Origin of the sequence: Bradyrhizobium nivariense (assembly GCF_029846695.2) — a bacterium.
Lineage (GTDB): Bacteria > Pseudomonadota > Alphaproteobacteria > Rhizobiales > Xanthobacteraceae > Bradyrhizobium.
In genome coordinates, this window is record NZ_JARWCR020000014.1 from 112,278 (window position 1) to 157,341 (window position 45,064).

The window sequence follows — 45,064 nt, forward strand, 5'->3', positions numbered from 1 at the left end:
ACGGCGTGGGCCGTCGTCGCGGTGTCGGCGTGGTGGCTCAGGCGGAAGCTCCGCATCGTATCCCATCACGCACGACAGTCCCGCCGCAGGTCATCTGCGAAGAATCTCCGGTTCTTCTCGTAACGACAGGAATTCGTGCATCTCGGCTGCGGTGCGCAGCTGCTCAAGCCGTGCAGCGACGATGTCGCGCTGCATACCGAGGGGCAGGTTCGCCAGCTCATGCTCGAGCCGACATTTCTGTGCCTCGATGCGCTCCATGAAAGTGTGTGGCACAGACCGTTTACGCATTTCGCATCCCCGACGATTGGGGCTTCGGTGGTTGCAGGCCGGGCTGACGCCTTTGCCGCATCTTGTGGAACTCGGGCAGAGTTAGTTTGTTGAGTAGACTGCTCAACTTACTCATTCTGGGTGATCGATCATGAACGACCTTCGCGCTGAGCGGCTCCAGGTCATGCTCTCGCCGGAAGAGTTGGCCGCCATTGACGATTTCCGGTTCAGGCATCGCATGCCGACGCGGGCGGCAGCGGTCCGCGAACTGCTCAGGTTCGGACTGGACGCCGCGGGCGTCGACGCAGCGGCTGGCGTGAAGTCGAGCAGCTACGGCGTGTTCGGCCGCGGACCTGACGGACATATGCAGGAAGATCCCGAGAGCGGCACCGAGGACTGACCTGTAAAGGCCCGTCCACAAGCAAACGGCCCCGGCACGGTGGGTGCCAGGGCCGTCCTTGGAGATTGCTTCCGGCGCACCGGGGGCATGACAACCGGAAGCAACCTGTCGACTCTTCCCGCCAGGATTGGTTCCTTGCGAGAAACTCGTCTATTCTGCGAGCATGATCTCTCCGGAAAACCGCTCGACACGTTCCCGGATGATGCTCTAACCCGTCGGAGCGTCGCCGGAATCGTCCGGCATCACGCCGGAGCCCGGTGTCTTACTTTTGTCGTTCAGCTTGGGATCGCGCGTCGCCTCCCGCGACGGAGACCCTTGCGGATCCGTCTTTTGCACGGACTGCGCACGCCGCTTGTCGCGTGGCTGCTCCTCCGCCCGCTGATCCTTGACGATACCGTGGTCGGAATGGGCCATGATGTGCTCTCGCTTCTCCTGATGCGTCGAAGCGCTTACGCCTCGCGGCGCCGAATGTTCCGGCGAGATGTTAACTGCGCGCCGCGTGGACCGCAGCCGATGCATTTTCATGATGCACCTGCCGCACCGTCGTCACCGTCGCGAACGCGACCGAGACGCCAAAGGCGAGAATGAGCGAAAGAAGAGCCAGACGTGGACGTGGAGCCATCGCAAACCTCCTTCTGGAATCGAAAAGTCAACGCGATCGACTGTTCCTGAATAATCCTGAATTGATCGCTTGCATTCCGTGAGCGGCCTCACACGCAGATTCACGAAAACGAGAGCGTCACGCATCCTGCTTTCGAGGGGTGCGAACCGCAACGGGCGGGACCTCGCCGTCGAGCCAGTCCTGCTCGTTCGCGAGCGCCGTCCATGCCTCCGCCATGCGCGAAAAGCGTTTGTGAGCCGGCTGTCCTTCGGCCCGCTCGGCGAGCTGAAGGCAATTGTCGGCGTTATCCCTGAAAATATCAGACTGTTTCATCAACAACAAATTAGGGACGGAACCTTCGCGCCGCAACCGCCCTTACCGGATCGTAACATCTTGCGGAACTTCGCCTGCCATCCGCCATTGGATATGCATGCGGATTCTTGTCGCGATAGCCCTGGCCTTCATCAGCACTGCGGCGCTTGCCGACAGCACCGGCGAGCGCAGGCCGGGCGGCCGAGCGCCGACCGCAACCGAGATCATCAGCGACCTCTACACGTTCAGCCGCTTCCAGCAGGTCCTGCTGGAGAGCACCGACCTGAAAGGCAATGCCGAGGTCAAGAACCTCGCCGCCCTGCGTGCCGAAGAAGCGGTCCAGCGCGACAAGGCCCTGAAGCAGATTCAGGAAGCGATCGGCACTGAACCGCGCGTCGCCAAGACGACCCCCGCGAGTGCGAGCCTCGTCCAGCCCTGGGCCTCGGACGGGCCGACTTACGTCAGAAGCTTCTATGCCGCGCAGATCCCCGAGTATGAATCGGTCATCGACCTGCTCGAATGCTATCTCAAGGCGCCCGACAATGCCGCGCTTGCAGCGTTCGCGCGTGAGCAGCTTCCGATGTTGCGCTCGCAGGTCAGGGACGCCGAGCGCACCATGGCGGACAAGTAGGCCCCCCTTTACTTGTCGTTCGGGTGACGTTGCTGGCTCTCCGGCCGAACAGTGCGGTTGCTCTCCGGCATCATGTCCCGGCCTGCATCCCCATTGTCATCCTTGCCGCCCGAGCTCGAGGTGCCGCTACCGCTGGGGTTCGACCGGGTCGACGTACCCGTGGTCGGCGTATCCGCATGTGGGGTGGCGGAGCTTGCGGCGGGATCGCCGGTCGCGGCGCCGCGACCGCTGGGCGCACCGCCTTGCGCGAACGCCGATCCGGCAAACAACATCACGGTCACGATGACGGCAAATGCTGCTTTCATATGCGCTCTCCCTGGATTTGCGGGCTAACGGCAGGGCCGTCGCTCCGTTCTGGAAGCCGATGGCCGAGTCCGGAAGCCAAGTCCCTGAAGCCAAGTCCCTGAAGCCAGGTCCCTGAAGCCAGGTCCCTGAAACCGGCACATGGAAACGTATCTTCCGTCCGTATCTTCCATCCGGAAAAATATTGGAACCGGACGGAACCATTCCAAATGGTCGCGATTGTATCACTTGGGCTGAACAAAGCAGGTTCCATTTCCTGGCGTCGCAACCTTGGCGCTTGATTTCGAATTGGGCTTGACGCTCTATTTTGATCATTGCGTCTTGCCTGGGATTCGGCCGATGCCTGCGGGGGAATCAATATGAGCGACCTCGATCCCGGAACTGCATCACGCTCCGGTCGTCGCGGCCCAAAGCCAAAGACCAACGGCATGTCGGAGCCGGATTCCCGGGCAGAATTGCTGCTCGCCCTCCAGGCCATGCGCAGCGGCGATTTCTCGGTGCGCATGAGCGGCGACTATCTCGGCATCGACGGCAAGATCGCCGACACTCTTAACGAAATCATCGCCGCAAACCAGCGCATGGCGCAGCAGCTCGAGCTGGTCGGCCAGGTGGTGGGCCGCGAGGGCAAGACGCGGCAGCGCGTGAAGTTCGGTCTCGCCTCCGGCTCCTGGGCCGACATGGAAGGATCGGTCAACACATTGATCGACGATCTGTTGTGGCCGACCCGCGAGGTGACGCGCGCGGTCGCAGCCGTGGCGCAAGGCGACCTGCTCCAGACCGTCAAGCTCGACGTCGATGGCCGCCCCCTGCGCGGCGAATTCCTGCAGTCGGCGACCATCGTCAACACCATGATCAAGCAGCTCGGCGTGTTCACCTCCGAGGTGACGCGCGTCGCGCGCGAGGTCGGCACCGAGGGCAAGCTCGGCGGACAGGCCCAGGTACCGGAAGTGACCGGCGTCTGGAAGGACCTGACCGAGAGCGTCAACTCGATGGCGAACAACCTGACCAATCAGGTTCGCAACATCGCCGAGGTGACGATCGCGGTCGCCAACGGAGACTTGTCCAAGAAGATCACCGTCGACGTCCGCGGCGAGATCCTTCAGCTCAAGGAAGCCATCAACACGATGGTGGACCAGCTCCGCTCCTTTGCCTCGGAAGTGACGCGCGTGGCGCGCGAGGTCGGCACCGACGGCAAGCTTGGCGGACAGGCGATCGTGCCGGGCGTCGCCGGCACCTGGAAGGACCTCACCGACAGCGTCAACGCGATGTGCGGCAACCTCACCGCACAGGTCCGCAACATCGCCAACGTGACCACCGCTGTGGCGCGCGGCGATCTGTCCCGCAAAATCACCGTGGACGTGCGCGGCGAAATCCTGGAGCTGAAAGACACCATCAACACCATGGTGGACCAGCTCAACTCGTTCGCCTCCGAAGTGACGCGCGTCGCCCGCGAGGTCGGCACCGAAGGCAAGCTCGGCGGCCAGGCCCAGGTGCCCGGTGTCGCCGGTACCTGGAAAGACCTCACCGACAACGTCAACTTCATGGCGTCGAACCTGACCGCGCAGGTCCGCAACATCGCCGACGTCGCCACCGCGATCGCGGGCGGCGATTTGTCGAAGAAGATCACGGTGAATGTGTCGGGCGAGATCCTTCAGCTGAAGGAAACGCTCAACACCATGGTCGACCAGCTCAACGCCTTTGCCGGCGAAGTCACGCGCGTCGCGCGCGAGGTCGGCACCGAGGGACGGCTCGGCGGCCAGGCCAACGTGCTCGGCGTCGCCGGCACCTGGAAGGACTTGACGGAAAGCGTCAACTCGATGGCGTCGAACCTGACAGCGCAGGTTCGCAACATCGCCGAGGTGACGACGGCGGTCGCCGGCGGCGATTTGTCGAAAAAGATCACCGTCGATGTCCGCGGCGAAATCCTGGAGCTGAAAGACACCATCAACACCATGGTGGACCAGCTCAACGCCTTCGCCGGCGAAGTCACGCGCGTCGCCCGCGAGGTCGGCACCGAAGGCAAGCTCGGCGGTCAGGCCCAGGTTCGCGGCGTCGCCGGCACATGGAAGGATTTGACGGACTCGGTCAACTCGATGGCCTCGAACCTGACCGGCCAGGTCCGTAACATCGCCGAAGTCGCGACCGCGGTCGCCAAGGGCGACTTGTCCAAGAAGATCACCGTCAACGTATCCGGCGAAATCCTTCAGCTGAAGGAGACGCTCAACACCATGGTCGACCAGCTCAACGCCTTTGCCGGCGAAGTCACGCGCGTCGCGCGCGAGGTCGGCACCGAAGGCAAGCTCGGCGGTCAGGCGCAGGTGCCGGGCGTCGCCGGCACCTGGAAGGACCTCACCGACAACGTCAACTCGATGGCGGGCAACCTCACCGCCCAGGTCCGCAACATCGCCGAGGTCGCGACCGCGATCGCCGGCGGCGACTTGTCGCGCAAGATCACGGTGGACGTGCGCGGCGAGATCCTCCAGCTCAAGGACACCCTCAACACGATGGTCGACCAGCTCAACCGCTTCGCGGGCGAGGTGACGCGCGTGGCGCGCGAGGTCGGCACCGAAGGCCGTCTCGGCGGCCAGGCCAACGTGCCCGGCGTCGCCGGCACCTGGAAGGACCTCACTGACAGCGTCAACTCGATGGCGGGCAACCTCACCGCCCAGGTCCGCAACATCGCCGAGGTGACGACCGCCGTGGCACGCGGCGATCTGTCCCGCAAGATCACCGTGGACGTGAAGGGAGAAATCCTGGAGCTGAAAAACACCATCAACACCATGGTGGACCAGCTCAACGGCTTTGCCGGCGAAGTGACGCGCGTGGCGCGCGAGGTCGGCACCGAAGGCAAGCTCGGCGGCCAGGCCGAGGTGCCCGGCGTTGCCGGCACCTGGAAGGACCTCACCGACAACGTCAACTTCATGGCCTCAAACCTCACCGCCCAGGTCCGCAACATCGCCGAGGTCGCGACCGCGATCGCCGGCGGCGACCTCTCGAAGAAGATCACGGTGGACGTGCGCGGCGAGATTTTGTTGCTCAAGGACACCTTGAACACCATGGTCGAGCAGCTCCGCTCCTTCGCGGCCGAAGTGACGCGCGTGGCGCGCGAGGTCGGCACCGAAGGCCGGCTCGGCGGCCAGGCCGTGGTCCCCGGCGTCGGCGGCACCTGGAAGGACCTCACCGACAACGTCAACCTCCTGGCCGCGAACCTCACGACGCAGGTCCGCAACATCGCCGAAGTCACCACCGCCGTGGCGCGCGGCGACCTCTCGCGCAAGATCACCGTGGACGTGAAGGGCGAAATCCTCGAGCTCAAGAACACCATCAACACCATGGTGGACCAGCTCAACGCGTTTGCCGGCGAAGTGACGCGCGTGGCGCGCGAGGTCGGCACCGAAGGCGAGCTCGGCGGTCAAGCCCAGGTGCCGGGCGTTGCCGGCACCTGGAAGGATCTCACCGACACCGTCAACTTCATGGCGGCGAACCTGACCGAGCAGGTCCGCGGCATCGTCAAAGTGGTGACCGCGGTCGCCAACGGCGACCTCAAGCAGAACCTGACGGTGAAATCGAAGGGCGAGGTCGCGGCGCTCGCCGACACCATCAACAACATGACCGAGACGCTCGCGACCTTCGCCGACCAGGTGACGTCGGTGGCGCGCGAGGTCGGCGTCGAAGGACGGCTGGGCGGCCAGGCCGACGTCCCCGGCGCCGCCGGAACCTGGAAGGACCTCACCGGCAACGTCAACCTGTTGGCGGCCAACCTCACCTCGCAGGTGCGCGCGATCGCAGAAGTCGCGACCGCCGTGACCAAGGGCGACCTCACACGGTCGATCCAGGTCGATGCCCGCGGCGAGGTCGCGGAGCTGAAAGACAACATCAACACGATGATCACGAACCTCCGTCTGACGACGGACGTGAACACCGAGCAGGACTGGCTGAAGACCAATCTTGCTAAATTCACCAACATGCTCCAGGGCCAGCGCGACCTCACCACCGTCGGCCGGCTGCTGCTCACCGAATTGTCGCCGCTGGTGAACGCCCATACCGGCGTGATCTATCAGGTCGAAAACGAGGATAGTCCGCAGCTTCTGCTGCTCGCTTCCTATGCCGGCGACGGCCTCTACCCCTATCAACGCGTACTTCCGATCGGCGACGGCTTGATCGGCCAATGTGCGCTCGACCGGCGCCCGCGCGTGGTCGCGGACATTCCCGCCGACGTGGTACCGATCAATTCGGCGCTGCTCCGCGTCGCACCGAAGAACCTCGTGGTGCTGCCTGTCCTGTTCGAGGGTCAGGTCAAGGCGGTGATCGAGCTCGGCTCGCTCACCTCGTTCACGACCTCGCAGATGACCTTCCTCGAGCAGCTCACCGACTCCATCGGCATCGTGCTCAACTCGATCGAGGCGACGATGCAGACCGAGGGCCTGCTCAAGCAATCGCAACAGCTCGCCGGCGAGCTCCAGACCCAGCAGCGCGAATTGCAGCAGACCAACGACCAGCTCGAACAGAAGGCGCAGCAGCTCGCCGAGCGCAATGTCGAAGTCGAGCGCAAGAACCAGGAGATCGAGCAGGCCCGCCGCGCACTGGAGGAAAAGGCGACCGAGCTTGCGCTCACCTCGAAGTACAAGTCCGAATTCCTCGCCAATATGAGCCACGAGCTGCGCACGCCGCTGAACTCGATCCTGATCCTCGGCCAGCAGCTCACCGACAATCCGGACGGCAACCTCACCGGCAAGCAAGTCGAATTCGCCCGCACCATCCACGGCGCCGGCACCGACCTGCTCAATCTCATCAGCGACATTCTCGATCTCTCCAAGATCGAGTCCGGCACCGTGACGGTCGACGCCGAGGAAATCCTGACTGCGAACCTGCTCGAGACCGTCGGGCGGCCGTTCCGTCACGAGGCGGAAAACCGCAACCTTTCGTTCAAGATCGACGTCGATCCGAATCTCGCGCGCAGCCTCGTCACCGACTCCAAGCGCCTACAGCAGGTTTTGAAGAACCTGCTCTCCAACGCCTTCAAGTTCACCGCCGAAGGCGAAGTGCGCCTGAAGGTCGCCGCCGCGATCGGCGGCTGGGGAACGGATCATCCCGTGCTCAACTCGGCGCCGGCCGTGATCGCATTCGAAGTGTCCGACACCGGCATCGGCATTCCCCTGGAGAAGCAGAAGCTGATCTTCGAGGCGTTTCAGCAAGCGGATGCCGGCACCAGCCGCAAATACGGCGGCACCGGCCTCGGCCTTGCGATCAGCCGTGAGCTGGCAAGCCTGCTCGGCGGCGAAATCCACCTGCGCAGCTTGCCGGGCAAGGGGTCGTGCTTCACGCTTTACCTGCCGCTGAAATATTCCGGCCCAACGCTCGCGCCCCGCGCTGCGCCCCAGCAACTCAGCCAGCCGCCGGCGCTGCAGCCCGCCGCGCCCGAACAGCAGCGCGTCATCGAGCAGCTTCCCGACGACCGGCTCAACCTCGAACCCGGCGACAGCATCCTCCTGATCGTCGAGGACGACCCGCATTACGCGCGCGTGCTGGTCGACCTCGCGCGCGACAAGGGATTCAAGGTGCTGGTCGCCGCACGCGGCGCGGAGGCGCTGGAGCTTGCAAAGCAGTACCAGCCAAGGGCCGTCTCGCTCGACGTGTTCCTGCCTGATATGCTCGGCTGGACCGTGCTGAGCCAGCTCAAGCACAATCCGCTGACCCGCCACATCCCCGTGCAGATCATCACGCTCGACGAGGATCGCCAGCATGCGCTGGCGCGCGGCGCCTTCTCCTTCGTCAACAAGCCGACGACGACCGAGGGCGTCTCGGCCGCGCTGACGCAGATCAAGGAATATGCGCGGCCGCGGCGCAAGCGGCTGCTGATCGTCGAGGACAACGAGGCCGAGCAGCTCTCGATCCGTGAGCTCCTGCATCACGACGATATCGAGATCGTGACGGCCGGCACCGGTGCCGACGCGCTTTCGATGCTGCGTGAGGCCCCCTGTGATTGCGTCGTGCTCGACCTGCGGCTGCCCGACATGAGCGGCTTCGAGGTGCTGGACCAGATCCGCAACGACGAGGCGCTGTCGAACGTCCCGGTCGTCGTCTTCACCGGCCGCGAGCTGTCGGCCGAGGAAGATGCGGAACTCCACACCATGGCGCGCAGCATCGTGGTCAAGGGCGTGGAATCGCCGGAGCGCCTGCTCGACGAGACCGCGCTGTTCCTGCACCGCGTGATCACGGAATTGCCGGTCGAGAAGCAGCGCATGCTCGAGAAGCTGAACAGTTCCGACGAGGACCTGATCGGCAAGACTGCGCTGCTCGTTGACGACGACGCCCGCAACATTTTCGCGCTGTCGAGCGTGCTGGAGCGGCGCGGCATGAAGGTGCTGACGGCGACCACCGGCAGGGAGGCGGTGACGCTGGTCGAATCCAATCCGGAGATCGCCATCGTGCTGATGGACATCATGATGCCGCAGATGGATGGCTATCAGACGATCGGCGTCATCCGTGAAAACCCGGTCTTCGCCCGTCTTCCGATCATCGCGTTGACGGCCAAGGCCATGAAGGGCGACCGCGAGAAATGCCTCGAGGCCGGCGCGTCCGACTACCTCGCCAAACCCGTCAACACCGATCAATTGCTGCTTGCAATCCGCATGTGGCTGCACCGTTGAGTTGGATGCCGGTATGGACCACGAAAAGGTCAACATCCTCCTCGTCGACGACCAGCCGGCCAAGCTGCTCGCCTATGAGGTGATCCTGAAGGATCTGGGCGAGAACCTCGTGATCGCCTCGTCCGGTCGCGAGGCTCTGGAGGTGCTGCTCAAGACCGAGATCGCGGTGATTCTGGTCGACGTCTGCATGCCCGAGCTCGACGGCTTCGAGCTCGCCGCGATGATCCGCGAGCACCCGCGCTTCCAGAAGACCGCGATGATCTTCATCTCGGCCATTCAAGTCAGCGACATCGACCGCCTGCGCGGTTACGAGATGGGCGCGGTCGACTACGTCCCGGTCCCGGTCGTGCCGGAGGTGCTGCGCGCCAAGGTCAAGGTGTTTGCCGAGCTCTACCGCAAGACGCGCGAGCTCGAACGGCTGAACCAGGATCTCGAGGACCGCGTGCGTGCACGTACCGCCGAGCTGGAGAATTCCACCGCAAAGCTGCGCGAGAGCGAAGAGCGGCGCAGCATGGCGATCGCCGCCGGCAAGATGGGCTCCTGGGATTGGGACTGGATCACCGGCGACTGGATGTGGGACGAGGGGCAGTATCGCATCTTTGGCGTTGGCCCGGAGAGCTTCGAGGTGAACCCGGCCAACGTTCAGGCGCTGTTGCATCCCGATGACGTCGATCAGTTGCGCAAGGCGATCGGCGAATTCAACAAGGGCACGCGCGCCTATGAAACGGAGTTCCGCATCGTGCGGCCTGACGGCGATGTGCGCTGGTGTGTCGGCACAGCCGCCGCCACGGCCGACGATAGCGGTCGGGTTGTGCGCGTCAGCGGCGTGACGGTGGACATCACCGAACGCAAGCGCGCCGAGGAGCGGCAGAATCTCCTGGCGCGGGAGGTCGATCATCGCGCCAAGAATGCGCTGGCGCTGGCGCAGTCGATCGTACGCCTCACCCGGGCCGACGAGGTCAAGGCCTATGTCAACGCTGTCGAGGGGCGCATCAATGCACTGGCGCGCGTGCATACGATCCTGTCGCTGTCGAGCTGGCAGGGCGCCGAACTCTCGAAGCTGATCGACGAGGAGCTTGCGCCCTATTCCCTCGGCGGCCAGATCAAATTGGCAGGGACCGAAGTTCAGTTGCTGCCGGCGACCGCCCAGACGCTGGCGCTGGCGCTGCATGAGCTTTTCACCAACTCGGCGAAGTATGGCGCGCTCTCGACGCGGTCGGGACGGCTCGCGATCGGCTGGCAGGTCGAGGACGAGCTGCTCACGTTAACCTGGGAGGAGTCCGGCGGCCCGCTTGTCGGGCCCCCGAAATCCCGCGGCTTCGGTACGCGGAGCTTGCTTGCGAGCGTCGAGTCCCAGCTCGGTGGACGGGCGCATTTCGATTGGCGTGCCGAGGGCCTGTTGTGCCGCCTGGAGGTGCCGTTGATCCGCAAGACTGCCGCGACAGCCGCACCCGGCAAATTCGAAGCCGCCAGCTCCGCCGAATTGCAGCGGGCATCCGGTTAACCGGACGCCGCACCCTTCATGCGTTGCGTCGTCCGCGGTTCGCGCGCGACGCGCCCTTCGAGCCAGGCTTCCGTTTGGGCGAGATCGCGTAGCGCCTTGGCATAGCGGCGCGCCGCGCTTCGCTCCGCGCCGCGCGGCAGCTTGCGCGCTTTGCTCAGGATGTCCGCGGCGGCGTTGCGATAGGCCAGCGAGCGGTAAAGAAAGACCACCTTACCCATATCGAATGTTCCCATGTTGCAGCGTTCATCCTCGCAGGCCCGGCATGAACATCGGATGAAGCGGGCAATGACAATTCCTTCATCTGGATGGAACCGGCGGGTGTCCCACGCGTTGCATGCCAGATCGGGATAGAGTTCCATGCGCGCGAAAAAGTCGTCGGACCTGATCTCTCCCACCGGCCTCGTCAAGCTGATGACGCACGCGATGATGGGCGCAGCCCTCGGCCTCGCTTTCAGCCTCGTGCTCGTTCTGACCAATCCAGCCGTCGCCAACCTGCTGAGTGACGGCGGAAGTCAGGCCGTTGTCGTTTTCGCCCTCAAATTGATGACGACGTTCGCGATCGGCGCGACACTCACCGGCGTCGTATTCATTCTCGCAGAAGACAAGCAATCTTGAAGGATGCGTGACGCACGAGAGCTTTTTTGTTCGGAACTCCTGCGTCGAACGGCGGTTGGCTGCCTGCGTCAATTTAACCCAGGGAGTTCCCGCGCATGAAGACGACCAAGCTCGCTCTCGCCGTGATGTTGGCAACCGGCCTCGCTGCCGCACCGTTCGCCGCGGAGGCCAAGTCGCACAAGGCGAAACATGAATCCTCGACCTCGTCCTCGCAGACGACAGGCGCCAACACGAAATCCAAGGGCGCCGATCCCTCCGGTCAAGGCGGCTCCGGCCCCGGCTCCGACCAGGGCGGCACCATGACGAACAACAAGGGCGGCATGAGCAACACCAAGTAGCTGTTCGCCGAAATTCATGGAGGGCCCCGCCACCGCGGGGCCTTTTGCTTTGGGGTTCGACCGAACTCTTTCTCAGGCCGCTTCGTCAACATCCGGCATCCACCAGCCCGCATGTCGCCTTGCGCGCGCGCACGCTTCAAATGCGACGGTAGCCGGTGATGTTGGGATGACCGCCTGCGACATCTGATTTCACCAGATGATCCAGCTGTGCACGCTTGCGCGCGATCAGGAGTTGGGCCGCGGCGTCGTCGAGTCCCTCGCGTTGCAGCTGCCGGATGGCAGAGCCCAGTTCGAGAATCTCGCCGCGCAGTCTCAAGATCCGGTACGTCGCCGGATCTTCTTCCACGGCACGCTCCCAAACTCTCAGTGCCGCGCGAAGGCGCGCACGGAATTGCCGACTTTCTTCCCGGAACGAAGGCGCACCCTATCGCGGACATTCGGCAGGACATCGCCGCCCCCTGCAGCCTTCCATTCGCCGATCAGCAGATTGATTTTCCGGCGCAGATCCATCTGCGCAAGGGCCTTCTCTGTGCAGTCGCGATCGCGGTCGACGAACTCGCGCACGGACGCCTCGACATCGGCCATTTCCAGCCTCAAGGCGCTGATTTTACGTCGAATTTCGTTAATTCTGTTGTCCATGGCTTGTTAGAACAAAATAAGAACATATAGTCAAGTCAGGATTTCAGGACGGAGCAGCGACATGCAGGTTCAGGGTAAATACGACGCCAGGGTTTTCCTTACCGAGCAGATGACCCGGACACAGGGCCTCAGGCTGAAACGGTTGAGCGAAGAGACGTATCAACCCGCGCAATATGCGCGGGATCTGTCCTCCAGCGAGGCAGCACGGCGCATCCAGGTGCTGGAAGCGGAGATCGAGCTGGCGAATTCCTTCTAGGCTGCGTCGCGCATCTGGAACGTTGCGGGCCCGCTTTCGGAACCATGCCTGTTTTGGATGGTTCTCCCCGGCCAAGGGAGAACATGCATGGCACGCAAGGCAACGAAGCGCCGCTACTCGCGCAGCTCCGGCAGCGATGTCGAAAGCGAGATGAAACGCTACAAGAAGGGTACCGCGAAAAGCGGACGCGGCGGTCGAGGCGGACGCGTGAAGAGCCGCAAGCAGGCGATCGCGATCGGTCTGTCGAAGGCGCGCAAGAAGGGCAAGAAGGTCCCAAAGAAGGTCTCGAAGCGGAAGACTGCCAAGAAGGCATCCAAGAAAACGTCCAAGAAAAGTTCGAAGAAAACTTCGAAGAAAACGTCCAGGAAGACGTCGAAGCGCAAATCCTCCCAACGGTCGCGCTGACTTCAGTCAGATCATGCTGCCCGGCATGAAGCAGCGGATCGAAATCCCGAACGCGGTCTTCACCGGCCATACCATGGTGCGGCCGGCTCGATTCGGCTCAGTGATCACGGCTTCGTCCGGCACCTCGACCCACTCGCCGTCGAGGCGCACGCGATAATGTCCGTTGTGCGAGTCCCAGTCGGGATCAGCGACGGCAAATCCATCCGCATCCGAGCAGCACGGACCGAGATGGCTGCGCAGGCTGTCGAACCACGGCTTGAGGGGTGAGTCCGCGTAGCGGCCGTCGTCACGCCCGACAGCATTTCCACCCCACAGCACGAACGGCGCCACAAGCAGCGCACCTATCAGCGAGAGCTTCAATCGATCCATGTCGGCACCGATCAATGCGAACTACCGGCCAGCCGCTGAGTGGCGGCAAGTTCGAAGTTCCACGCTTGCAATCATCCCGGCGGCTTCGTTGCCGCCGAGTACATACGAGACCCGGAACTGTGATGAGCGAACACGGCTTTTTCGGACGAACCGGGTCATCCTCTCTGCCGTTAACGAGAATGTTATCGGCGGCCTCCGTGAATCCTGAAGGCGAACAGGAAAGGCGGCCCGGGGGCCGCCTTTTTGGATTTGCACCGATCGACGTTCGACTTATGCGAGCGGCACCGCGACGAACCGGGTCGCCTGCGCGCTTCTGACCTGCAGCAGTACGCTGCGCTTGCCGGACGATTTCGCCTGCGCCAGCTCCGAACGGACATCGCCGATGTTGGCGACGGCCTTGCCGCCGACATTGAGGATGACGTCGCCGGTCTGGATGCCGCGCTGCGCGGCCGGCCCCTGCGGATCAACTTCAGTGACGACGACCCCCTTCTGGCCGGCGCCCTGGACGTCGCCGGCCGGAGCCAGGCTGAGCCCGAGAAGCGGCGTGCCGGCATCCGGCTGCGCCTTGCCCTCGTCCGCGTTAGCCTGCCGCTCGTTCGGCAACTCGCCGAGCGCCAGCGTCACCGTCTTGCTGTCGCCCTTATGGACGACATCAAGCTTCACGGATGTGCCCGGCGCCAGGGTAGCGATGGTGCGGGCGAGATCGCGGGAGTCCTTGATCGCGGTGCCGTTGACGGCGGTGATGACGTCGCCCGCCTCGATGCCCGCCTTCGCCGCCGGGCTGCCGTCCTGCGGATTGTCGACGATCGCGCCGCGCGCCTCCTTGAGGCCGAGGCTGTCGGCGATTTCCGATGTCACCGGCTGCACCTGCACGCCGAGCCAGCCGCGTGTGACCGCGCCCTTGTCCTTCAACTGTGCGACGACGAGCTTTGCAGTCGAGGCCGGAATGTCGAAGCCGATGCCGACCGAGCCGCCGGAGGGCGAGAAGATCGCGGTGTTCACGCCGATCACGTTGCCGTTCATGTCGAAGGCCGGACCGCCGGAATTGCCCTTGTTGATCGGCGCGTCGATCTGGATGAAATCGTCATAGGGACCGTTGCCGATGTCGCGGCCGCTGGCCGAGACGATGCCGGCGGTCACGGTGCCGCCGAGCCCGAAGGGATTGCCGACGGCGACCACCCAGTCGCCGATGCGCGGCTTCTGGTCCGAGAATTTGACGAACGGAAAATCCTTCCTGCCCTCGACCTTGATCAGCGCAAGATCGGTCTTCGGATCGGTCCCGACCACCTTTGCGGTATAGATCGCGCCGTCGTCCATCGTCACCTGCACCGACGCGGCGTGGTCGACGACATGGTTGTTGGTCACGGCATAGCCGTCGGCGGAGATGAAGAAGCCGGAGCCCTCACCCGTGATCATCTGGTGGCGCTGGCGCGGCATGCCGTTCATGCCACCCGGACCACGGAAGCCGAATTGTCGTGAGAACTGGTCGAACGGCGCGTCTGCGTCCGAATCCATCCGGTTCTGTTGCAGCATCGCGCTGTTGTCGTTGTCCTGGTCAATCCTGACCCGCACCGAGATGACGGCGGGTTTGACCTTGCTGACGAGATCGCCGAAGCCCGGCAGTGTCGCGGCGGTCTCCGCGGCCTGGGCGGGCGCAATGAAGGAGGTCGCGCTGAACGGCGAAGAGCCGGGAGCAGTCGCCAGCAGGGCCACGCCAAGTGCGGCCGCGGTGCCGAGCAGCGCGAGCCGGCGCGGCCTCAGGATATTGCGGGACGTGGTGGTGTCGGAATTGACGCGGTCGTTCATGTCGATATGTCCATGTTGGGTAAGTCGCCTTGCACCCAACATGGCGGTCGCCACCTTACAGCGTCCCGTCCACGCAATTAAATCTTGGCAAAGAAGACACGATCGGAGGTCGGACGAAATGCTTCGAGCCGACGCGGTACCCGATGCGACGGACGACGACGCCCCGGTGCAAATGTCGCTTCAGCGGAAGCGGTACGCGTGCGCCGTCACGCCGCGGCAGGCCTCTCCCACCCCGGGGCCTCGACAGCGTCCTCGTCGTGTTGCGCATTGCACGCGTCGAAATGCGCCTTGAGTTCGACTTCGGCGAGATGTTCGAAATGTTCGGCCTGACCGAGCAGTTCCCAGTTCTGGAGCGGCCGGTAGGCGGCCTGCTGACGACAGAGGGACGCCAGCGCGCGGTAGCGACGTACGTTCTCCATGAGACCCTCCTCGCATTCACAGAGCTTATTGCCCTTATTTGCGTCAGGCCGATGGCGGTTATGCAAAAGATTTGCTGTGCCCCGCCCGCGCGCCAGACCCCGGTTGGTTCTAGGAAATGGGTATTCAGGCAAAAGTTCCAATCAGCGCGAACTCAGCGCTCGGAACCTGCCGCAGGCCAATGGCTAGGCGTAGAGGCGCCGCTCCACGGTCACGCCGACGAGGTCGAGATAGCGCTCGATCGGATGAGCGCGGTCTCGCCGAGACGCGTCGGCCTCCCGGAAACATCTTGCAACTTTGGAACTCTGCCGGCCTCCGCCGCGACGCGAATGGCCGCGATATTCGCGGCATAGTCCGCGCTGCTCTTGCCGCGAAACACGGCGGAACCCGCCACAAGCGTATCGGCACCTGCAGCGGCCACGGCAGCGGCGTTGTCGCGCGTGATGCCGCCGTCCACCTCGAGCCGGATCGGCCGGTCGCCGATCATGCTTCGAATGCGCCTGATCTTCTCGAGCTGGGACTCGAGAAAGGACTGGCCGCCAAAGCCCGGATTGACCGTCATCACCAGTACGAGGTCGAGACGATCGAGCACATATTCGATCGCGCTTTCGGAAGTAGCGGGACACAGGCTGACACCGGCTTTCTTGCCGAGCGCGCGGATGGCCTGAAGCGAGCGGTCGAGATGGACACCGGCTTCGGCATGCACCGTGATGACATCCGCTCCGGCCTTCGCGAATGCTTCGAGATAAGGATCGGCGGGCGCGATCATGAGATGCACGTCGAACATTTTCTTCGTCAGCGGCCGGATCGCCTTGATGACGTCGGCGCCATAGCTGATGTTCGGGACGAAATGCCCGTCCATGACGTCGCAATGAATCCAGTCGGCACCCGCCGCGTCGATCGCCGCGATCTCCTCGCCGAGGCGCGCAAAATCTGCAGCCAGGATCGAAGGCGCGATGAGGATTTCTCTCGTCATGGTTTCGCACTCCTCTGCGTGTCTGCACCGCCGCTGAAAACGCGGCTCGCCAGGACGTCGATGGGATCGATCGTTTCGAGGTCGGCGATATCGAGCGTGCGGTCGAGATCGGACACTAGGCGATCGGCCTGCCGCAGGCGGATGCGGTCGACGGCGTTGCGGATCGAGCGCGCATTTGAGAAGAACGGCTGGGTCCGGCGCAGCGCGACGTACTTCTCGAAGGCCTCGCGCGCCGCCGCCGAGAAGCGATAGCCCCGCTCCGTCAGCATAAGCTCGGCGATGACGAGCAGCTCGGCTTCCGCATAGTCCGGGAATTCGATGTGGTGCGCGATCCGCGAGCGGAACCCGGGATTGGAGGCGAAGAAGTTCGTCATCCGCTCGCCATAGCCGGCAAGGATGACGACGAGGTCCTCGCGCTGGTTCTCCATCACCTGGAGCAGAATCTCGATCGCCTCCTGGCCGTAGTCGCGCTCGTTATCCGGCCGGTGCAGATAATAGGCCTCGTCGATGAACAACACGCCGCCCATCGCCTTCTTCAGGATCTCTTTGGTCTTCGGCGCGGTGTGGCCGATATACTGGCCGACGAGATCGTCGCGCGTCACCGAGATCACCTGCCCGCGCCGCACGAAGCCGAGGCCGTGCAGGATCTTTGCCATGCGCAGCGCGACGGTCGTCTTGCCGGTGCCGGGATTGCCGGTAAACGACATGTGCAGCGTCGGCGGCGACGACGCCAATCCCGCACGCTGCCGGATGCGTTCGATCAACAAGAGCGACGCGATCTGGCGCACGCGGTTCTTCACCGGCTTCAATCCGATCAGCTCGCGCTCGAGCTGTTGCAGCGTGTCGGTGATGCCGGCCGCTTCGGCCTCCTTGCGGAGATCGAAATTGGTCTCGCCGGGCGCAGTGGTCATTGCGTGGGGAACATCCAGCATCGGCACCTCGAAGAAAAGGGCTTCGCCGCGAGGGAGCGGCGAAGCAGTGGTCCGCCAAGGAAACGGAGCAGGGAGTGCTCCGCGCGGAGGAGGATGACTTAGGTTGGCGCGTGCGCGGGCTGCCGGCGCACGGTGGTGTAGCGGATCGCACGCCCCCCCACCTCCTGCCGCACCAGATCGAACTCGGCCTCCTGCGGCGGCCGGTTGACGATGAACGAGATCCGCACCGATTCCCAACCATGGCTGGAGTCGAAGCCGCTGAGGCGGATGTAGCGGTCGCCATACACTCTGCGGCATTCGGCGAGCTCCATCATCACGCCGGCGGCGTCCTGGAGATCGAACATCGGCAGGCCCCACATCTCCCAATAGGTGTTGCGAGGATGCGGATCGTCGGTGAACTCGATGTTCACCGCCCAACCTTTGGTGAGACAATACTGCACCTGCTTGGTGATCTGATCGTCGGTCAGATCGGGCAGGAACGAGAAACAGCCTTGGGTCAGCTTCATGTCAAATCTCCTCAAACGGTTTCGAGCGCGGTCGGCACGAAGTCCGGCGTGTCGGTGGATTCATAGTTGAAGGTGACGTCCTTCCAGACCTCGAGCGCAGCTTTCAGCGGCGTGCAGGTCTCGGCCGCCCTGGCCAGGATCTCCGGACCTTCATGGACGTAGTCACGGCCCTCGTTGCGGGCGAGGATCATCGCTTCCAGCGCCACGCGGTTGGCGATCGCGCCGGCCGCGATGCCCATGGGATGGCCGATGGTGCCGCCGCCGAATTGCAGCACGACGTCCTCGCCGAGCAGGTCGAGCAGCTGGTGCATCTGCCCGGCATGGATGCCGCCGGAAGCGACCGGCATCATCTTGTTCAGGCTCGCCCAGGACTGGTCGAAGAACAGGCCATGTTCGAGCCTGGTCGGGTTGAAGTCTTCGCGGCAGACATCGTAATAGCCGCGCGTGGTGTTGGGATCGCCTTCGAGCTTGCCGACCACCGTGCCGGCATGGATGTGGTCGACGCCGGCGAGCCGCATCCACTTGGCGATGACGCGGAACGACACGCCGTGGCTCTTCTGCCGCGTATAGGTCGAGTGACCGGCGCGGTGCAGATGCAGGATCATGTCATTGCGCCGCGCCCATTTCGCCATGGACTGGATCGCGGTGTAGCCGATCACGAGGTCGATCATGACGATGCACGACCCGAGCTCCTTCGCGAACTCGGCGCGCTCGTACATGTCCTCCATCGTCCCCGCGGTGATGTTCAGGTAGGTGCCCTTCGCCTCACCGGAGGCCGCCTGTGCGCGGTTCACCGCCTCCATGCAATAGAGGAAGCGGTCGCGCCAGTGCATGAAGGGCTGCGAGTTGATGTTCTCGTCGTCCTTGGTGAAGTCGAGCCCGCCTTTGAGCGCTTCGTAGACGACGCGGCCGTAATTGCGGCCCGAAAGCCCGAGCTTCGGCTTCACGGTTGCGCCCAGCAGCGGCCGGCCGAACTTGTCGAGCCGCTCGCGCTCGACCACGATACCCGTCGCCGGTCCCTGGAACGTCTTCACATAAGCGACCGGGAAACGCATGTCCTCCAGCCGCAACGCCTTCAACGGCTTGAAGCCGAACACGTTACCGATGATCGAGGCCGACAGGTTGGCGATCGAGCCCGGCTCGAACAGGTCGAGGTCATAGGCGATGTAGGCGAAATACGAGCCTGGCGTGCCCGGCACCGGATCGACGCGGTAGCATTTCGCGCGATACTTCTCGGCGGCGGTCAGCCGATCGGTCCACACCACCGTCCAGGTCGCCGTCGAGGATTCACCGGCAACTGCGGCCGACGCCTCGATCGGGTCGACGCCCTCCTGCGGCGTGACACGGAAGAGCGCGATGACGTCGGTGTCCTTTGGCACATAGTCGGGCTCCCAATAGCCCATGCGCTTGTATTCCATCACGCCCGAACGATATCTTTCCTTGCCGCGGACGGTTCCTGCGTGTGCATTCATGGCTCTCTCCTGCTCTTCTCTCTCTGAATGATTAGGCCGCGACGGGCTCGCGGGCGTCGACGCGCGGATCGAGTTCGCCGGCGCGGTAGCGCCGCGCCATCTCGCTCAAGGGAACGACCTTGATCTGGCTTGCGTGGCCTGCGGTGCCGAACTGCTCGAAGCGCTCGCGGCAGAGCTCGCGCATCGCATCCATCGCGGGCTTGAGGAATTTGCGCGGATCGAACTCCGAGCGCGTTTGCGCGGCAACCTTGCGGAACACCGCGGTCATCGCGAGGCGACAATCGGTGTCGATATTGACCTTGCGCACGCCGCTCTTGATGCCGCGGACGATCTCCTCGACCGGCACGCCCCAGGTCTGCGGCATCTGGCCGCCGAACTGGTTGAACATGTCCTGGAGCGGCTGCGGCACCGACGAGGAGCCATGCATCACGAGATGCGTGTTCGGCAGCCGGCGATGAATCTCCTCGACCACCCGCATCGCCAGAATGTCGCCATCCGGCTTCCGGCTGAACTTGTAGGCACCATGCGACGTGCCCATCGCGATCGCGAGCGCATCGACCTTGGTGGCGCGGACGAAGTCGACCGCCTGGTCGGGATCAGTCAGCAACTGGTCGTGACTGACCTTTCCCTCGACGCCGTGACCATCCTCCTGCTCGCCGCCGCCATGCTCGAGCGAGCCGAGCACACCGAGCTCGCCTTCGACGGAGGCACCGACCCAATGCGCGAGATCGACAACGCGGCGGGTGATCGCAACGTTGTAGTCGTAATCGGCCGCGGTCTTGGCGTCGGCCTTGAGCGAGCCGTCCATCATCACCGAGGTGAAACCATGGGCGATCGCGGACGCGCAGGTCGCTTCGTCGTTGCCATGGTCCTGGTGCATACAGAGCGGGATGTCCGGATAGGTCCGCTCCAGCGCGTCGATCATGTGCGAGAGCATGAGGTCGCCGGCATAGCTGCGCGCGCCGCGTGAAGCCTGGATGATGACGGGCGCATCGACCTCGGCCGCCGCCTGCATGATCGCAATGCCCTGCTCCATGTTGTTGATGTTGAACGCCGGCACGGCGTAGCCGTGGTCGGCGGCGTGATCGAGCAGTTGGCGAAGGGTGATACGGGCCACGACAATTCCTCCTGTTAATGCTTGCCGGCGCGGGCAATCGCCCGCCGGGCGGCTTCCGCAGTGCTTTGGGGCGTGATGCCGAATTCGCGGTAGAGCACGGGTGCAGGCGCCGAGGCACCGAAGCCGCGCATGCCGACGAATTCGCCCTCAGTGCCGATCCAGCGATGCCAATCGCCGGCGACTGCCGCCTCGATGCCGATCCGTGGCGCAGTGCCGAGCACGGCAGCGCGGTAGTCCTCCGGCTGCTCCTCGAACAACGCGAAGCAGGGCGCGGAGACCACGGCCGCGCGGACGTGCTCGGTGGCGAGCAGGCGGGCGGCTTCCAGCGCAATAGACACTTCCGAGCCCGTTGCGATGAGCGTCACGTCGCGGCCGCCGTCCGGCGAAACGATGAGATAGGCGCCCCGTGCGACGCGGTTTCTACCGCGGACATCGCTGCGGAAGGTCGGCAGCGCCTGACGGGACAGACACAGCACGGAGGGACGATTTTCAGCTTGGAGCGCGCAGTCCCATGCTTCCAGCGTCTCAACCGCGTCGGCCGGCCGGAAAACAAGTAGGTTCGGAATGACGCGGAGCGCTGCGAGATGCTCGACCGGTTGGTGCGTGGGGCCGTCCTCACCCAGGCCGATGGAGTCATGGGTCATCACATGAATGACGCGGATCCGCATCAAGGCCGCAAGGCGGATTGCCGGCCGGCTGTAATCGGAGAAGGCGAGGAAGGTGCCGCCATAGGGAATGAAGCCGCCGTGCAGCGCGAGGCCGTTCATCGCGGCCGCCATGCCGTGCTCGCGGATGCCGTAATGGATGTAATCGCCGGCGAACGCGTCGCGCTTGACCGGGGTCTGCGCCTTGGCATGCGTCAGGTTCGAATGCGTCAGGTCCGCCGAGCCACCGACAAATCCGGGAATCGTCCCCGCGATGCCGTCGAGCACCTGTTGCGAAGCCTGCCGCGTCGCGAGCTTCGGACGCTCGGTGGCAAAGCGCTCGCGCAATTTCGTCGAGGCCTGGGCATAGGCGTTCGGCAGGGCAACCGCCTTGCCCTCGACGAACAGATCGCGCTGCTCAGGCGTCGCGCGTTCATAGCGATCGAGCCAGGCGAGACGCTCGACCTGCCCGCGCTGCCCGATCATCCGCCATGCTTTCAGGATCGTGACAGGCACCACAAAGGGCTGATAGTCCCAGCCGAGCGTTCGCCGCGCCGCCACCGTCTGCTCTGTGCCGAGCGGCGCGCCATGGGCCTTCTCGGTGCCCTGACGATCCGGCGCGCCATAGCCGATGATGGTGCGGCAGGCGATCAGCGACGGCTTTGCGCTCTCGCGCTCCTCAGCAATCGCCTGCGCAACTGCTTCGGGATCGTGCCCGTCGACACGGCGCACCGACCAGCCGGAGGCAGCAAAGCGCGCGAGCTGGTCGTCGGAGGTCGCGAGCGAGGTCGGGCCGTCAATGGATATGCCGTTGTCGTCGAACAGCACGATCAGGCGGGACAATTGCAGATGACCGGCGAACGAGATCGCTTCCTGGCTGATGCCTTCCATCAGACAGCCGTCGCCGGCGATCACATAAGTGAAGTGATCGACGAGGCCCTCGCCATGCCGCGCATTGGCCATGCGCTCGGCGAGCGCCATGCCGACCGCGGTCGCAATCCCCTGCCCCAGCGGACCGGTCGTCGTCTCGACGCCCGGCGTGTGGCCATATTCCGGATGGCCCGGCGTCTTGGAGCCCCATTGCCGGAAAGCCTTGATGTCGTCGAGACTGACGTCGCCGCCGGTGAGGTGGAGCAGTGCATAGAGCAGCATCGAGCCGTGGCCCGCCGACAGCACGAAGCGATCGCGGTCCGGCCAATTGGGGTGAGCCGAGTCGAATTTCAGGAAGCGCGAGAACAACACGGTCGCGACATCGGCCATGCCCATGGGCAGGCCGGGATGGCCGGACTGCGAGGTCTCGATGGCATCGACCGCGAGAAAGCGGACTGCATTGGCGAGATCGCTATGCGCGACCGCCGAGAGGTCAGCGTCGGCGTGAACCGAGATGTTCATCGGATACTCCCCTTGTTCACTTCAGGTTTCGCTTGCGCTCGATGAGCTGCATGATCAGCGGCGTCAGGATCAGCTGCATGGCAAGATCGAGCTTCGCGCCGGGGCACACGATCGAATTGGCGCGCGACATCCAGCTTTGCGGCAGCATCGAGAGCAGATAGGGGAAGTCGATGCCGCGCGGGTTCTTGAAGCGGATCACGACCATCGATTCGTCCGGCGTCGGGATCCAGCGCGCGATGAACGGATTGGAGGTGTCCACCGTCGGCACCCGCTGGAAGTTGATGTCGGTCTCGGAAAATTGCGGGCAGATGTAGTGGATGTAATCCGGCATCCGCCGCAGAACGGTGTCGGTGACGGCCTCGGTCGAATAGCCTCGCGCACTGCGGTCGCGGTGCAGCTTCTGGATCCATTCGAGATTGATGACGGGCACGACGCCGATCTTGAGATCGGCATGACGCGCGACGTTGACCTTGTCGGTGACGACGGCGCCGTGCAGGCCCTCGTAGAACAACAGGTCGGAGCTCTCCGGCAGCCGTTTCCATTCGGTGAAGGTGCCGGGTGCGGCGCCATGCAGCGCGGATTCCTCGGCGTCGTGGACATAGTGCCGCGTCGTCGCCGTGCCGGTCTCGCCATAGTCGCGGAACGCCCGCTCCAGCTCCTCGAACAGATTGGTCTCGGGGCTAAAATGGCTGAAATGCCGGTTGCCGCGTTCGGCCTCCTTGGCCATCTGCGTGCGCATCTCCGCGCGATCGTAGCGATGGAAGGCGTCGCCTTCGATGTAGGCGGCGTTGACCTTCTCGCGGAAGAAGATCTGCTCAAAGGTCTTCTTGGCCGAGGTGGTGCCGGCGCCGGAGGAGCCGGTGATGGAGATGATCGGATGCTTCCTGGACATGGAATGCCTCGCTCACAGCCGGAAGAAGCCGCGCCGCGCGAACAGCGGTGCGGAGACGCTGGCAACCAGCAACGGATCGCAATGCAGTTCCTCGACGCGCTGCACCTCGTTGCTCGAGCCCATGATCAGCGGCACGCGCTGGTGCAGGCTTTGCGCTGAGAGGTCGAGGATGCGCTCGCGTCCGGTCGAGGCCGAGCCGCCGGCCTGCTCGATGATGTAAGCCATCGGGTGCGCTTCATAAGTGAGGCGCAAGCGGCCGTCGCCATAGCCGGGCCGTGCATCGGAGGGATAGAGGAACACGCCGCCGCGGGTGAGGATGCGATAGGCCTCGGCAACCAGCGAGCCGATCCAGCGCATGTTGAAATTGTGGTTGGCCGGCCCTTCCACACCGGCGAGGCATTCGTCGACGAAGGCGCGCACCGGCTGTTCCCAATGCCGGCGGTTCGAGGCGTTGATCGCGAACTCCTCGCACGTCTCGGAGATCTGCACGGCGCTGCGCGCGAGACGAAAGCAACCGGACTTGCGGTCAAGCGTGAAGATGTCGACGCCGTCGCCGAGCGTCAGCACCAGCGAGGTCTGCGGGCCGTAGGTGACGAACCCCGCCGCGAGCTGCGCCGAACCGCGCTGATGGAAGGCGAGCGCGAGATCATCAGGCGCGGGCAGGATCGAGAAGATCGTGCCGACAGTCATGTTGATGTCGATGTTGGAGGAGCCGTCGAGCGGATCGATCGCGACGCAGATCTTGGCCTCGCGATCGCCGATCTGCGGTTCGCGCATTTCCTCCGACGCAAGCGCTGCGACCGGCAGCTTGCTGAGACAGCGGCGCAGGATCGCATCCGCCTGCACGTCGAGATCGCGCTGGACATCACCGTCGCTATTGCGGCCGGTGGTCAGGCCCGATGCGTCCGCCAGGTCTCCAGTGGCGATCAGATCGGTGATCTCGATCGCGGCCGCCGCGATGGCGTCGACCGCGGCCGCCACGGCCAGCGCATGCGGCGCCGTCTCGGAATACCGTTGAAGGTGGTCGTCCAGCCTGAGTTGCCCGGTCATCTGCGTCCATCCCTGTGCTGGTGCCGCATCAGTTCCCTCCCCGCTGGAGGTCGGTGCGGTCAGTGCCAACAACGATGAGATTGACAGGGGCGGCTTAATAAGGAAAATTTCTATTCATAATGAGTGCCAAAGAATTATCTTATAATGCCCATTCAGCGGCGCAGCTCCGGCATCTGACGATCCGGCAGCTCCGCTCGCTCGCGGCGCTCTCGGCCAAGGGCAGCGTCACGGCCGCTTCGAGCCAGCTCGGCCTGACGCAGCCGGCCGTGACCCAGCAGCTGCGCCAGCTTCAGGATCTCGCCGGCCTGCCGCTGGTGCAGCGGACCGGCGACGGCATGCTGCTGACGGAGGCGGGTAAGGAGGTGCTGGCGCTCGCCGAGCGCGTCGAGGCCGCGATCGCCGACTGCCAGGGTGCGCTCGACCTGCTTGCGGGGCGAACCGGCGGCACGGTGCATCTCGGCGCGGTCTCGACCGCAAAATATTTCGTGCCGCACGCGATCGCGGCATTCTCGAAGCGGCATCCGAAGATCGAGATCAAGCTCACCATCGGCAATCGCGAGGAGATCCGCGAAGCCATGCACGGCTACGACCTCGACTTCGCGGTGATGGGTCGGCCACCGGCCGACGTCAGCGTCGACGTCCGCCAGCTCGGGCGCAATCCGCACATCATCGTCGCGCGCAAGGGGCACTGGCTGGAGAAGGATTCCGGCCTCAACCTGACCGACCTCGTGCACGAGACCTTCCTCACCCGCGAGCCCGGCTCGGGCACGCGGACGCTGATGGAAGGCATCTTCCAGAAGTCGGATCTCGAGCCGATGATCGGCATGGAGATGAGCAGCAACGAGACCATCAAGCAGGCCGTCATCGCCGGGCTCGGCATCGCCTTCATCTCGGCCCACACCGTCGCGCACGAGCTCACCGAGGGCCGGCTCATCGTGCTCGACGTCGCGGGCCTGCCGATCGTGCGGCAATGGTACGTGATCCGCCGCAGCGACAAGGTGCTGTTGCCGCCGGCGCAGGCGATGTTCGATTTTCTCGGCTCGGAGGGGTCGAACTACCTGCCCGACGTGCCCGAACTCGGCGCGCGATAGCCCGCCGACATTCAGCCCATCAGCTTCATCGCGATGGTTGCCGCCAGAATGACGATGATCTGGAGCAGGCGCTCGGTCGTGAAAATGCGGTGGAAGGTGGTCATCGCTCGCCCCGGAATATCTCGGTCCGGACGTTGCTAGCATATGCGGGCATCGAGATAACTCCGTAGTCGCCCCGTGGTGGCCGTGCACCACCCGACGACCGGGCGTTCGGCGAGCCGGTCCAAGGCCGCGCCGATGGCTAACGATCAGGCCGCGAGCCGGGCGGCATAATCCGCACGCGCGGCGAAATAGGCTTCCAGCTCCGTCAGCGCCCGCGCTTCCCAATCCCTCGCCTGCTCGAGCAGCGACCAGCTCTGGCCCGGGCGGAATGCAGCGGTCTGGCGATAGAGCGATGCGATCCCGCGGTAGCGGCGCACGTTCTCCAAGATGGCGTGACCGGTTATTTGGCCGTTCATGTCCGAAAACTCCCTCGTCATTCCCGCGGGAGAAATTGCGGCCAAATCTTTTTCGAAAAGTTAGCGCCGCGCGGCAAGCGCGCGAATGGTTGACGGACTGTTGCCCGCGCGCAACGGGCGCGGCCGTGCAACGCCGATTTATTGCGAATTCGTTGCCGCGCTCTCGCTCCGCGGCTTCAACCCGCCGCGGCTGATGATCGCCATGGTCTCGCGGCAGAGATCGGCAAGGCCGATCACCAGCACGGCGAGCAGGCAGAACAGGTTGATGGAATCGGCATGCGCACTGGTCAGCGAATTGAATTCGAAGAAGGGCGGCATGAACGCCCACCACACCAGCGGAATGGTGAGCAGCGCGGCGAACGCCGCCGCCGGCGCGCCGGCGACAATGCCGAGCACGAACAGGCTGGGCAGGAACGTCGCGAAATAGAGTTTTGCGCCGAGCGCGACACAGATGCCCTGGAGCGCAGCCGACATTGCGACAACGACGAATCCAAGCAGAAACGCCTGCCACGACCATGGTCGTACCCGCGGTACGCCAAACAGCCCCGCACGCCTCATCAGCCTCCCCCTGCCGCCCGTTAACCAGGCCCGCTTGCGACCAAACTACTACAGCGGCAGGGAAACCGCGAGGTGGAAACTGCCGCCCGGACGGCCTTGGTAAACGGGCCGCATCGCACAATTTGCGGCCACCCGGCCCCTACTCGGTCGCCGCATAGGCCAGGCCCGCAACGGGCAGCGCGAGGCCAATGGCCGATGCGAGCGTCCAGCCGCCTTGCGCAAAGGCCCAGGCGCCGACCGCCGAGCCCGCCGCGCCCGCGGTGAAGAACGTCGCCATATAGAGGCCGTTGAGGCGGCTGCGGTGCTCATGCCCCAGCGCGAAGATCGCGCGGAAGCCGAGCACCACATTGCCCTGCGCGCCAATATCGATCGCGATCGCAGCCACGACCAGGCAGGCGAGGTTCAGCACCGATCCGGCCGCGCCGATATGCGTGATCAGGAAGCCCACGGCCGCGAGCAGCAGCGCGACCAGGGTTGCCATGCGGCTATGGCCGCGATCGGCAAGCCGTCCGGCGATCGGGGCCGCGAACACGCCGGCGACACCGGCGAGCGCGAACAGCGCGATGCCGCGCTGGGTGAAGCCGAACTCGCTGGCGAGCAGCAGCGGCGTCACCGTCCAGAACAGGCTGAAGGCGCCGAACAGGCTGGCCTGGTAGAGCGCGCGGCGGCGCAGCAGCGGCGTGGTCCGCACCAGATGCGGCATCGACAGCAGCAAGTCGCCATAATGCATGCGCGCGACCGGCTTGCGCTTCGGCAGCGTCATCCAGAGCACGGCCGCGAGCGCGATCATCAGCGCTGCCGAGCAGAAGAACACCGCGTGCCACGACAGCATTGCCGTGACGAAGCTCGACACCGGCCGCGCCAGCATGATGCCCAGCATCAGGCCGGTCGAGACGTTGCCGACGACGCGGCCGCGGATGGCTTCCGGCGCGAGATGCGCCGCATAGGGAATGATGATCTGCACGGCGACCGAGCCGAGCCCGATGAACAGCGCGGCGATCAGGAACGGCAGCGCGTGGGACGCGAACCCCGCGGCGAGCAGGGCTGCTGCGCCGAGCGTGATGACGGAGCAGATCAGGGTGCGGTTCTCGACGAGGTCGCCAAGCGGCACGATCAGCAGCAGCCCGGTGCCGTAGCCGATCTGCGTCATGGTAACGATCAGCCCCGCCGCCGCGTGCGACAGGCCGAGCGCGGCGCTGATCGGGGCGATCAGCGGCTGGGCGTAATAGATGTTGGCGGCGACCATGCCGCAGGCCGCGGCAAGCACGAAGGTCAGTCGCTGCGACACCGCATCCGGCCCGGGGGCGGTCTCGATCGTGGCATTCATCGTCATTCACACGGTCTCCGAACTATAGGGAACGCTTGTTCCCTAATATGACAAAAAATTCAGGCGAGCAGCTTCATCGCGACGGCGACCAGGCGCTTGCCGTCGAGCGAAAGGCGCGCCTTGCCGACGACGCGCAGACCCTGTGTGATGCAGATCATCAGGCGCGCGGTGTCGTCGGCGGCGACATGGCGGGGAATCGAGCCGTCGGCCTGCCCCTCGCGAATGAGGCCGGCGATGAAGCCCTCGTTGGTCTCGAGCCGCGCGCTGACGAGGGCGGCGACCACCGGATCGACCGCGGACAATTCGACCGCGCTGCCGACCACGAGGCAGCCGCGCCGCCCGTCGCTGCCCTGGGAGTGCTCCACATACGAGAGCAGCATGTTGCGCAGCCGCTCGCGGCCATTGGCGCCTTGCGCCGCGGCGCTGCGCGTCTGCTCCTGGCGCAGCGCCGCGTAGCGCTCGAAGGCGGCGAGAAACACCGCATGCTTGTCGCGAAACGCCTTGTAGACGCTGCCGGTCGCCAGCCGCATCGCCGCGGTGAGATCGCCGATCGAGGTGGCATGATAACCGCGCTCGCAAAACACCCGGACGGCCCTGTCGAGCGCAGTGTCCATGTCGAACTCCCGGGGACGTCCGGGCGGACGGACGGCGGGCTTGGATTTACGGGCGGCCTTTTGCATTGCGGGATAATAGGGAATGATTGTTTCCGAATAAAGACACTTGGTTGTGATGGAGCGTGGGTCAAACTGATGGCGACCAACTCCGATGTCGTCCTGGCGAAGGCCAGGACCCATTACTCCAGGGAGGGGTTTGGCGGAAATTCGTTCGGTGGGATTGATACCGCCTCAAATCGATCGACCTCGCGGTATGGGTCCTGGCCTTCGCCAGGACGACATTTGAGGTTGTCGCGCCTGACTGCCGCAACATCGCCACGGAGCAAGGGGCGACATCGCAGTCCTCCGACACACATTTCAATTCGCAGACACAGCTTCGCATCCTCGCGGCGCATTTCGCCCGAGCTTTGCTTGGTCGCTCCACCCTCAAATCCAAGAGGGCACAGGGAAGGCCGGGTGCCGGCTGGCACCCGCGGTCCGCTGCGCAAAAGCACACGCAGAAAAACCGCACAGCAGCATACAGGTGTAGCCAAATCACTCGGCCTTCCCTGCGCAGTGGCTTTACGGCTTATGCCGTGCTCTCCCGGGAGCCGAGTTCGTTCTGGCCTCCCTCGCCTTCGCAGAAGTCGCGGACATCGCGCCGGTTGACGCGAATGCCGCATCCGCAAAGGCTTGACCGTAGCAACGACGGCCAGGACCACACGGTTTTGCCGTACGCACGGCTCGCCATTTCGCCGCAGTTTTTCCAGCCCTGTCGACGGAGCCGGAAACTTACAGACGAGACGAACCTGACAGCGCCGCTCATCTAGCACGAAGCTTTGGGCTCACGGAGAGCAATCCGCCCTACCCACGCCTCTCGCACCCGAACGCTGCCGCGTCCACCGCAAGCCCGGCTCGCGAACATGACGACCACAAGATCGCCCCTCAAGAATGAGCCGGGATGGGCGACACATACGCCGTTTCCGAATTTCGGTAAAGTGGAATATTTTCGCGCGATGGGATTGACACCCGCCGGCTGTTTTGCCCGACGGCAAGGTCTTCCCGGATGAGCGAAGCGACATCCGGGACTCTCGCAGCAGCGGTCCCGGGTATCGCTGCGCTCACCCAGGCTACGGGAGCTCACCTCTTCGGCCGCACCGCCGTTCCGTCCGCCATCGTCGTCACGCCCTTGCGCTCGACGATCATCCCGTAGGCCTGCGGCTGACGGTGAACGTCGAAATTGAACGTGGTGCGCTTGTAGGAATTGCAGAGATCGAGATCGCAGCGGGCCAGCGCGATCTCGTCGCCCTTGGTCGTGCATCGCGCGACGATCTCGCCGGAGGGCGCGATGATGCAGCTGCCGCCGATGTGGTCGACGCCCTCCTCGACGCCGGCCTTGGCGACGCCGACCACGAAGGTGCCGTTCTGGTAGGCGCCGGCCTGCATCACCAGATGATTGTGGAACAGCGAGAGATCGTCATGCTCGGGCGCGGGCGGATTGTGCACCGGCGTGTTGTAGCCGATCATGACCAGCTCGACGCCCTGCAGGCCCATCACCCGATAGGTCTCGCTCCAGCGGCGATCGTTGCAGATCGCCATCCCCATCACGCCGCCAAGGGCCTCGGTCACCCCGAAGCCATCGCCGGGTTCGAAATAGCGTTTTTCCAGATGCTGGAATTCGCGCCACGGCTCGTGCTCGGCATGGCCGGGCAAATGGACCTTGCGATATCTGGCGACGATCGCACCGCTTCTATCGACCAGAATGGAGGTGTTGTAGCGCCTGACAATTCCGGCCTCGACCGTCAGCTCGGCATAGCCCAGATAAAATCCGATGCCGAGCTCGCGGGCGAGGTCGAACAGGCCCTTCGTCTCCGGCCCCGGCATCTCGCGCTCGAAGAAGCTGTCGATCTCGGCCTGATCGTCGAAATACCAGCGCGGGAAGAACGTGGTCAGCGCGAGCTCGGGATAGACGATCAGGTCGCAGCCGTTTGCGTGCGCCTGGCGCATCAAGGCCATCAGGCGCGCCACGACCTCGGTTCTGGTCTCGGTCCGCGCGACAGGGCCGAGCTGGCCGGCCGCGATAGTCACAAATCTCGCCACGCGTCGTTCCTTCGTTGGCTTATCGATGGCGCACAATCAAATTCCGTGCCTCTTCGACTCTTCGTGCAGCGGTAATTCGATATCACCTGAAGTCGAGGAACTTTCGTGACTAATCTGCAACGGTTCCCCGCGGTCTGAAGCCGGACAAAACAAACTCCCATTCCGGCCACGAACCGCTCTCACAAGGCCGTGAGACAAGCCAAGGGAACGACGATGCGTGCACAACGCTTTTGGAAAGTGAATGGCGCCGCCAGCGTCGGGCAGCTCCAATCCAGACTGGACGATCTCAACAAGCGTCTCGGTCAGCTCGAAAACCAGCATCCGGACGGCTGGAAGGTCGAAGAACTGAAATCGAGCGCGCTCAGCCTGTCGCGCGAGATCGACGACATCCGCTGCGCCGAGGCGACCGCGGCGCTGAGCGAGCTGCTGCGGAAGTAGCCCGGACAGGGCGATTCGGCGTCGCACAGGAACCAACGCCGCGCACCGCCATTTCCATCGAGAGCATGGAGCAAAATCATGACCAGGCACCTGACGCGAGCCCATCTCGCGCGCGGAGTGGCCGGCGCTGTGTCCACGCTGGTCCTGTGCGCGACGGCGGCATTCACCATCGCGCGCCACTTTGCGCAATGAAGGATGAGTTCGCATGACGTCCGACCCCGAAGAGGCGGTGAGGCTGCAAGGCTATGGCGAGATGACGTTGCGCACGGCGATTGCGACGCTGATGGCGCTTGCACCGCGCGAGCGCTCCGATGCTGCCATCTTCCGCGTCCGCGATGGCTCGCAACTCGCCTCAAACGAGATCGCCGAACTCGCATCAAGCTGGGGCATGGCACCGATAGCTGAAATCAGGTCTCCAAAACTCGTCCCGGACCAGCACTGGCCGGACATCGTCCGCGGCATGGTGCGTGAGGCCCCGCTGCCGTCGCTGATGGTGGCGTTCCTGCTGGGTGTGCTGGTGGCGAGGCGGTAGGCGATACTACGGCGAGATGCCGCGCGCCGACAACCTACTCCAGATTCCGATCGCTTCGAGCGTGTAGCTGTCCTTGATCTCACCCGACAGGATTTTCGACCAGATCGCATCGGCCGGCATCAACAGGGTGCGGGTTATGACCTCGCGCATCTCGGGCAACCGCTCCTGACGGCCTATCACCGACGCATGCACGATGTGGACTTCGTTGTCCATCAAGCCGGTATCCGTCAAGACGCTCCCGATCAGCCGCGGCTCGACACCGACGTAGCCGGTCTCCTCCACCAATTCCTTCAAGGCATTTGCTTCCAGCCCGATGCCCGGTTCGGCAAATCCGCGCGGCAGTTCCAGCATAAGCCGTCCGATCGCGTGCCGCTCCTGCTCGACCATCACGATGTCGCCGACGTTCCCCAGCTTCGGATCGGCGATCGTGGCAACGACCACGACATTGTGCCCTCCCAGCAGTTGGCCGCGCGAGACGACCCGAAAATAGGGATGGACGATCGTGGCCCAGCCCTCGCCCACCTCGACCAGGTCGACGAGCACAAGCACGTAGTCATTTGAGAAGGTAAGCCCGAGCGCGACGCCATGCTCGCGCGCGTAGTTCTCCAGGCGAGCACGGTCGAGCACAAGCCGGCGATAGCGGCGCGGCTCGAACAATTGGGGGTACTTGGCGAGCACGTCGAGATAGGCCTCGATGCCGGCTACTGGATCGACCATTATTTTCCCTGGTCAGAGATGAAGATTGACATGGGCCTGCCGCTACCACCGGCCGGCCAGTGAGCCGCGATCACGGTCGAGCCGCTTCTTATCGTTTTGGCGGCGATGCCTTGCGGTGCCGCGCCTGGTTTTGCCGGGGTTACACCGCAGTTCAATCGTCCCGATCCTTGACCTCAAGTCCGCCGCCCTGCTGATCGGGACGCAATTGATCCCCCGACGGCGCTATCTCGGTCCCCTCGAACGACAGGCGGCTACGTACCTCCCGAGCGATCTTTGCGGCGGTTTCCGCCCAGATTTTACCCTGGAATACGGGCTGCTTCATTTCATATTTCAACCCGCCTCCCTCAAGATAGACAACTGCGTGAGCGACGAGGGGCACCATCCCTCGCGACAGCGAGTGTTCGCTGACCGGATCCTCGGGCAGATGTGGCAAGCCAAACGCATGCCCAGCTTCCGAGGCGACCATCTCGAAAATGCCCAACGCACTCAGTCGAACCTCCCATCGCTCAGTGGCTTCGCGGAGGCGACTGTCGCGCTGGATCTGGCCCAAACGCCCAACCACGTTCCCCAGCGAACCGGAGACGCGCCGAATAGACTCCAATGGATCCTGAACGAATTTCTGCTCCGACATCGGCCGCTTGTTGTCCGGCAGATTCTCGACAGCGATCTCGTGATGCAACGCCCATATCGGATCGTTCCTGACCGCTATGATGTCGTCCAGGCTTACCGAACCGATATCGGTCAATTGAACGGCTTGACTGGCGATGTCCAGACCGACCCCGGCAACAGCCATCATGAGATCGTGCAACTCCTTCTCGTCCACCTCCTTGATGCCTTCCGTGAGTTCCTTGATCTCCTGCAAGCACTCGCGGCTGGTCGATCCCTGGGACGTGACGACGTATCGGTTGAGAACATCCGGCAAATTGACGTTGTACTTGAGGTCCGCGAGCGCCTTGATCTGCATGGCCAGTGGCTTCTTGAGATCAAAAACCAGGTGATCCTTGTGCAGGCCATCGACGCAGACGAACTTTTGGTAGATCTCCTTGCGTTTGACAGGGCGACTGGTCTCGTCCTGCACCCGATTGGCAAAATCGCGAATGTTCTTGAGCATCTGCTTGATGCTCTCGTCATCGAATATCGAAAGAGAGAAGTCCTTGCGAAGGAGATCGGGCCTCAGGTCGTCGATCGTCTTGAAGAAACCTCCAAAGCGCTTGGAAATGTGGTCCGTGATCAGGGTCCCGTTTCGCCTGTCGTCCCAGCTCAATCTCAGCTTGTTCGTGTCTTTCGACTCGGCCTTGATCCAGTAATCCTCGACGTCGCGGGACAGGTCCGTGCCCTTGAAGTCCGAGAGTTGCCGCTCGTCGTAGAGGAAAGGGATGATTGCGCGATCCTGCACGAGTCGTTCAAATGACTCCGGCTCCGAACCTCCGCCGAGGTAAAGTACCTTGACCGCCTCATTGTGGAGGAGGTACGCGCGATTGACCACCACCGAACGCAGCGTGAGCAGCGCCTTGAAGAACTCCGTCTTCATCGCCGGCTGGATCCGCTTGGCGTAGGCGGAGAGCGGCTTCGCACTCTCCGCGGCTTCCTGGGCGATGTCCGGCGGGGCCCATTGGTCATCGAGGCATTGGGCAATGCCGGAAAGCTGGTCCAAATTGTTCGGGGTCAATTCCATGGCGCAATGCCTTAAGAAGCAAAAAATCAATGCGTAATGTGTATTACGAAATGAATGCGAGCTTAAGTTGAAATTGTCAGCCGCCCGAAAAATTGAAGCGAACCCAGATCCAACGACTGCATTTGAACCCGGTGACCTTGCACCGCGCTTCACGCAATCAAAGCGCTACTCGAAGGGATGAGCGTTGCGAGCCATGCCGCCGCAACAGGCCGCCCTGCCCGGCCAAATCGGCCGTGGACCCGCGTCCCAATTCGTTGCAGAAAGGCGCTTCCGAGGCCCTGGCGGCCGGTCCGCCAAGCCTTTAGGAAACGTCGACTTTTGGAAGAATGGTCGGAGTGGCAGGATTCGAACCTGCGACCCCTGCGTCCCGAACGCAGTGCTCTACCGGGCTGAGCCACACTCCGACAAGAGGCCGGCTTATAGCGTCGGGTTTGGCGCACCGCAAGCGGCCGAGCTGAGGAATCTTATCCCTGTGAAAACGGGTCTTGAAACGCTGATTTTGCCGGCCGGCGAGGCCGCTGCCGGGGCCGCCGCCCGGCGGCTGGCCGCCGGCGGGCTGGTCGCGTTCCCGACCGAGACGGTCTACGGGCTCGGGGCGGACGCCGGAAATGCCAGCGCGATCGCCCATCTTTACGCCGCCAAGGGGCGGCCGGCCTTTAATCCGCTGATTGCGCATGTCGCCGACCTCGCGGCCGCGCGGAGGATCGGGCGATTCGACGCCTGCGCCTTGAGCCTGGCGGAGGCGTTCTGGCCGGGGCCGCTGACGCTGGTGGTGCCGAAGACGGAAAACTGCCCGGTGGCCGAGCTCGCCACCGCCGGCCTCGATACCGTCGCGATCCGCATTCCGGCCCATCCGGTGGCGCAGGCGATCCTGCGCGCCTTTGGCGGGGCGGTGGTGGCGCCGTCCGCCAACCTCTCCGGCCACGTTTCGCCGACGCTGGCCGCCCATGTCGAAAGCGACCTTGCGGGGCGGATCGACCTGATCGTGGACGGCGGGCCTGTTACGGTCGGCGTCGAATCGACCATCGTCGGCTGCCTCAACGCGCCGATGCTGCTCCGCCCTGGCGGGCTGTCACGCGAGCGGATCGAAGCCGTGCTCGGTGCACCGCTGGCGCGACTGCCCGCGGAGGCCGACAGCGACGACAGCCAGCCGCTGGCGCCGGGCATGCTGGCCTCGCATTACGCGCCGCGCGCCAATGTACGGCTCAATGCGCTCGATGTGGCGCCGGACGAAGCGCTGCTGGCGTTCGGCCCCGCGCGCCTGCCTGGCCTGGAAGCCGCCGCCGCTGTCATGAATTTGTCGCCCACCGGTGATCTCGATGAAGCCGCCGCCAATCTGTTCGGCTATCTTCGCGCCCTCGATGCGAGGGCACCGCGGGCGATCGCGGTGATGGCGATCCCCGAAGAAGATTTGGGCGAGGCGATCAACGACCGGCTGCGGCGGGCTGCCGTAACGCGATAAGAGCGAAGTAAGAGACAGGACAATGAACGTCAATCAATCCGCCACCGCTCCGCTTGCGCCCGAGCTGATCGAACAATTCCGCAAGATCGTCGGTGAGAAGCACGCGATCACCGATGCGGCCGATATCGAGGCCTATGTCACCGAGGAGCGCAATCTGTTCCACGGCCGCTCGCCGCTGGTGCTGCGCCCGGGCTCGACCGCGGAAGTCGCCGCAATCTGCAAGCTCGCCTCCGCGCACAAAATCGCGCTGGTGCCGCAGGGTGGCAACACCGGGCTCGTCGGCGGCCAGACGCCGCACAATGGCGAAGTGGTGGTGTCGCTGCGGCGGCTCGACAAGATCCGCGAGGTCGATACTGCCTCCAACACCATGACCTGCGAGGCCGGCGTGGTGCTGCAGATCGCGCAGCAGAAGGCCGCCGGTGTGGACCGGCTGTTTCCGCTGTCGCTGGGCGCGGAAGGGAGCTGCACCATCGGCGGCAATCTCTCGACCAATGCCGGCGGCACGGCCGCGCTCGCCTATGGCGTCGCGCGCGAGATGGCGCTGGGGCTCGAGGTGGTGCTGGCGGACGGGCGGGTGCTGGGCGTGCTGTCGAAGCTGAAGAAGGACAACACCGGCTACAATCTGCACAACCTCTTCATCGGCGCCGAAGGCACGCTCGGCATCATCACCGCGGCGACGCTGAAACTGTTTCCGAAGCCGCGGTCGATCGAGACCGCCTTCGTCGGGCTGAAGTCGCCGGACGCCGCGCTGAAACTCCTGGCGATCGCGCAAAGCGAGGTCGCCAATGCGCTGACGAGTTTTGAGCTGCTCTCGGAGATGGCGGTCGATTTCTCGATCCGACACGGCATCGACGTGCGCGACCCGCTCGCGCAAAAGCATGCCTGGTACGTGCTGATGGAATTGTCTTCACCGGGCGACGACGCCCGCACGCCGCTGGAAACCATCCTCGGCCGCGCCATGGAGGACGAGATCGTCGACGACGCCGTGATCGCGGCCAATCTGACCCAGCGCGCCGGCTTCTGGAAACTGCGCGACGAGATGTCGTCGGCGCAGAAGCCGGAGGGCGGCTCGATCAAGCACGACATCTCCGTGCCCGTCGCCACCGTGCCCGCCTTCATCACGGAGGCCAATGCCGCCGTGGTGAAGCTGATCCCCGGCGCGCGGCCGGTGCCGTTCGGCCATCTCGGCGACGGCAATCTGCATTACAATGTCAGCCAGCCGGTCGGCGCCAACACCGCGGATTATCTGGCGCGCTGGCACGAGATGAACGCGGTCGTGTTCGCGATCGTGCTGCGCATGGGCGGCTCGATCTCGGCCGAGCACGGCATCGGCGTGCTCAAGCGTGACGAGCTGCCCGATGTGAAGGACAGGACCGCAATCGAGCTGATGCGACAGCTCAAGGCGATGCTCGATCCGCTTGGAATCATGAACCCGGGAAAAGTGCTGTGAGTACGCTCAAGATCGATGCGATCGCTGAGGCCGATGTCGAGCCTGTGGTCGCGCTGTGGCAGCGCTGCGGCCTGACCCGGCCGTGGAACGATCCGCACGCGGACATCGCGCTGGCGCGGCGGCGCGACAATTCCACCATCCTGCTCGGCCGCGACGGCGGCGCGATCGTCGCCACCGTCATGGTCGGCCATGACGGCCATCGCGGCTGGGTCTATTACGTCGCGGTCGATCCCGATGGCCGCAAGCGCGGCCATGGCCGGGTGATCATGGCCGCCGCCGAGGACTGGCTGCGCGCCGCTGGAATTCTGAAACTCCAGCTCCTGGTCCGCCGCGAGAACGCGCAGGCCAATGCGTTCTACCAGTCGCTCGGCTTCGAGGAATCGACCTCGGTGATGTTCCAGAAGTGGCTCGACGGCCGCGACACCACTCCAAGCAACTGAGATCGAGCCATGACCATTTCCGACCGCGTCCGCATCAAGGACGTCCGCGTGCTCTCGGACAACTGGACGCCCCTGAAGAACACCACGCTGGAGTACCGGCGCGCCAACGGCGAATGGCAGACGCAGCACCGCGAGACCTATGAGCGCGACAACGCTGCCGCCGTGCTGCCGTACAATCTCGCACGGCGTACGGTGATCCTGGTGAAGCAATTCCGCCTGCCGGCCTTCATCCGTGGCTACGACGATCTCCTGATCGAGGCGGCCGCCGGCGTGCTGGACGATGCTTCGCCCGAGGTGCGCATCCGCGCCGAAGCGGAGGAGGAAACCGGCTATCGCCTGCACCACGTGCACAAGGTGTTCGAGGCCTTCATGAGCCCCGGCGCCATCACCGAGAAGCTGCATTTCTTCGTCGCCGAATACGAGCCGGAGATGCGGGTGAGCGACGGCGGCGGCCTCGAGCATGAAGGCGAGGACATCGAGGTGCTGGAACTCTCCATCGACGAGGCGCTGGCGATGATCGCGGACGGGCGCATCATCGACGCCAAGGCGATCATGCTGCTGCAATACGCGGCGCTGCATCTGTTTCGGTAGTCCCCACGCGGTCCGCAATTCTGACCTGCGCGGTCATGTGGCCTGTTGAGCTCGCCCCCGACTATCTCTAGTCTGGCCGCAACAAGACCACAGGAGACGCGCCCCATGTCAGCTTCGCGCGACGAATTCGGCTTTGCGCCCGACTACGATTCTCCCGTGCCCTATATGCAGCGCACGCGGGACTATTACGCCGCGATCGGCTACACCACGGCGTATCGCTGGGCCCACTACACCGAGGCGCCGTTCCAGCCGCTGAAAAAGCCGCTTTCGCAGTCGCGCGTGACGATCATCACCACGGCCGCGCCTTACGATCCCACCAAGGGCGACCAGGGGCCGGGCGCGGCGTATAATGGCGGCGCGAAATTCTACCAGGTCTATGACGGCGACACCTCGAAAGCGCACGATCTTCGCATCTCCCATATCGGTTACGACCGCAAGCACACCTCGGCCACCGACAACGGCACCTGGTTTCCGCTGCCGCAGCTTTTGAAGGCGAGCGCCGCCGGGCGCATCGGCGAGGTCGCTCCGCGCTTCTTCGGCGCGCCGACCAATCGCAGCCATCGCATCACCCTCGACACCGACGCGCCGGAAATTCTGGCGCGGGCCGTCGCCGACAAGGTCGATGTCGCCGTGCTGGTGCCGAACTGCCCGGTCTGCCACCAGACCACCGCGCTGGTGGCGCGGCATCTCGAGGCGAACGGCATTCCGACCGTGATCATGGGCTGCGCCAAGGACATCATCGAGCACGCCGCCGTGCCGCGCTTTTTGTTCTCGGATTTCCCGCTCGGCAATTCCGCCGGCAAGCCGCACGACGTCGCCTCGCAGGCACAGGCGCTCGAGCTGGCGCTCAAACTGCTGGAGACCGCGAGCGGCCCGCAGACCACGATGCAGTCGCCGCTGCGCTGGAGCGAGGACGCCTCCTGGAAGCTCGACTACAACAACGTCGCGCAGCTCTCGCCTGACGAGCTGGCGCGCCGCCGCGCCGAATTCGACAAGCAGAAGGAGATCGCGCGCGGCAATCGCGCCGCCTGACGTCCTCCGACAACCAAGACAAAAAGGGAGAGCGACGTGACGCGACCGTTCGAGGGCGTGAAGATCCTGGACTTCACGCAAGTGCTGGCCGGCCCCTATGCGAGCTACCAGCTCGCGCTGCTGGGCGCCGACGTGATCAAGGTCGAACGGCGCGAGGGCGAGGACATGCGCCGCACGCCGCTGTCGCGCGAATGGGCGGAGCGCGGGCTCGCGCCGGCGTTCCAGGCCATTAACGGCAACAAGCGCAGCCTGACGCTCGATCTGCAAAAGCCCGAAGCGATCGCGATCGTGAAGAAGCTCGCGGCGCAAGTCGACGTCGTCATGGAGAATTTCCGTCCCGGCGTGATGGACAAGCTCGGCATCGGCTACGAGGCGCTGTCGGCGATCAACCCGAAGCTGATCTACTGCGCGGTGTCCGGCTTCGGCCAGACCGGTCCGGATCGGCTGCGGCCCGGCTATGACGGCAAGATGCAGGCGCTGTCCGGCATCATGGCGATCACGGGCCATCCGGAGACCGGCCCGACGCGCGCCGGCTTTGCGGTCTGCGACGTGCTGTCGGGCGCCACGGCCGCCTTTGGCGTGTCGAGCGCGCTGTACCAGCGCGACCGCACCGGCAAGGGCCAGCTCATCGACGTCTCCATGCTGGAGGCGACGATGGCGTTTCTGTCGGGGCAGATCGCGGACTGGTCGGTCGCCGGCCATCGCCAGCAGCTGTCGGGCAATCAGGCCGTCAGCCGCAGGACCACGGCGAATTTGTTCAGATGCGGCGACGGCCACATCCTGCTCGCCGTCAACAACGAGAAGCAATATCGCGCGCTGATGTCTGCGCTCGGCCGCGAGGACACGCTGACCGATCCGCGCTTTGCCGACTGGTTCGCGCGCAACGAGAACGAGCCGGCGCTGCGCGCCATCATCGAAGAGGCGCTCGCGGCCAGGCCTGCGCGCGAATGGGAGACCATTCTGGAAGATGCCGGCGCGCCCTGCGCCAGCATCTGGAAGGTCGAGGAGGTGATCGACCATCCGCAGATCAAGGCGCGTGGCGCGATCCAGGAGCTCGATACGCCCTATGGCCGCCTGCGCTTTGCCGGCAGCGGATTCAAGCTCGGCCATGGCGGCGGCAGGCTGGACCGGATGGCGCCGGAACTCGGCGCGGATACGGATGCGGTGCTGGGGGAGCTGGGGTTCGATGCGGCGGAGATCGCGGGGCTGCGGGCGAAAGAGATTGTGTGAAGGCGGCGCCGCTTAAAACAACGAGCCCTGCCCGTCATCCGCCGAACCAACCGCTGCCTTCCGCGCCACCTTCTTCTTCGGCGCCTCCGCCTCGATCTCCGCCGCACTGATCGGAAGGAGCAACTGGTCGTCGTCATTGGCGACGCGGTTGACGCGGGTGGAGACCGGGTGCCAGGCGAATTCGCCGATGCGCGGGGCGGTCATCAGCGGCAGCACCGCATCGATCTCATCGCTGCGGCTGTCGAGCCAGCGCTCGAAATCGCGCGGGCTGATGGTGACGGGCACGCGGTCATGCAGCGTGGCGAGATCCTCGCTCGCCGCCGCCGTGACGATCGCGACCGTGTCGAGCTCCTCGCCGTTCGGTCCGACCCAGGTCTCGAACAATGCGGCAAAGCCGAGCGGCGCGCCGTCGGCGCGATGGATGAAGAAGGGCTGCTTGCGGCCCCCCTCCGCCTTCCATTCGTAATAACCATCGGCCGGAATCAGGCCGCGCCGCCGGCGAATCGCGCGTTTGAAGGCGGGCTTCTCCAGCACCGTCTCGGAACGGGCATTGATCAGGAGCGTAAACCCTTTGGGATCCTTGACCCAGCCCGGCAACAGCCCCCAGCGCATCAGGCGGAAATGGCGCGCGCCGTTCTCGGCCAGCACGACCGGAATCGGTTGTGTCGGGGCCACGTTGAACCGGGGCGGGAAGTTCGGCTGCTCCAGATAGCCGAACAGTTGCCGTAAAGCCGCGGGGGCCGAAGTTATGACGAAGCGTCCACACATCCTAAGGCGCCTATATAGGGTCCGTTCAGGTCCTTTTAACCCCGAACGTTAACACTGCGGCAGATGAGCTCAACGGTCTCCCAGCCGGCGCGAATGCATGGACAGACGGGGCCCGAGGCCGCGGCCTGGGCCGAGCGGCTGCGCGTGGCCAACATCAACCCGCGCACCGGGCTTGCCACCGACTATCTCAACCATTTCAATGAAGCCGTGATGCTGCTGGAAATGGTCCCGGACATGCCGGAATGCGCGGAAGATTTTCTGACCTGGTCGCCGCTGTCCTACGCCGAGCATTTCACCGCCTCGAACTTCAAGGCCCGGGATCTGGCGATCGAGGCCTATGACAAGGCCGACCCGAACGTGCGCGCCCAGTTCGACCACCTCACCGACACCATGACCTCGATCCTATCGGCGGTCGGCTCGGCCATGCGCGAGGTCGAGAAGGACGCGACCCGCGTCCGCCTCGCCGAGCAAGCCGCCCTCTGGGTCAAGCCGCTGATCGCGGCCTGCGGCGGCATCATCAATGGCGGCGCGGAAGCCGACGTCGACACCATCATGGCGAACTGAGCCCGAGCAGGTGAAAGTTATGGCTGCGATCGTTCAGCCCACCCGTCCCCAGATCGCGGTCAGTGCCGCGATTTTTCGCAACGGCAAGGTGCTTCTGACCCGCCGCGCGCGCTCACCGGCAAAGGGGTTCTATTCGCTGCCGGGCGGCCGGGTCGAGTTCGGCGAATCGCTGCACCAGGCGCTGGCACGCGAGGTCGACGAGGAGACCGGGCTCGATATCGACATCATTGGCCTCGCCGGCTGGCGCGAAGTGCTGCCGGCCGCGGCCGGCGCCGGCCATTATCTGATCATGTCCTTTGCCGCCCGCTGGGTGGCTCGGGAGCCGGTTCTCAACGACGAGCTCGACGACTACCGCTGGATCGCCCCGGAGGCCCTGGCGAGCCTCGGCGACCTCAAGCTGACCGGGGGGCTGGAAGAGGTCATCCAGTCGGCCGCGCGCCTGATAGGGCCATAACACCATCCGCGATCTCCGCTGCACCTCTCCCGCAAGCTTGCGGGGGAGGTCGACGCGCGAGAGCGCGGCGGGTGAGGGCTTTTTCCTCTTGGGGGTCCTCGCCTGCGGAGATACCCTCTCCCCAACCCTCCCCCGCAAGCGGGGGAGGGAGCGCACCGCTCGCGCGGCTCGGCGCCTTGCGTCCGCCGCCCCGAGGAGGCATACACCCCGCCGATGTCCACGCGATTTCTGGCCATTTTTGCCCTGATTCTCGCCTCCGCCTCCGGGCCCGCCCGGGCCCAGGACGGGGCGGCGCCGTTTGACGGCGATTTGCAGCGGCTGGCGGAGATCCTCGGCGGGCTGCACTATCTGCGCGGCATCTGCGGGTCCAACGAGGGCAACAAATGGCGCAGCGAGATGCAGGCACTGATCGATGCCGAAACCCCCGCGGGCGAACGCCGCACCCGCATGATCGCCGGCTTCAACCGCGGCTATAACGGCTTCCAGCAGACCTACCGGAGCTGCACGCCGGCCGCGACGGTGGCGATCCGCCGCTACATCGAGGAAGGCTCGAAGATCTCGCGCGATCTCACGGCGCGCTACGCGAACTGATTTACTGCCGATCGCATCCTGAACCGTGAACTCCTCATCCTGAGGAGCGCGGAACGCGCGTCTCGAAGGATGAAAGGCCCTGCTGCCGCGGCGGGGCCTCTATGGTTCGAGACGCGTGCTTCGCACGCTCCTCACCATGAGGGTTGGGCATCGGGGAACCCTGTCATCGTCTTTGTACACAGCCATTAACCGTTCCTAAAGATGTGGCCTAGCGGGCGTTAATTCGCGTGCTACACCTCTCGCACAGCGCATCGCCGTGGACGCGCCTCCAGCCCTGTCGAGTTTCATGAGCCATCCAGTGTCCTACGCCCCCGCCCGCGCGCCGCTGCCCGATCACGAGCAGAAACAGGCCGCGCTGAGCTATCTCAACGAAGCCTGGGCCGAGGCGCGCCATGACGGCGTCGACGGCGATTGCCTGGCGCAAGCGAGCCTGTTCGCGGCGCTCGCCGAACTCGTCGGCACCTATGGTGAGGACGCGGTGGCGAAGTTCGTCGAGGGTTTTCCCGCCCGCATCCGCAACGGCGAATTCTCGGTCGACATCTCCCGACAGTAAGCGTTGCCGACATAGCCCCGCCACACGAGGGGGTCATTCATCACGGTTCGATCTTGAGCGTCGCTTTCATGTTGGGATGATAGCGGCAGTAATAATCGACCGTGCCCGCCTTCTTCAAAACGAACGTCGCCGATTTTTTCGCCGGCAGGTTCACGTCGAAATCGCCATTCCTGGCGGTTGCGGAATGGGCGAAAACGTCCTTGTTGATCCATTCAATGGTGTCGCCGACCTTCGCCGAAGCGTCTTTCGGCGACATTTCGAGATTCTCCATCGTGATCTCGATGGTCGCGGCGTGCGCCGGGACGGCCACCGCCACGAGCACGACCGCTGTCGCGATCGCACACAATCGTCCCGGCATCATCGCCTGCCCCTATTTCAGCTCCGCCGCGACGTGCTCGGCGTGCTGCTGATGGCCCTGGAAAATTTTCAGGCCGGTTTGCAACAAGCTCTTCAGCTCGGCATTGTTGGCGGACGGGATGAGCTGGGTCTCCAGCGCGCCGTTGACCGCCTTGTGGTAGGCGACCTCGTTCGCGACATAGGCCTTGTCGAAGGCCGCACCGTCCAGCTTGCCGAGTTCGGCCAGCTTGTCGCTCGCCTGCTTCGACAGCGCCTTGCTGGTGTCGTTGTCTTCAGGCGTGACATTCAGCTTCTTGACCAGCGCGAGCGCCTGCTTGTTGACGGCCTCGTGGTCGCGCAGCATGTCCTCGGCAAATGCCTTCACATCCTTGTTCCTGGCCTTTTTCTGCGCCTGCCTGGCTGCGTTGATGTCGATCACGCCCGCGGTGTAGGCGATGTGGGCGATCTGCGGATCGGTCGGCTTGTCGGCTGCTCTGGCGCCTTGCAGCAGCGCGGGGCTTGACAACAAAATTGCAGCGGCGATCGCCGCGCTCCAACGAACGAACATGGTTTGACACTCCTGTGGTGCCGGACGTTTTGCCGGCGCGTTGCTTCACAGGCGTTGGATGGGAATGTCGCGCGAACGTTCCCGAAAAACTTCAGCCGCCGATGCCGAGCCGCTTCAGCACCGACACGGTCAGTCGCTCGCAGCGCCACCCGGCGAACGGGAACGCATCCATCACCACCGGGCCGATCTCCTTCTCGACGTTCTCGCGCAGCATGGTCCGGGCACGGTGCAGCCGCGTCTTCACGGTCTCGGGCTTGACGCCGAGCAGCTCGGCGGTCTCCTCGATGTTCATGCCTTCCATGACGCGTGCGACGAAGACCATGCGGAAGACATCCGGCAATTCATCGATGGCGCGCTCGACGACGCGCTGGATTTCACGTTGGGCCATGGTCCTTTCCGGATCGCCTGCGGGAGAAACGGGAAATTTTATGATCTGCGCCTCGAGCATCGCTTCGGGCACCGAGCCGAGCTCGACATGCGGCCTCGCGCTTCGCGCCCGGCCAAGCGCCTCGTTGATGGCAATGCGCGACAGCCAGGTCGACAGTCCGGACTCGCCGCGGAAGCCGTCGAGATGGGTGAAGGCGCGGACGTAGGTTTCCTGAACCACATCCTCGGCTTCGCTGTCGCTGCGCAAAATCCCGCGCGCCAGCCGATAGAGTCGGCGGTTGTTGGCCTGCATGATCTCGCGCAGCGCGGCCTCGTCACGGCCCCGCGCCCGGTCGACCAGTTCGGCTTCCAATGCCCGGATTTCTGATGTCCTGACTTCTGAAGTCTTGGCGCCGGCGGACAGGCCGGCTGCGGTCCGTGGCATGGCGGTCACCTGCTCGTTTGGCTTCGTTCCAGACATTGGATGCAGACTGGCGATAAAGGTTCCGGACTTTTTTCCGGGAGGGGCCGCCAGGGAAGGGTAAGACCGCCTAGGGTCTGTTGAGATTCAGGATTCACAGATTGGAACGTCCGTGATTCAAGCTCCGAAAGGAGTTTTGGATGCAGCGATTCGTTTTGACGGACGCCCAGTGGGCGAAGATGCAGCCGCTTTGTT

The 45,064-nt window shown here is 64.4% G+C and carries 52 protein-coding genes and 1 tRNA gene (1 of these 53 running past the window's edge); 22 read left to right on the forward strand and 31 right to left on the reverse strand.

The features are described from left to right. Positions 1 to 123 carry the end of a DUF3147 family protein gene (locus QCM77_RS14285; RefSeq protein WP_279664128.1) on the forward strand. It extends 363 nt beyond the left edge of the window, so the window shows 123 of its 486 coding nt (coding positions 364-486); the start codon falls outside the window, past its left edge; the stop codon is at positions 121 to 123. On the opposite strand, the gene QCM77_RS14290 is transcribed toward QCM77_RS14285, so the two are convergent. Further along, the gene (locus QCM77_RS14290) at positions 91 to 258 is read right to left on the reverse strand and encodes a hypothetical protein (protein WP_279664129.1); all 168 of its coding nucleotides are present in this window, start codon (positions 256 to 258) and stop codon (positions 91 to 93) included. The genes QCM77_RS14285 and QCM77_RS14290 overlap by 33 nt on opposite strands. Positions 259 to 418: 160 nt before the next feature. On the opposite strand from QCM77_RS14290, the gene QCM77_RS14295 reads away from it, so the two are divergent. Then, positions 419 to 667 carry a hypothetical protein gene (locus QCM77_RS14295; RefSeq protein ID WP_279664130.1) on the forward strand — a complete coding sequence of 83 codons (249 nt, stop codon included), beginning with the start codon at positions 419 to 421 and terminating at the stop codon, positions 665 to 667. A 207-nt stretch (positions 668 to 874) separates the two neighbouring features. On the opposite strand, the gene QCM77_RS14300 is transcribed toward QCM77_RS14295, so the two are convergent. From QCM77_RS14300 to QCM77_RS14310, 3 genes are all read right to left on the reverse strand, one after another. After that, positions 875 to 1,081, reverse strand: a complete 207-nt coding sequence (locus QCM77_RS14300) for a hypothetical protein (protein WP_279664131.1) — start codon at positions 1,079 to 1,081, stop codon at positions 875 to 877. Between the two features lie 70 nt (positions 1,082 to 1,151). Next, positions 1,152 to 1,289, reverse strand: a complete 138-nt coding sequence (locus QCM77_RS14305) for a hypothetical protein (protein WP_279664132.1) — start codon at positions 1,287 to 1,289, stop codon at positions 1,152 to 1,154. A 117-nt stretch (positions 1,290 to 1,406) separates the two neighbouring features. Beyond that, complete coding sequence (locus QCM77_RS14310; protein ID WP_279664179.1) at positions 1,407 to 1,601, reverse strand: hypothetical protein; 195 nt, start codon at positions 1,599 to 1,601, stop codon at positions 1,407 to 1,409. Between the two features lie 97 nt (positions 1,602 to 1,698). On the opposite strand from QCM77_RS14310, the gene QCM77_RS14315 reads away from it, so the two are divergent. Further along, the gene (locus tag QCM77_RS14315; RefSeq protein ID WP_279664133.1) at positions 1,699 to 2,211 is read left to right on the forward strand and encodes a DUF4142 domain-containing protein; all 513 of its coding nucleotides are present in this window, start codon (positions 1,699 to 1,701) and stop codon (positions 2,209 to 2,211) included. An 8-nt stretch (positions 2,212 to 2,219) separates the two neighbouring features. Here QCM77_RS14315 and QCM77_RS14320 read toward each other — a convergent pair whose 3' ends face one another. After that, on the reverse strand, positions 2,220 to 2,516 hold the full coding sequence (locus tag QCM77_RS14320; protein ID WP_279664135.1) for a hypothetical protein: 297 nt from the start codon (positions 2,514 to 2,516) through the stop codon (positions 2,220 to 2,222). A 357-nt stretch (positions 2,517 to 2,873) separates the two neighbouring features. On the opposite strand from QCM77_RS14320, the gene QCM77_RS14325 reads away from it, so the two are divergent. Together QCM77_RS14325 and QCM77_RS14330 are read left to right on the forward strand one after the other, a co-directional pair. Next, on the forward strand, positions 2,874 to 9,164 hold the full coding sequence (locus tag QCM77_RS14325; RefSeq protein WP_279664136.1) for a HAMP domain-containing protein: 6,291 nt from the start codon (positions 2,874 to 2,876) through the stop codon (positions 9,162 to 9,164). Positions 9,165 to 9,177: 13 nt separating this feature from the next. Continuing rightward, entirely contained in the window at positions 9,178 to 10,668 is a 1,491-nt protein-coding gene (locus tag QCM77_RS14330) for an HWE histidine kinase domain-containing protein (RefSeq protein ID WP_279664137.1), read from the forward strand. Here the strand turns inward: QCM77_RS14330 and QCM77_RS14335 are convergent. Beyond that, positions 10,665 to 11,027, reverse strand: coding sequence for a hypothetical protein (locus QCM77_RS14335; protein ID WP_279664138.1), 363 nt, complete (start codon positions 11,025 to 11,027; stop codon positions 10,665 to 10,667). The genes QCM77_RS14330 and QCM77_RS14335 overlap by 4 nt on opposite strands. Between QCM77_RS14335 and QCM77_RS14340 the strand changes: the two genes are divergently transcribed. After that, positions 11,026 to 11,283 carry a hypothetical protein gene (locus QCM77_RS14340; RefSeq protein WP_279664139.1) on the forward strand — a complete coding sequence of 86 codons (258 nt, stop codon included), beginning with the start codon at positions 11,026 to 11,028 and terminating at the stop codon, positions 11,281 to 11,283. The genes QCM77_RS14335 and QCM77_RS14340 overlap by 2 nt on opposite strands. A gap of 95 nt (positions 11,284 to 11,378) precedes the next feature. After that, entirely contained in the window at positions 11,379 to 11,621 is a 243-nt protein-coding gene (locus tag QCM77_RS14345; RefSeq protein ID WP_279664140.1) for a hypothetical protein, read from the forward strand. Between the two features lie 136 nt (positions 11,622 to 11,757). Here the strand turns inward: QCM77_RS14345 and QCM77_RS14350 are convergent, their stop codons facing one another. Together QCM77_RS14350 and QCM77_RS14355 are read right to left on the reverse strand one after the other, a co-directional pair. Continuing rightward, positions 11,758 to 11,967 carry a hypothetical protein gene (locus QCM77_RS14350; protein WP_279664141.1) on the reverse strand — a complete coding sequence of 70 codons (210 nt, stop codon included), beginning with the start codon at positions 11,965 to 11,967 and terminating at the stop codon, positions 11,758 to 11,760. Between the two features lie 17 nt (positions 11,968 to 11,984). Beyond that, entirely contained in the window at positions 11,985 to 12,206 is a 222-nt protein-coding gene (locus QCM77_RS14355; RefSeq protein WP_279664142.1) for a hypothetical protein, read from the reverse strand. 115 nt (positions 12,207 to 12,321) lie between these two features. Here QCM77_RS14355 and QCM77_RS14360 point away from each other — a divergent pair, with 115 nt between their 5' ends. Then, on the forward strand, positions 12,322 to 12,516 hold the full coding sequence (locus tag QCM77_RS14360; RefSeq protein ID WP_279664145.1) for a DUF3072 domain-containing protein: 195 nt from the start codon (positions 12,322 to 12,324) through the stop codon (positions 12,514 to 12,516). An 87-nt stretch (positions 12,517 to 12,603) separates the two neighbouring features. Beyond that, complete coding sequence (locus QCM77_RS14365) at positions 12,604 to 12,921, forward strand: DUF6496 domain-containing protein (protein ID WP_279664146.1); 318 nt, start codon at positions 12,604 to 12,606, stop codon at positions 12,919 to 12,921. A 6-nt stretch (positions 12,922 to 12,927) separates the two neighbouring features. On the opposite strand, the gene QCM77_RS14370 is transcribed toward QCM77_RS14365, so the two are convergent. The 11 genes from QCM77_RS14370 to QCM77_RS14420 form a co-directional block, all read right to left on the reverse strand. Then, on the reverse strand, positions 12,928 to 13,290 hold the full coding sequence (locus QCM77_RS14370; protein WP_279664147.1) for a hypothetical protein: 363 nt from the start codon (positions 13,288 to 13,290) through the stop codon (positions 12,928 to 12,930). 270 nt (positions 13,291 to 13,560) lie between these two features. Then, positions 13,561 to 15,096, reverse strand: coding sequence for a Do family serine endopeptidase (locus tag QCM77_RS14375; RefSeq protein WP_279664148.1), 1,536 nt, complete (start codon positions 15,094 to 15,096; stop codon positions 13,561 to 13,563). 206 nt (positions 15,097 to 15,302) lie between these two features. Then, positions 15,303 to 15,515, reverse strand: coding sequence for a hypothetical protein (locus QCM77_RS14380; RefSeq protein WP_279664149.1), 213 nt, complete (start codon positions 15,513 to 15,515; stop codon positions 15,303 to 15,305). 209 nt (positions 15,516 to 15,724) lie between these two features. Next, positions 15,725 to 16,489: a ribulose-phosphate 3-epimerase gene (gene rpe / locus QCM77_RS14385; protein ID WP_279664151.1), complete on the reverse strand. Its 765-nt coding sequence runs from the start codon at positions 16,487 to 16,489 to the stop codon at positions 15,725 to 15,727. After that, a complete protein-coding gene (cbbX, locus tag QCM77_RS14390; RefSeq protein ID WP_279664153.1) occupies positions 16,486 to 17,421 on the reverse strand; it encodes a CbbX protein in 936 nt (311 codons plus the stop codon). Before cbbX ends, rpe begins: the two co-directional genes overlap by 4 nt. A 98-nt stretch (positions 17,422 to 17,519) precedes the next feature. Next, positions 17,520 to 17,927, reverse strand: coding sequence for a ribulose bisphosphate carboxylase small subunit (locus QCM77_RS14395; RefSeq protein ID WP_279664154.1), 408 nt, complete (start codon positions 17,925 to 17,927; stop codon positions 17,520 to 17,522). Positions 17,928 to 17,938: 11 nt separating this feature from the next. Further along, positions 17,939 to 19,399 (reverse strand): form I ribulose bisphosphate carboxylase large subunit, encoded by a 1,461-nt coding sequence (locus QCM77_RS14400; protein ID WP_279664155.1) that lies wholly within the window; start codon positions 19,397 to 19,399, stop codon positions 17,939 to 17,941. Between the two features lie 31 nt (positions 19,400 to 19,430). Beyond that, positions 19,431 to 20,516, reverse strand: a complete 1,086-nt coding sequence (fba, locus tag QCM77_RS14405) for a class II fructose-bisphosphate aldolase (RefSeq protein WP_279664157.1) — start codon at positions 20,514 to 20,516, stop codon at positions 19,431 to 19,433. A gap of 14 nt (positions 20,517 to 20,530) precedes the next feature. Next, positions 20,531 to 22,552 carry a transketolase gene (gene tkt, locus QCM77_RS14410; protein ID WP_279683984.1) on the reverse strand — a complete coding sequence of 674 codons (2,022 nt, stop codon included), beginning with the start codon at positions 22,550 to 22,552 and terminating at the stop codon, positions 20,531 to 20,533. Between the two features lie 16 nt (positions 22,553 to 22,568). Further along, positions 22,569 to 23,444, reverse strand: coding sequence for a phosphoribulokinase (locus tag QCM77_RS14415; RefSeq protein WP_279683985.1), 876 nt, complete (start codon positions 23,442 to 23,444; stop codon positions 22,569 to 22,571). Positions 23,445 to 23,456: 12 nt separating this feature from the next. Beyond that, on the reverse strand, positions 23,457 to 24,494 hold the full coding sequence (locus QCM77_RS14420; protein WP_279664162.1) for a class 1 fructose-bisphosphatase: 1,038 nt from the start codon (positions 24,492 to 24,494) through the stop codon (positions 23,457 to 23,459). A 119-nt stretch (positions 24,495 to 24,613) separates the two neighbouring features. Here QCM77_RS14420 and QCM77_RS14425 point away from each other — a divergent pair, with 119 nt between their 5' ends. Then, a complete protein-coding gene (locus QCM77_RS14425) occupies positions 24,614 to 25,585 on the forward strand; it encodes a LysR family transcriptional regulator (RefSeq protein WP_279683986.1) in 972 nt (323 codons plus the stop codon). A 248-nt stretch (positions 25,586 to 25,833) separates the two neighbouring features. Here the strand turns inward: QCM77_RS14425 and QCM77_RS14430 are convergent, their stop codons facing one another. The 5 genes from QCM77_RS14430 to QCM77_RS14450 form a co-directional block, all read right to left on the reverse strand. Next, the gene (locus QCM77_RS14430; RefSeq protein ID WP_279683987.1) at positions 25,834 to 26,043 is read right to left on the reverse strand and encodes a hypothetical protein; all 210 of its coding nucleotides are present in this window, start codon (positions 26,041 to 26,043) and stop codon (positions 25,834 to 25,836) included. Between the two features lie 138 nt (positions 26,044 to 26,181). After that, entirely contained in the window at positions 26,182 to 26,601 is a 420-nt protein-coding gene (locus QCM77_RS14435) for a DUF4118 domain-containing protein (protein ID WP_279683988.1), read from the reverse strand. A 139-nt stretch (positions 26,602 to 26,740) separates the two neighbouring features. Beyond that, positions 26,741 to 27,934 (reverse strand): MFS transporter, encoded by a 1,194-nt coding sequence (locus QCM77_RS14440; RefSeq protein ID WP_279683989.1) that lies wholly within the window; start codon positions 27,932 to 27,934, stop codon positions 26,741 to 26,743. A 53-nt stretch (positions 27,935 to 27,987) separates the two neighbouring features. Beyond that, on the reverse strand, positions 27,988 to 28,608 hold the full coding sequence (locus QCM77_RS14445) for a TetR/AcrR family transcriptional regulator (RefSeq protein ID WP_462804320.1): 621 nt from the start codon (positions 28,606 to 28,608) through the stop codon (positions 27,988 to 27,990). Positions 28,609 to 29,661: 1,053 nt separating this feature from the next. Then, a complete protein-coding gene (locus QCM77_RS14450; RefSeq protein WP_279683991.1) occupies positions 29,662 to 30,621 on the reverse strand; it encodes an N-carbamoyl-D-amino-acid hydrolase in 960 nt (319 codons plus the stop codon). Positions 30,622 to 30,834: 213 nt separating this feature from the next. Between QCM77_RS14450 and QCM77_RS14455 the strand changes: the two genes are divergently transcribed. Together QCM77_RS14455 and QCM77_RS14460 are read left to right on the forward strand one after the other, a co-directional pair. After that, a complete protein-coding gene (locus QCM77_RS14455) occupies positions 30,835 to 31,059 on the forward strand; it encodes a hypothetical protein (RefSeq protein WP_279683992.1) in 225 nt (74 codons plus the stop codon). Positions 31,060 to 31,264: 205 nt separating this feature from the next. Next, the gene (locus tag QCM77_RS14460) at positions 31,265 to 31,591 is read left to right on the forward strand and encodes a hypothetical protein (RefSeq protein WP_279683993.1); all 327 of its coding nucleotides are present in this window, start codon (positions 31,265 to 31,267) and stop codon (positions 31,589 to 31,591) included. Between the two features lie 6 nt (positions 31,592 to 31,597). On the opposite strand, the gene QCM77_RS14465 is transcribed toward QCM77_RS14460, so the two are convergent. The 3 genes from QCM77_RS14465 to QCM77_RS14475 all read right to left on the reverse strand — a co-directional run bounded on the left by QCM77_RS14465 (position 31,598) and on the right by QCM77_RS14475 (position 34,387). Further along, positions 31,598 to 32,308, reverse strand: a complete 711-nt coding sequence (locus QCM77_RS14465) for an NUDIX hydrolase (RefSeq protein WP_279683994.1) — start codon at positions 32,306 to 32,308, stop codon at positions 31,598 to 31,600. A 151-nt stretch (positions 32,309 to 32,459) separates the two neighbouring features. Beyond that, entirely contained in the window at positions 32,460 to 33,983 is a 1,524-nt protein-coding gene (locus QCM77_RS14470; protein ID WP_279683995.1) for a hypothetical protein, read from the reverse strand. Between the two features lie 327 nt (positions 33,984 to 34,310). Further along, positions 34,311 to 34,387: transfer RNA gene (locus tag QCM77_RS14475), tRNA-Pro, on the reverse strand. 68 nt (positions 34,388 to 34,455) lie between these two features. Between QCM77_RS14475 and QCM77_RS14480 the strand changes: the two genes are divergently transcribed. From QCM77_RS14480 to QCM77_RS14505, 6 genes are all read left to right on the forward strand, one after another. After that, positions 34,456 to 35,445 carry an L-threonylcarbamoyladenylate synthase gene (locus QCM77_RS14480; protein WP_279683996.1) on the forward strand — a complete coding sequence of 330 codons (990 nt, stop codon included), beginning with the start codon at positions 34,456 to 34,458 and terminating at the stop codon, positions 35,443 to 35,445. A 22-nt stretch (positions 35,446 to 35,467) separates the two neighbouring features. Further along, positions 35,468 to 36,895 (forward strand): FAD-binding oxidoreductase, encoded by a 1,428-nt coding sequence (locus QCM77_RS14485; RefSeq protein WP_279683997.1) that lies wholly within the window; start codon positions 35,468 to 35,470, stop codon positions 36,893 to 36,895. Next, a complete protein-coding gene (locus QCM77_RS14490) occupies positions 36,892 to 37,335 on the forward strand; it encodes a GNAT family acetyltransferase (protein WP_279683998.1) in 444 nt (147 codons plus the stop codon). Before QCM77_RS14485 ends, QCM77_RS14490 begins: the two co-directional genes overlap by 4 nt. Before the next feature lie 9 nt (positions 37,336 to 37,344). Then, a complete protein-coding gene (locus QCM77_RS14495; RefSeq protein ID WP_279683999.1) occupies positions 37,345 to 37,926 on the forward strand; it encodes an NUDIX hydrolase in 582 nt (193 codons plus the stop codon). Between the two features lie 105 nt (positions 37,927 to 38,031). Continuing rightward, entirely contained in the window at positions 38,032 to 38,958 is a 927-nt protein-coding gene (locus QCM77_RS14500) for a glycine reductase (RefSeq protein WP_279684000.1), read from the forward strand. A gap of 36 nt (positions 38,959 to 38,994) precedes the next feature. Continuing rightward, the gene (locus tag QCM77_RS14505) at positions 38,995 to 40,188 is read left to right on the forward strand and encodes a CaiB/BaiF CoA transferase family protein (RefSeq protein WP_279684001.1); all 1,194 of its coding nucleotides are present in this window, start codon (positions 38,995 to 38,997) and stop codon (positions 40,186 to 40,188) included. Positions 40,189 to 40,200: 12 nt separating this feature from the next. Here the strand turns inward: QCM77_RS14505 and QCM77_RS14510 are convergent, their stop codons facing one another. After that, positions 40,201 to 40,956, reverse strand: a complete 756-nt coding sequence (locus QCM77_RS14510; protein ID WP_279684002.1) for an SOS response-associated peptidase — start codon at positions 40,954 to 40,956, stop codon at positions 40,201 to 40,203. Positions 40,957 to 41,019: 63 nt separating this feature from the next. On the opposite strand from QCM77_RS14510, the gene QCM77_RS14515 reads away from it, so the two are divergent. The 4 genes from QCM77_RS14515 to QCM77_RS14530 all read left to right on the forward strand — a co-directional run bounded on the left by QCM77_RS14515 (position 41,020) and on the right by QCM77_RS14530 (position 43,118). Beyond that, positions 41,020 to 41,520 carry a hypothetical protein gene (locus tag QCM77_RS14515; RefSeq protein ID WP_279684003.1) on the forward strand — a complete coding sequence of 167 codons (501 nt, stop codon included), beginning with the start codon at positions 41,020 to 41,022 and terminating at the stop codon, positions 41,518 to 41,520. Between the two features lie 19 nt (positions 41,521 to 41,539). After that, positions 41,540 to 41,974: an NUDIX hydrolase gene (locus QCM77_RS14520; protein ID WP_279684004.1), complete on the forward strand. Its 435-nt coding sequence runs from the start codon at positions 41,540 to 41,542 to the stop codon at positions 41,972 to 41,974. A gap of 213 nt (positions 41,975 to 42,187) precedes the next feature. Next, positions 42,188 to 42,565: a TIGR02301 family protein gene (locus QCM77_RS14525; RefSeq protein ID WP_279663430.1), complete on the forward strand. Its 378-nt coding sequence runs from the start codon at positions 42,188 to 42,190 to the stop codon at positions 42,563 to 42,565. 286 nt (positions 42,566 to 42,851) lie between these two features. Then, positions 42,852 to 43,118 carry a hypothetical protein gene (locus QCM77_RS14530; protein ID WP_045005124.1) on the forward strand — a complete coding sequence of 89 codons (267 nt, stop codon included), beginning with the start codon at positions 42,852 to 42,854 and terminating at the stop codon, positions 43,116 to 43,118. Positions 43,119 to 43,158: 40 nt separating this feature from the next. On the opposite strand, the gene QCM77_RS14535 is transcribed toward QCM77_RS14530, so the two are convergent. The 3 genes from QCM77_RS14535 to QCM77_RS14545 form a co-directional block, all read right to left on the reverse strand. Next, positions 43,159 to 43,476 (reverse strand): cupredoxin domain-containing protein, encoded by a 318-nt coding sequence (locus tag QCM77_RS14535; protein WP_279684011.1) that lies wholly within the window; start codon positions 43,474 to 43,476, stop codon positions 43,159 to 43,161. Between the two features lie 12 nt (positions 43,477 to 43,488). Continuing rightward, on the reverse strand, positions 43,489 to 44,022 hold the full coding sequence (locus QCM77_RS14540; protein ID WP_279663423.1) for a DUF4142 domain-containing protein: 534 nt from the start codon (positions 44,020 to 44,022) through the stop codon (positions 43,489 to 43,491). Positions 44,023 to 44,113: 91 nt separating this feature from the next. After that, the gene (locus QCM77_RS14545) at positions 44,114 to 44,833 is read right to left on the reverse strand and encodes an RNA polymerase sigma factor (protein WP_279684005.1); all 720 of its coding nucleotides are present in this window, start codon (positions 44,831 to 44,833) and stop codon (positions 44,114 to 44,116) included. Positions 44,834 to 45,064: the final 231 nt, after the last annotated feature.

What these genes read in the sequence shown, in the direction of transcription:
- QCM77_RS14290 (WP_279664129.1), bottom strand. Translation starts at nt 258, where the DNA reads ATGGAGCGCATCGAGGCACAGAAATGTCGGCTCGAGCATGAGCTGGCG.
- QCM77_RS14295 (WP_279664130.1), top strand. Translation starts at nt 419, where the DNA reads ATGAACGACCTTCGCGCTGAGCGGCTCCAGGTCATGCTCTCGCCGGAA.
- QCM77_RS14300 (WP_279664131.1), bottom strand. Translation starts at nt 1,081, where the DNA reads ATGGCCCATTCCGACCACGGTATCGTCAAGGATCAGCGGGCGGAGGAG.
- QCM77_RS14305 (WP_279664132.1), bottom strand. Translation starts at nt 1,289, where the DNA reads ATGGCTCCACGTCCACGTCTGGCTCTTCTTTCGCTCATTCTCGCCTTT.
- QCM77_RS14310 (WP_279664179.1), bottom strand. Translation starts at nt 1,601, where the DNA reads ATGAAACAGTCTGATATTTTCAGGGATAACGCCGACAATTGCCTTCAG.
- QCM77_RS14315 (WP_279664133.1), top strand. Translation starts at nt 1,699, where the DNA reads ATGCGGATTCTTGTCGCGATAGCCCTGGCCTTCATCAGCACTGCGGCG.
- QCM77_RS14320 (WP_279664135.1), bottom strand. Translation starts at nt 2,516, where the DNA reads ATGAAAGCAGCATTTGCCGTCATCGTGACCGTGATGTTGTTTGCCGGA.
- QCM77_RS14325 (WP_279664136.1), top strand. Translation starts at nt 2,874, where the DNA reads ATGAGCGACCTCGATCCCGGAACTGCATCACGCTCCGGTCGTCGCGGC.
- QCM77_RS14330 (WP_279664137.1), top strand. Translation starts at nt 9,178, where the DNA reads ATGGACCACGAAAAGGTCAACATCCTCCTCGTCGACGACCAGCCGGCC.
- QCM77_RS14340 (WP_279664139.1), top strand. Translation starts at nt 11,026, where the DNA reads ATGCGCGCGAAAAAGTCGTCGGACCTGATCTCTCCCACCGGCCTCGTC.
- QCM77_RS14335 (WP_279664138.1), bottom strand. Translation starts at nt 11,027, where the DNA reads ATGGAACTCTATCCCGATCTGGCATGCAACGCGTGGGACACCCGCCGG.
- QCM77_RS14345 (WP_279664140.1), top strand. Translation starts at nt 11,379, where the DNA reads ATGAAGACGACCAAGCTCGCTCTCGCCGTGATGTTGGCAACCGGCCTC.
- QCM77_RS14355 (WP_279664142.1), bottom strand. Translation starts at nt 12,206, where the DNA reads ATGGCCGATGTCGAGGCGTCCGTGCGCGAGTTCGTCGACCGCGATCGC.
- QCM77_RS14360 (WP_279664145.1), top strand. Translation starts at nt 12,322, where the DNA reads ATGCAGGTTCAGGGTAAATACGACGCCAGGGTTTTCCTTACCGAGCAG.
- QCM77_RS14365 (WP_279664146.1), top strand. Translation starts at nt 12,604, where the DNA reads ATGGCACGCAAGGCAACGAAGCGCCGCTACTCGCGCAGCTCCGGCAGC.
- QCM77_RS14370 (WP_279664147.1), bottom strand. Translation starts at nt 13,290, where the DNA reads ATGGATCGATTGAAGCTCTCGCTGATAGGTGCGCTGCTTGTGGCGCCG.
- QCM77_RS14375 (WP_279664148.1), bottom strand. Translation starts at nt 15,096, where the DNA reads ATGAACGACCGCGTCAATTCCGACACCACCACGTCCCGCAATATCCTG.
- QCM77_RS14380 (WP_279664149.1), bottom strand. Translation starts at nt 15,515, where the DNA reads ATGGAGAACGTACGTCGCTACCGCGCGCTGGCGTCCCTCTGTCGTCAG.
- rpe (WP_279664151.1), bottom strand. Translation starts at nt 16,489, where the DNA reads ATGACGAGAGAAATCCTCATCGCGCCTTCGATCCTGGCTGCAGATTTT.
- cbbX (WP_279664153.1), bottom strand. Translation starts at nt 17,421, where the DNA reads ATGCTGGATGTTCCCCACGCAATGACCACTGCGCCCGGCGAGACCAAT.
- QCM77_RS14395 (WP_279664154.1), bottom strand. Translation starts at nt 17,927, where the DNA reads ATGAAGCTGACCCAAGGCTGTTTCTCGTTCCTGCCCGATCTGACCGAC.
- QCM77_RS14400 (WP_279664155.1), bottom strand. Translation starts at nt 19,399, where the DNA reads ATGAATGCACACGCAGGAACCGTCCGCGGCAAGGAAAGATATCGTTCG.
- tkt (WP_279683984.1), bottom strand. Translation starts at nt 22,552, where the DNA reads ATGAACATCTCGGTTCACGCCGACGCTGACCTCTCGGCGGTCGCGCAT.
- QCM77_RS14415 (WP_279683985.1), bottom strand. Translation starts at nt 23,444, where the DNA reads ATGTCCAGGAAGCATCCGATCATCTCCATCACCGGCTCCTCCGGCGCC.
- QCM77_RS14420 (WP_279664162.1), bottom strand. Translation starts at nt 24,494, where the DNA reads ATGACCGGGCAACTCAGGCTGGACGACCACCTTCAACGGTATTCCGAG.
- QCM77_RS14425 (WP_279683986.1), top strand. Translation starts at nt 24,614, where the DNA reads ATGAGTGCCAAAGAATTATCTTATAATGCCCATTCAGCGGCGCAGCTC.
- QCM77_RS14430 (WP_279683987.1), bottom strand. Translation starts at nt 26,043, where the DNA reads ATGAACGGCCAAATAACCGGTCACGCCATCTTGGAGAACGTGCGCCGC.
- QCM77_RS14435 (WP_279683988.1), bottom strand. Translation starts at nt 26,601, where the DNA reads ATGAGGCGTGCGGGGCTGTTTGGCGTACCGCGGGTACGACCATGGTCG.
- QCM77_RS14440 (WP_279683989.1), bottom strand. Translation starts at nt 27,934, where the DNA reads ATGACGATGAATGCCACGATCGAGACCGCCCCCGGGCCGGATGCGGTG.
- QCM77_RS14445 (WP_462804320.1), bottom strand. Translation starts at nt 28,608, where the DNA reads ATGCAAAAGGCCGCCCGTAAATCCAAGCCCGCCGTCCGTCCGCCCGGA.
- QCM77_RS14455 (WP_279683992.1), top strand. Translation starts at nt 30,835, where the DNA reads ATGCGTGCACAACGCTTTTGGAAAGTGAATGGCGCCGCCAGCGTCGGG.
- QCM77_RS14460 (WP_279683993.1), top strand. Translation starts at nt 31,265, where the DNA reads ATGACGTCCGACCCCGAAGAGGCGGTGAGGCTGCAAGGCTATGGCGAG.
- QCM77_RS14465 (WP_279683994.1), bottom strand. Translation starts at nt 32,308, where the DNA reads ATGGTCGATCCAGTAGCCGGCATCGAGGCCTATCTCGACGTGCTCGCC.
- QCM77_RS14470 (WP_279683995.1), bottom strand. Translation starts at nt 33,983, where the DNA reads ATGGAATTGACCCCGAACAATTTGGACCAGCTTTCCGGCATTGCCCAA.
- QCM77_RS14485 (WP_279683997.1), top strand. Translation starts at nt 35,468, where the DNA reads ATGAACGTCAATCAATCCGCCACCGCTCCGCTTGCGCCCGAGCTGATC.
- QCM77_RS14495 (WP_279683999.1), top strand. Translation starts at nt 37,345, where the DNA reads ATGACCATTTCCGACCGCGTCCGCATCAAGGACGTCCGCGTGCTCTCG.
- QCM77_RS14500 (WP_279684000.1), top strand. Translation starts at nt 38,032, where the DNA reads ATGTCAGCTTCGCGCGACGAATTCGGCTTTGCGCCCGACTACGATTCT.
- QCM77_RS14510 (WP_279684002.1), bottom strand. Translation starts at nt 40,956, where the DNA reads ATGTGTGGACGCTTCGTCATAACTTCGGCCCCCGCGGCTTTACGGCAA.
- QCM77_RS14515 (WP_279684003.1), top strand. Translation starts at nt 41,020, where the DNA reads ATGAGCTCAACGGTCTCCCAGCCGGCGCGAATGCATGGACAGACGGGG.
- QCM77_RS14520 (WP_279684004.1), top strand. Translation starts at nt 41,540, where the DNA reads ATGGCTGCGATCGTTCAGCCCACCCGTCCCCAGATCGCGGTCAGTGCC.
- QCM77_RS14525 (WP_279663430.1), top strand. Translation starts at nt 42,188, where the DNA reads ATGTCCACGCGATTTCTGGCCATTTTTGCCCTGATTCTCGCCTCCGCC.
- QCM77_RS14530 (WP_045005124.1), top strand. Translation starts at nt 42,852, where the DNA reads ATGAGCCATCCAGTGTCCTACGCCCCCGCCCGCGCGCCGCTGCCCGAT.
- QCM77_RS14535 (WP_279684011.1), bottom strand. Translation starts at nt 43,476, where the DNA reads ATGCCGGGACGATTGTGTGCGATCGCGACAGCGGTCGTGCTCGTGGCG.
- QCM77_RS14540 (WP_279663423.1), bottom strand. Translation starts at nt 44,022, where the DNA reads ATGTTCGTTCGTTGGAGCGCGGCGATCGCCGCTGCAATTTTGTTGTCA.
- QCM77_RS14545 (WP_279684005.1), bottom strand. Translation starts at nt 44,833, where the DNA reads ATGCCACGGACCGCAGCCGGCCTGTCCGCCGGCGCCAAGACTTCAGAA.